This window comes from Pullulanibacillus pueri (assembly GCF_014639255.1).
GTDB classification, from domain to species: Bacteria; Bacillota; Bacilli; order Bacillales; family Sporolactobacillaceae; genus Pullulanibacillus; species Pullulanibacillus pueri.
In genome coordinates, this window is record NZ_BMFV01000026.1 from 1 (window position 1) to 56,482 (window position 56,482).

The 56,482-nt window shown below is 40.8% G+C and carries 71 protein-coding genes, 2 pseudogenes and 2 other annotated features; of the genes and pseudogenes, 3 read left to right on the top strand and 70 right to left on the bottom strand.

Features of this window, described 5'->3' with window-relative positions:
* Positions 1-249 precede the first annotated feature (249 nt).
* A complete protein-coding gene (locus IEV91_RS14900) occupies positions 250-480 on the bottom strand; it encodes a hypothetical protein (protein ID WP_188498220.1) in 231 nt (76 codons plus the stop codon).
* A 159-nt stretch (positions 481-639) separates the two neighbouring features.
* On the opposite strand from IEV91_RS14900, the gene IEV91_RS14905 reads away from it, so the two are divergent.
* Positions 640-1,398 (top strand): polysaccharide deacetylase family protein, encoded by a 759-nt coding sequence (locus IEV91_RS14905; protein WP_188498221.1) that lies wholly within the window; start codon positions 640-642, stop codon positions 1,396-1,398.
* Between the two features lie 125 nt (positions 1,399-1,523).
* On the opposite strand, the gene IEV91_RS14910 is transcribed toward IEV91_RS14905, so the two are convergent.
* Positions 1,524-2,123: a KinB-signaling pathway activation protein gene (locus IEV91_RS14910; protein WP_188498222.1), complete on the bottom strand. Its 600-nt coding sequence runs from the start codon at positions 2,121-2,123 to the stop codon at positions 1,524-1,526.
* 145 nt (positions 2,124-2,268) lie between these two features.
* On the opposite strand from IEV91_RS14910, the gene gerD reads away from it, so the two are divergent.
* The gene (gerD, locus tag IEV91_RS14915; protein ID WP_188498223.1) at positions 2,269-2,883 is read left to right on the top strand and encodes a spore germination lipoprotein GerD; all 615 of its coding nucleotides are present in this window, start codon (positions 2,269-2,271) and stop codon (positions 2,881-2,883) included.
* Between the two features lie 175 nt (positions 2,884-3,058).
* Here gerD and salA read toward each other — a convergent pair whose 3' ends face one another.
* The 7 genes from salA to IEV91_RS14950 form a co-directional block, all read right to left on the bottom strand.
* A complete protein-coding gene (gene salA / locus IEV91_RS14920; RefSeq protein ID WP_188498224.1) occupies positions 3,059-4,102 on the bottom strand; it encodes an iron-sulfur carrier protein/transcriptional regulator SalA in 1,044 nt (347 codons plus the stop codon).
* 115 nt (positions 4,103-4,217) lie between these two features.
* Positions 4,218-4,931 carry an N-acetylmuramoyl-L-alanine amidase CwlD gene (cwlD, locus tag IEV91_RS14925; RefSeq protein WP_188498225.1) on the bottom strand — a complete coding sequence of 238 codons (714 nt, stop codon included), beginning with the start codon at positions 4,929-4,931 and terminating at the stop codon, positions 4,218-4,220.
* A gap of 84 nt (positions 4,932-5,015) precedes the next feature.
* A complete protein-coding gene (locus tag IEV91_RS14930) occupies positions 5,016-5,453 on the bottom strand; it encodes a DUF2521 family protein (RefSeq protein ID WP_188498226.1) in 438 nt (145 codons plus the stop codon).
* Positions 5,454-5,713: 260 nt separating this feature from the next.
* Positions 5,714-6,835, bottom strand: coding sequence for an MFS transporter (locus IEV91_RS14935; protein ID WP_229745612.1), 1,122 nt, complete (start codon positions 6,833-6,835; stop codon positions 5,714-5,716).
* An 89-nt stretch (positions 6,836-6,924) separates the two neighbouring features.
* Positions 6,925-7,461, bottom strand: coding sequence for a TetR/AcrR family transcriptional regulator (locus IEV91_RS14940; RefSeq protein WP_188498228.1), 537 nt, complete (start codon positions 7,459-7,461; stop codon positions 6,925-6,927).
* Positions 7,462-8,244: 783 nt separating this feature from the next.
* Positions 8,245-9,171 (bottom strand): aldo/keto reductase, encoded by a 927-nt coding sequence (locus IEV91_RS14945; RefSeq protein WP_188498229.1) that lies wholly within the window; start codon positions 9,169-9,171, stop codon positions 8,245-8,247.
* Positions 9,168-10,184, bottom strand: a complete 1,017-nt coding sequence (locus IEV91_RS14950; protein ID WP_188498230.1) for a Gfo/Idh/MocA family protein — start codon at positions 10,182-10,184, stop codon at positions 9,168-9,170. The genes IEV91_RS14945 and IEV91_RS14950 overlap by 4 nt, the downstream gene beginning before the upstream one ends.
* A gap of 119 nt (positions 10,185-10,303) precedes the next feature.
* Here IEV91_RS14950 and IEV91_RS14955 point away from each other — a divergent pair, with 119 nt between their 5' ends.
* Entirely contained in the window at positions 10,304-11,146 is an 843-nt protein-coding gene (locus IEV91_RS14955) for an AraC family transcriptional regulator (protein ID WP_188498231.1), read from the top strand.
* A 62-nt stretch (positions 11,147-11,208) separates the two neighbouring features.
* On the opposite strand, the gene rpsI is transcribed toward IEV91_RS14955, so the two are convergent.
* From rpsI to IEV91_RS15260, 61 genes and pseudogenes are all read right to left on the bottom strand, one after another.
* On the bottom strand, positions 11,209-11,601 hold the full coding sequence (gene rpsI / locus IEV91_RS14960; RefSeq protein ID WP_188498232.1) for a 30S ribosomal protein S9: 393 nt from the start codon (positions 11,599-11,601) through the stop codon (positions 11,209-11,211).
* A 19-nt stretch (positions 11,602-11,620) separates the two neighbouring features.
* A complete protein-coding gene (gene rplM, locus IEV91_RS14965; RefSeq protein ID WP_188498233.1) occupies positions 11,621-12,058 on the bottom strand; it encodes a 50S ribosomal protein L13 in 438 nt (145 codons plus the stop codon).
* 147 nt (positions 12,059-12,205) lie between these two features.
* Positions 12,206-12,943 (bottom strand): tRNA pseudouridine(38-40) synthase TruA, encoded by a 738-nt coding sequence (gene truA / locus IEV91_RS14970; protein WP_188498234.1) that lies wholly within the window; start codon positions 12,941-12,943, stop codon positions 12,206-12,208.
* Positions 12,944-12,947: 4 nt separating this feature from the next.
* On the bottom strand, positions 12,948-13,742 hold the full coding sequence (locus IEV91_RS14975; RefSeq protein ID WP_188498235.1) for an energy-coupling factor transporter transmembrane component T family protein: 795 nt from the start codon (positions 13,740-13,742) through the stop codon (positions 12,948-12,950).
* Positions 13,739-14,611, bottom strand: a complete 873-nt coding sequence (locus IEV91_RS14980; protein WP_188498236.1) for an energy-coupling factor ABC transporter ATP-binding protein — start codon at positions 14,609-14,611, stop codon at positions 13,739-13,741. Before IEV91_RS14980 ends, IEV91_RS14975 begins: the two co-directional genes overlap by 4 nt.
* Positions 14,587-15,441 (bottom strand): energy-coupling factor ABC transporter ATP-binding protein, encoded by an 855-nt coding sequence (locus IEV91_RS14985; protein WP_188498237.1) that lies wholly within the window; start codon positions 15,439-15,441, stop codon positions 14,587-14,589. Before IEV91_RS14985 ends, IEV91_RS14980 begins: the two co-directional genes overlap by 25 nt.
* 319 nt (positions 15,442-15,760) lie before the next feature.
* Positions 15,761-16,120, bottom strand: coding sequence for a 50S ribosomal protein L17 (gene rplQ / locus IEV91_RS14990; protein ID WP_188498238.1), 360 nt, complete (start codon positions 16,118-16,120; stop codon positions 15,761-15,763).
* Between the two features lie 63 nt (positions 16,121-16,183).
* Positions 16,184-17,042 (bottom strand): annotated as a pseudogene (locus tag IEV91_RS14995) (DNA-directed RNA polymerase subunit alpha).
* A 160-nt stretch (positions 17,043-17,202) separates the two neighbouring features.
* On the bottom strand, positions 17,203-17,601 hold the full coding sequence (gene rpsK / locus IEV91_RS15000) for a 30S ribosomal protein S11 (protein WP_188498239.1): 399 nt from the start codon (positions 17,599-17,601) through the stop codon (positions 17,203-17,205).
* 17 nt (positions 17,602-17,618) lie between these two features.
* Positions 17,619-17,984 (bottom strand): 30S ribosomal protein S13, encoded by a 366-nt coding sequence (rpsM, locus tag IEV91_RS15005; protein ID WP_188498240.1) that lies wholly within the window; start codon positions 17,982-17,984, stop codon positions 17,619-17,621.
* 20 nt (positions 17,985-18,004) lie between these two features.
* Complete coding sequence (gene rpmJ, locus IEV91_RS15010; protein WP_003322638.1) at positions 18,005-18,118, bottom strand: 50S ribosomal protein L36; 114 nt, start codon at positions 18,116-18,118, stop codon at positions 18,005-18,007.
* Positions 18,119-18,150: 32 nt separating this feature from the next.
* Positions 18,151-18,366: a translation initiation factor IF-1 gene (gene infA, locus IEV91_RS15015; protein WP_188498241.1), complete on the bottom strand. Its 216-nt coding sequence runs from the start codon at positions 18,364-18,366 to the stop codon at positions 18,151-18,153.
* The gene (locus tag IEV91_RS15020; RefSeq protein ID WP_188498242.1) at positions 18,359-18,682 is read right to left on the bottom strand and encodes a KOW domain-containing RNA-binding protein; all 324 of its coding nucleotides are present in this window, start codon (positions 18,680-18,682) and stop codon (positions 18,359-18,361) included. Before IEV91_RS15020 ends, infA begins: the two co-directional genes overlap by 8 nt.
* A 177-nt stretch (positions 18,683-18,859) precedes the next feature.
* On the bottom strand, positions 18,860-19,513 hold the full coding sequence (locus tag IEV91_RS15025; RefSeq protein WP_188498243.1) for an adenylate kinase: 654 nt from the start codon (positions 19,511-19,513) through the stop codon (positions 18,860-18,862).
* 67 nt (positions 19,514-19,580) lie between these two features.
* Positions 19,581-20,867 carry a preprotein translocase subunit SecY gene (gene secY / locus IEV91_RS15030; protein WP_188498244.1) on the bottom strand — a complete coding sequence of 429 codons (1,287 nt, stop codon included), beginning with the start codon at positions 20,865-20,867 and terminating at the stop codon, positions 19,581-19,583.
* Entirely contained in the window at positions 20,867-21,307 is a 441-nt protein-coding gene (rplO, locus tag IEV91_RS15035; RefSeq protein WP_188498245.1) for a 50S ribosomal protein L15, read from the bottom strand. The genes secY and rplO overlap by 1 nt, the downstream gene beginning before the upstream one ends.
* Before the next feature lie 88 nt (positions 21,308-21,395).
* Positions 21,396-21,584 (bottom strand): 50S ribosomal protein L30, encoded by a 189-nt coding sequence (gene rpmD / locus IEV91_RS15040; protein ID WP_188498246.1) that lies wholly within the window; start codon positions 21,582-21,584, stop codon positions 21,396-21,398.
* Between the two features lie 14 nt (positions 21,585-21,598).
* Positions 21,599-22,099, bottom strand: coding sequence for a 30S ribosomal protein S5 (gene rpsE, locus IEV91_RS15045; protein ID WP_188498247.1), 501 nt, complete (start codon positions 22,097-22,099; stop codon positions 21,599-21,601).
* Positions 22,100-22,116: 17 nt separating this feature from the next.
* Complete coding sequence (rplR, locus tag IEV91_RS15050; RefSeq protein ID WP_188498248.1) at positions 22,117-22,479, bottom strand: 50S ribosomal protein L18; 363 nt, start codon at positions 22,477-22,479, stop codon at positions 22,117-22,119.
* Between the two features lie 30 nt (positions 22,480-22,509).
* Positions 22,510-23,049, bottom strand: a complete 540-nt coding sequence (rplF, locus tag IEV91_RS15055) for a 50S ribosomal protein L6 (RefSeq protein WP_188498249.1) — start codon at positions 23,047-23,049, stop codon at positions 22,510-22,512.
* Between the two features lie 28 nt (positions 23,050-23,077).
* Positions 23,078-23,476: a 30S ribosomal protein S8 gene (gene rpsH / locus IEV91_RS15060; protein ID WP_188498250.1), complete on the bottom strand. Its 399-nt coding sequence runs from the start codon at positions 23,474-23,476 to the stop codon at positions 23,078-23,080.
* A gap of 29 nt (positions 23,477-23,505) precedes the next feature.
* The gene (locus tag IEV91_RS15065) at positions 23,506-23,691 is read right to left on the bottom strand and encodes a type Z 30S ribosomal protein S14 (RefSeq protein WP_188498251.1); all 186 of its coding nucleotides are present in this window, start codon (positions 23,689-23,691) and stop codon (positions 23,506-23,508) included.
* Positions 23,692-23,709: 18 nt separating this feature from the next.
* Positions 23,710-24,249, bottom strand: coding sequence for a 50S ribosomal protein L5 (gene rplE / locus IEV91_RS15070; protein ID WP_188498252.1), 540 nt, complete (start codon positions 24,247-24,249; stop codon positions 23,710-23,712).
* Between the two features lie 29 nt (positions 24,250-24,278).
* The gene (gene rplX / locus IEV91_RS15075) at positions 24,279-24,590 is read right to left on the bottom strand and encodes a 50S ribosomal protein L24 (RefSeq protein WP_188498293.1); all 312 of its coding nucleotides are present in this window, start codon (positions 24,588-24,590) and stop codon (positions 24,279-24,281) included.
* A gap of 46 nt (positions 24,591-24,636) precedes the next feature.
* Complete coding sequence (gene rplN, locus IEV91_RS15080; protein WP_188498253.1) at positions 24,637-25,005, bottom strand: 50S ribosomal protein L14; 369 nt, start codon at positions 25,003-25,005, stop codon at positions 24,637-24,639.
* 38 nt (positions 25,006-25,043) lie between these two features.
* On the bottom strand, positions 25,044-25,310 hold the full coding sequence (gene rpsQ / locus IEV91_RS15085) for a 30S ribosomal protein S17 (RefSeq protein WP_188498254.1): 267 nt from the start codon (positions 25,308-25,310) through the stop codon (positions 25,044-25,046).
* Between the two features lie 20 nt (positions 25,311-25,330).
* On the bottom strand, positions 25,331-25,534 hold the full coding sequence (gene rpmC / locus IEV91_RS15090; RefSeq protein ID WP_188498255.1) for a 50S ribosomal protein L29: 204 nt from the start codon (positions 25,532-25,534) through the stop codon (positions 25,331-25,333).
* Positions 25,524-25,958 (bottom strand): 50S ribosomal protein L16, encoded by a 435-nt coding sequence (gene rplP / locus IEV91_RS15095; RefSeq protein ID WP_188498256.1) that lies wholly within the window; start codon positions 25,956-25,958, stop codon positions 25,524-25,526. The genes rpmC and rplP overlap by 11 nt, the downstream gene beginning before the upstream one ends.
* 2 nt (positions 25,959-25,960) lie before the next feature.
* Positions 25,961-26,620, bottom strand: coding sequence for a 30S ribosomal protein S3 (gene rpsC, locus IEV91_RS15100; protein WP_188498257.1), 660 nt, complete (start codon positions 26,618-26,620; stop codon positions 25,961-25,963).
* 3 nt (positions 26,621-26,623) lie between these two features.
* The gene (gene rplV, locus IEV91_RS15105; protein ID WP_188498258.1) at positions 26,624-26,965 is read right to left on the bottom strand and encodes a 50S ribosomal protein L22; all 342 of its coding nucleotides are present in this window, start codon (positions 26,963-26,965) and stop codon (positions 26,624-26,626) included.
* A gap of 25 nt (positions 26,966-26,990) precedes the next feature.
* Entirely contained in the window at positions 26,991-27,269 is a 279-nt protein-coding gene (gene rpsS, locus IEV91_RS15110; protein WP_188498259.1) for a 30S ribosomal protein S19, read from the bottom strand.
* A gap of 36 nt (positions 27,270-27,305) precedes the next feature.
* Complete coding sequence (gene rplB, locus IEV91_RS15115) at positions 27,306-28,139, bottom strand: 50S ribosomal protein L2 (RefSeq protein WP_188498260.1); 834 nt, start codon at positions 28,137-28,139, stop codon at positions 27,306-27,308.
* 32 nt (positions 28,140-28,171) lie between these two features.
* Complete coding sequence (gene rplW, locus IEV91_RS15120; RefSeq protein WP_188498261.1) at positions 28,172-28,462, bottom strand: 50S ribosomal protein L23; 291 nt, start codon at positions 28,460-28,462, stop codon at positions 28,172-28,174.
* Entirely contained in the window at positions 28,462-29,085 is a 624-nt protein-coding gene (gene rplD, locus IEV91_RS15125) for a 50S ribosomal protein L4 (RefSeq protein WP_188498262.1), read from the bottom strand. Before rplD ends, rplW begins: the two co-directional genes overlap by 1 nt.
* Positions 29,086-29,102: 17 nt before the next feature.
* On the bottom strand, positions 29,103-29,735 hold the full coding sequence (gene rplC, locus IEV91_RS15130; protein WP_188498263.1) for a 50S ribosomal protein L3: 633 nt from the start codon (positions 29,733-29,735) through the stop codon (positions 29,103-29,105).
* A 33-nt stretch (positions 29,736-29,768) separates the two neighbouring features.
* Positions 29,769-30,077 (bottom strand): 30S ribosomal protein S10, encoded by a 309-nt coding sequence (rpsJ, locus tag IEV91_RS15135; protein WP_188498264.1) that lies wholly within the window; start codon positions 30,075-30,077, stop codon positions 29,769-29,771.
* Between the two features lie 404 nt (positions 30,078-30,481).
* Positions 30,482-31,672 carry an elongation factor Tu gene (gene tuf, locus IEV91_RS15140; protein ID WP_188498265.1) on the bottom strand — a complete coding sequence of 397 codons (1,191 nt, stop codon included), beginning with the start codon at positions 31,670-31,672 and terminating at the stop codon, positions 30,482-30,484.
* A gap of 127 nt (positions 31,673-31,799) precedes the next feature.
* Positions 31,800-33,878 carry an elongation factor G gene (gene fusA / locus IEV91_RS15145; RefSeq protein ID WP_188498266.1) on the bottom strand — a complete coding sequence of 693 codons (2,079 nt, stop codon included), beginning with the start codon at positions 33,876-33,878 and terminating at the stop codon, positions 31,800-31,802.
* Positions 33,879-33,974: 96 nt separating this feature from the next.
* Positions 33,975-34,445: a 30S ribosomal protein S7 gene (gene rpsG / locus IEV91_RS15150; RefSeq protein WP_188498267.1), complete on the bottom strand. Its 471-nt coding sequence runs from the start codon at positions 34,443-34,445 to the stop codon at positions 33,975-33,977.
* Between the two features lie 42 nt (positions 34,446-34,487).
* Complete coding sequence (gene rpsL, locus IEV91_RS15155; RefSeq protein ID WP_188498268.1) at positions 34,488-34,901, bottom strand: 30S ribosomal protein S12; 414 nt, start codon at positions 34,899-34,901, stop codon at positions 34,488-34,490.
* Positions 34,902-34,993: 92 nt separating this feature from the next.
* Entirely contained in the window at positions 34,994-35,245 is a 252-nt protein-coding gene (locus IEV91_RS15160) for a 50S ribosomal protein L7ae-like protein (RefSeq protein ID WP_188498269.1), read from the bottom strand.
* Positions 35,246-35,479: 234 nt separating this feature from the next.
* Positions 35,480-39,103, bottom strand: a complete 3,624-nt coding sequence (rpoC, locus tag IEV91_RS15165) for a DNA-directed RNA polymerase subunit beta' (RefSeq protein ID WP_188498270.1) — start codon at positions 39,101-39,103, stop codon at positions 35,480-35,482.
* A 14-nt stretch (positions 39,104-39,117) separates the two neighbouring features.
* Positions 39,118-42,667 (bottom strand): annotated as a pseudogene (rpoB, locus tag IEV91_RS15170) (DNA-directed RNA polymerase subunit beta).
* Between the two features lie 148 nt (positions 42,668-42,815).
* Positions 42,816-43,424 carry a class I SAM-dependent methyltransferase gene (locus IEV91_RS15175; protein WP_188498272.1) on the bottom strand — a complete coding sequence of 203 codons (609 nt, stop codon included), beginning with the start codon at positions 43,422-43,424 and terminating at the stop codon, positions 42,816-42,818.
* 418 nt (positions 43,425-43,842) lie between these two features.
* Complete coding sequence (gene rplL, locus IEV91_RS15180; RefSeq protein WP_188498273.1) at positions 43,843-44,208, bottom strand: 50S ribosomal protein L7/L12; 366 nt, start codon at positions 44,206-44,208, stop codon at positions 43,843-43,845.
* Between the two features lie 39 nt (positions 44,209-44,247).
* On the bottom strand, positions 44,248-44,745 hold the full coding sequence (rplJ, locus tag IEV91_RS15185; RefSeq protein WP_188498274.1) for a 50S ribosomal protein L10: 498 nt from the start codon (positions 44,743-44,745) through the stop codon (positions 44,248-44,250).
* A gap of 34 nt (positions 44,746-44,779) precedes the next feature.
* Positions 44,780-44,930: a sequence feature (ribosomal protein L10 leader region), on the bottom strand.
* A 48-nt stretch (positions 44,931-44,978) separates the two neighbouring features.
* Positions 44,979-45,668, bottom strand: a complete 690-nt coding sequence (gene rplA, locus IEV91_RS15190) for a 50S ribosomal protein L1 (protein ID WP_188498275.1) — start codon at positions 45,666-45,668, stop codon at positions 44,979-44,981.
* A gap of 162 nt (positions 45,669-45,830) precedes the next feature.
* Positions 45,831-46,256 (bottom strand): 50S ribosomal protein L11, encoded by a 426-nt coding sequence (gene rplK / locus IEV91_RS15195; protein WP_188498276.1) that lies wholly within the window; start codon positions 46,254-46,256, stop codon positions 45,831-45,833.
* 177 nt (positions 46,257-46,433) lie between these two features.
* Positions 46,434-46,967: a transcription termination/antitermination protein NusG gene (gene nusG, locus IEV91_RS15200; protein WP_188498277.1), complete on the bottom strand. Its 534-nt coding sequence runs from the start codon at positions 46,965-46,967 to the stop codon at positions 46,434-46,436.
* Between the two features lie 46 nt (positions 46,968-47,013).
* Positions 47,014-47,208, bottom strand: a complete 195-nt coding sequence (gene secE / locus IEV91_RS15205; protein ID WP_188498278.1) for a preprotein translocase subunit SecE — start codon at positions 47,206-47,208, stop codon at positions 47,014-47,016.
* 38 nt (positions 47,209-47,246) lie between these two features.
* Complete coding sequence (gene rpmG, locus IEV91_RS15210; RefSeq protein WP_373284455.1) at positions 47,247-47,417, bottom strand: 50S ribosomal protein L33; 171 nt, start codon at positions 47,415-47,417, stop codon at positions 47,247-47,249.
* Between the two features lie 91 nt (positions 47,418-47,508).
* Positions 47,509-48,156: an RNA polymerase sporulation sigma factor SigH gene (gene sigH, locus IEV91_RS15215; RefSeq protein WP_373284456.1), complete on the bottom strand. Its 648-nt coding sequence runs from the start codon at positions 48,154-48,156 to the stop codon at positions 47,509-47,511.
* Between the two features lie 78 nt (positions 48,157-48,234).
* On the bottom strand, positions 48,235-48,741 hold the full coding sequence (locus IEV91_RS15220; RefSeq protein ID WP_188498281.1) for an NYN domain-containing protein: 507 nt from the start codon (positions 48,739-48,741) through the stop codon (positions 48,235-48,237).
* A gap of 6 nt (positions 48,742-48,747) precedes the next feature.
* Positions 48,748-49,500 carry a 23S rRNA (guanosine(2251)-2'-O)-methyltransferase RlmB gene (gene rlmB / locus IEV91_RS15225; RefSeq protein ID WP_188498282.1) on the bottom strand — a complete coding sequence of 251 codons (753 nt, stop codon included), beginning with the start codon at positions 49,498-49,500 and terminating at the stop codon, positions 48,748-48,750.
* Complete coding sequence (locus IEV91_RS15230; RefSeq protein ID WP_275584395.1) at positions 49,493-49,882, bottom strand: Mini-ribonuclease 3; 390 nt, start codon at positions 49,880-49,882, stop codon at positions 49,493-49,495. The genes rlmB and IEV91_RS15230 overlap by 8 nt, the downstream gene beginning before the upstream one ends.
* 13 nt (positions 49,883-49,895) lie before the next feature.
* Entirely contained in the window at positions 49,896-51,326 is a 1,431-nt protein-coding gene (cysS, locus tag IEV91_RS15235) for a cysteine--tRNA ligase (RefSeq protein WP_239541388.1), read from the bottom strand.
* Complete coding sequence (gene cysE / locus IEV91_RS15240) at positions 51,310-51,966, bottom strand: serine O-acetyltransferase (RefSeq protein ID WP_188498295.1); 657 nt, start codon at positions 51,964-51,966, stop codon at positions 51,310-51,312. The genes cysS and cysE overlap by 17 nt, the downstream gene beginning before the upstream one ends.
* Before the next feature lie 162 nt (positions 51,967-52,128).
* Positions 52,129-52,340, bottom strand: a binding site (T-box leader).
* A gap of 8 nt (positions 52,341-52,348) precedes the next feature.
* Positions 52,349-53,815: a glutamate--tRNA ligase gene (gene gltX / locus IEV91_RS15245; protein ID WP_188498284.1), complete on the bottom strand. Its 1,467-nt coding sequence runs from the start codon at positions 53,813-53,815 to the stop codon at positions 52,349-52,351.
* 72 nt (positions 53,816-53,887) lie between these two features.
* Complete coding sequence (gene ispF / locus IEV91_RS15250; protein ID WP_188498285.1) at positions 53,888-54,355, bottom strand: 2-C-methyl-D-erythritol 2,4-cyclodiphosphate synthase; 468 nt, start codon at positions 54,353-54,355, stop codon at positions 53,888-53,890.
* Positions 54,356-54,357: 2 nt separating this feature from the next.
* Complete coding sequence (ispD, locus tag IEV91_RS15255; protein WP_188498286.1) at positions 54,358-55,041, bottom strand: 2-C-methyl-D-erythritol 4-phosphate cytidylyltransferase; 684 nt, start codon at positions 55,039-55,041, stop codon at positions 54,358-54,360.
* A 225-nt stretch (positions 55,042-55,266) separates the two neighbouring features.
* Complete coding sequence (locus IEV91_RS15260) at positions 55,267-56,364, bottom strand: PIN/TRAM domain-containing protein (protein WP_188498287.1); 1,098 nt, start codon at positions 56,362-56,364, stop codon at positions 55,267-55,269.
* Between the last annotated feature and the right edge of the window lie 118 nt (positions 56,365-56,482).

Below are 56,482 nucleotides of genomic sequence, written 5' to 3' on the forward strand. Positions count from 1 at the left end.
GCGTCATTTAAAAGATTTCTCTTTTTGCGCTTGGCTTTTGTTCAGTTTTAAAGGAACAATTTTTCTTTCGTCGCTTGTAGCAACTTTTATATCTTAACAAATCGCAAATGATTTGTCAACAACTTTTTTCTTGTTGTTTTTGTGTTTGCCGTCTGATTAAGGCGACTTGAATACTATACCACGTATGATTTACAAATACAATACCTATCTATAAAAAACCTGATATTTTTTCATTCTACTAATGAAACCTTATTCATTGATATTCTTTTGACTAGGTTGGCGCATAAATTTAATACAGTCCTCACTAGAGGCAAAACGCTTAAAAATCTTAAATAAAATTTGATAACGTTCTTCCATTGCCCTTCGAACCATATGATTGATTCTACTATCATCAATTTCAAAGCTCAGTTCTTCAAGTTCCTTTTTTACCAAATACTCAATTTCACAAATTTCCTCTTCAGTAAAAAGTGCCCCAAGCATTCACTATCATCTCCACTACTATAATTTATATGTAGTTTGCCCAAGGACTTCCAAAATATTAACTATAAAAAATTAATATGGAATAAGTTATTTCAATCTAGTCATAACCCTGTCCAACCAAAAATAAAATGGTACAAACCGTTCTAATGGAGGTTGCCTATGCTTTTTATTTGGATACTCAATGGACGAAAAATCAAGAATCTTATTTTTATTGTCGTTGCTGCTTTCTTTGCGGCTCTTGTTGCTTTCGTTCAGAATGAGGAAATCACAGTCTTTTCTACAAATGACGGTCCACGCGCTTTATCAAAGGTGGAGACTAACAAAAAACAAGTAGCCTTAACTTTTGATATTGGCTGGGGAGATGATCGCCTAGACCCCATTCTTAATTACCTTGAAAAAAATAAAATTAGAGCGACATTTTTTATTACAGGTGAATGGGCCGAGCGCCACAAGGAAGTTGTGGAAGAAATGAAGAAAAAAGGGTTCGAAATAGACTCTCATGGGTATCGCCATGAGGCCTATACAGCACTTAAATCTAATGAAATCACACGAGACATACAATTAGCCGCTTCCGCAATTGAAAAAGCGTCTGGATCAAAACCAGAATTTATTCGTCCACCAGAAGGAAAAATTAATTCAAGTGTTCTCAAAACAGCTTCAGATACAGGAGAACAAGTTGTTTTATGGAGCGTTAACCCTCAAGATTGGAAAAACAGCAATTATAAATCAATCGCCAATGATGTCATTGAACAATCAGAAAAAGGGGGCATTATCCGACTACACGGATCAGATTCTGCAACCCAAACGTATAAGGCTTTACCCATTATTATCAACAAATTGAAAGATAAGCACTATTCTTTTGTAACGCTTAAAGAACTTGTTTCCGACTCGACGACTAAAATTAAAAACATTCAATAACCGCTTATAAATCTTTTCTACACGATTATTGTAGAGGAGATTTATTTTATTTTAAGGCAGAAGAAAAACCGAGCGAGGAGATACCCCTACTTTCGCCAAATGATACATTATAAAAAAAGAAGACATTATTTTGTCTCCTTAAGCAGTCTATGTAATTTTAAGATTTGGTAGGCATTACACGCAATAAGCGTTAATCCCATCACCCAAAACATATTATCCTTTTGCCGTAAATCCGGCAACCATTCTAAGGTTGTGACCACAAACATAAAGAAAAGGGTAGGAATGTAGGCTATCTTATTTGTGTCCCGTTTCTTCATTTCGGCAACAATTAATGAAATAACAAGCAGTATAGCTGGTGGAATAATATATTCCCAGAGACTCTCTCCATGACTATGAAGAGCACTATATCTTAGATAAACAAAATCAAAAAAGACAAAAAGAATCAGCAATAATTGGATGACTCCCCACCGTGAATGAGAACGAAAAATACCGAGCATAATGCGATGTAACGTCAAATAAGCAAAAAAGCCCATCTGACTTATCATACTAAAGAGTCCACCAAGAACAACCTTAATAAATAAGTCTATAAAAGCGCCTTTAACATGGCCGTCAGACATTCCCTGGCTTAAGGTCTCCCACTCCACAATAACTCCTACGACCAGTCCCACTATGCAACCGATTACTAAAGTTCTTATGAATAACGAAATCCATTTCTGTATACTCACCAAGCATCCCCCAAATCTCCTGTCACACCGATTTTACCAATGTCCCTAAAAAAAATCCATTGTTAATCTTATTTGGTTATGGATAAAAGAAAGCGCCAAAAGACATTCTATAACTAAATGATCGTTAAATGAGGGAGGTAAACGAATGCATCATCTACGGAGATTTGGCTTGATTCTGTTACTGCTCATACTCTCTGTTGGTTGTTCTTCCCAACCCTCGGCGCAAGGGAGCAATCCAGATTATCAAACCACTAAAAAAATGGTAATTGATATGCTTAAAAGCGACGATGGTCAAAAGGCCATTCAAGATATATTAAGCGATGACCAGTTCAAAAAAGAACTCGTGATCAATCAAGACTTTGTAAAAAAAACCATCACTGAGGCCGTCGCCTCTGAAAAGTCTAAAGATTTCTGGGAACAAATGCTGGCTGATCCTGAGTTTTCTCAACAACTTGCAACCACTATGCAAAAGAACAACGAAAAAATCTTAAAACAACTTATGAATGACCCTAATTATCAGGAAGCTATGATGGCCATTTTTAAAGCTCCAGACATGGAAAGCCAATACCTTGACCTATTAGAAACCCAACCTTTCCGTAAACAGATCCAAAAAGAAATTATTGAAACCATGGAAAGTCCTTTATTTAGCACACAGATGAGTAAAGCCCTGCAAAAGGCCGTTAAACAAGAAATGCAACAAAGTGAAAGTAAAAGCGGCGGAGGAAACGAAGGTGGGGATCAAACCGGTCAGTCATCCTAATCACACCTCAATTTTCTATGACCCACTCAAAACAGGTTTTGCCTTTACTCACCAAAAAATCCGAACTCTTCATTTTCAAACAGCTATTTGAAAATGAGAGTTCGGATTATTTTTATGCAACAAACACGCCCCGTTAATGACCTGACATTTGTTTTTCGCTATCTGTGTTGCTTTTTTATTGGAGTTTATCTATAACTTTACCTGCAATTTCAATATAGACTTGTCCTATTTTATGCTCACCTGCATAAACGGATGGCGCAAAGACACCCTCCTGCTCCTCAGGTTGTTCAAGCGGAATCTTTCCAAGAAGATCTGTCTCAAGAACTTCGCTTAACTTCTCACCGCCGCCTTGGCCAAAGACATATTCCTTCTCACCGGTCAGTTTACTTTCAAAATAAGACATATTTTCAATAACGCCTAAAATATCATGCTCTGTTTTAATCGCCATGGCGCCTGCCCGTGCAGCAACAAAAGCCGCTGTTGCATGCGGAGTCGTGACAATAATCTCATGACAATGTGGAATCATGGAATGGACATCCATTGCAATATCCCCAGTACCTGGAGGTAAATCAAGGATCAAATAATCAAGATCTCCCCAGTCCACCTCAGTAAAGAAGTTATTAAGCATCTTACCGAGCATCGGTCCTCTCCAAATAACAGGGGAATTATCTTCTACAAAAAAGCCCATTGAGATGACTTTAACACCAAAACGCTCAACTGGTACGATGTGTTGGTCTACCACTTGGGGACGGTTTTCAATCCCCATCATATCCGGGACACTAAACCCATAGATATCTGCATCTAATATCCCTACTTTTTTACCTAAACGGTGTAAAGCAATCGCTAAGTTAACGGACACAGTCGATTTACCAACACCGCCCTTACCACTTGCAATCGCAATAAATTTCGTTTTACTTCCTTTAGAAAGTAAGGTTGGTCGTCCTTCCGGAATACCTCCTAGTTTTTCTATAGCCTCTTCGCTTAATGGCTCAAAGCGTAAACCCACAGATTCCGCTCCAGCCGCCTTTAGCTTCTGCACAATTTCTTGCTGCACTTGCATTTGTTCGGCCGTTTGGGTCTTCGCCAAGGCTATTTTCACACTTACAAAAGAGTCAGAAATTTTTACTTCGCGGACACCCTCTGTTTCAACAACACTTTTATGTAAATGTGGATCTTTAACTGTTTTTAAAACTTCAAGGACTTGCTCCTTAGTCATCATACGAAAAACCTCCCTTGTGCTAATGATAAGCACTACAAATAGTAGAAGTACTCAAGTCACTACAATCAGTATAACAATTTTAGATTAAAAAAGGAAAAATTTAAGAACCAGCCTTTTATGAGGCTGGTTCCTTTTCTTTGGTATAATATCTTAATATTCCGTTATATATAGATTCAGCAATTTTATTTTGATAATCGTTTTGGACTAAAAGTTGTTTTTCCGAAGGATTGGATAGAAAACCGACTTCAACTAATGATGAAGGAACTTTTGACTGTTTGAGTAAATAGATATGCCCGATTTCTTTCGCCAAACGATCAGTATTTTCTAGATTTTTTCTTAATGAATCTTGAATAAAGGAGGCCAATTTTTTATTATCCTCTGACTTGGGATGATAGAAGGTCTGGGCACCATGCCACTGTGAGGCAGGAATTTTATTTAAATGAATACTGACAAACATGTCCGCATCTGAATGATTAATAATTTCTACTCTTCTTTGTAAATCTTGAGATTTCCGTTTACTCAGCCCTTTTAACCCTTCATCTGCTAAGTCCTTGTCCTTTTCCCTCGTCATAATAACCAAAGCTCCTGCTTCTTGAAGGTAATCGCGAAGCTTCTTCGTTATTTCCAGGGCAATATCATCTTCTTGAACATCACCACTTTCAGCCCCACCGTCAGCGCCTCCGTGACCTGGATCAAGTACAATGATTCTACCCGCTAAAGGTAAATGCCACTGGTCCCATGAATGTCTTGTAATTACTTCATAATTAATAATAAGTATGAGTAATAAAACCCCTAATATAATGACGGCCTTTTTTAAGCGACCTTGCATATATTTACCCTCCATCTCAGGCGACATGTCCTTATATAACATTTATATGGGACAAGGGGCAAATATATGAAAAGTTTTATGGAATTAGTGCAACTTCAAGCGATAACGACGAATGGCATTCTCCAAACCATCTTTCCACCAATAATATAAGAATCCTTGACAGGCTGTGTAAAGCGATTGAATCATGACATCATCGGGAGAATACCAAAACATCCAAAAATCAAAGAGGTCATCGGTTAACACCTTCAATTGTTTTTCACTTCGAGCATAAATATTGAGGATATCCTCACCATAATACCCAAAGCGACCAAAGGATGCCCCAAGTAATGAGGCCTCGATAGCGTAATCTAAACACATATCTGATATCGTTTGTCTATATAAATGTACTTTTTGTAAAAAGGGTTCAAAATAATCCTTAATAATGGCTTCCACTTCAGGAAGGGATAAGTCCTTTAACGCTTTTCTTTCTAAATCAAGCTGTTTATAACGGTACTTTTCATGAAAGCTCATGACCGTTCCCATCACATTCTCCTCCTTTCGTTATTAGTCTTTACCAAGAGGAAAATGGAATGCTAACACCTTTTGCCATGGGAAAAGTTTAATGCCCAAGTAAGAAAAACCTGTCTACTGAAAGTTATCTGCAAAAGACTATAACCTTTACGGCTTCTCACGAGTGAGAAATTTGTCTATACCTCACGCGATCATTTATTTTCATTATATCTCGCTTTAAGCGTGACTGCTCTCGAATTTGGCCATGGGAAAGGACTAACATAGCCTTACACTCATTCGCTCAAGCTCTCTCTCTGTTTTATTGTCCGTATGAATACTCCCAATACCCCGATAAGCGAAAAGATAAGGAAAGCCGTCGTATACGAAGACATTTGAATAAGACCACCAGCAAGTGAGGCACCAATAAACTGACCAATTCCAAGCAATAAAAAGGAAAGGCTGATCCCTACTGATGGATTGTCAGAAAAAAGTGATGTTCCCCAGACAATGAAGACACCTGTTAAAAAAATATAAGTCATGCCAAATAGGATCGCAGAAAGAAAACTGATCGCTAAGATGGGAAGCGTAAGGAGAGCGACGGCACCTGCCATTAAAAGGACGCCTACCCAATATGACCATTGCATGCCTATGCGATGAATAATGCCACCAGCTAAGCCCCCCACAATTCCAAAAGCCCCCATCACAATCCAAAAACAAGTCGCTTCAGTATTTGGAACATTGTAATTGACCACGAGAAAACTCCTTGAGAATGTCCAATAAATCGATGAACTGATCCCTATGAGTAGCGATGCAAGAATTAGTGGTATACTCCTTTTCCATAACGTTAACAATTCCCGAAAGGAAACAGGGGTAGCTTTTTGTTTTCGTGCTGGAATGACTTTTGCATTCCAAATGAGAACCACAACAGTGATCAAGGCAAACACAGCATAGGAAATCCGCCAATATTCCATAAAAAATAGAGCAATAGGTCCAGATAAAATAATCCCAAAGCTTGTTCCAGAATTGATCCATGTGTTTCCTCTGTCCTGCTCCGATGGTTTCAACTCATTTGCTGTAACTGTGCCAAAGGCTGGAGAGGCCCACCCTGTGCTTAAGCCGGCAACAAAAACACTGACACCCAACACAAAGGCGTTGGAAGAAACCGCTATGCCGACAATTCCAAGCAAAGCAAAAAGGGCGGACAAACGAATAGCAACATGCTGACCTGCCCTTTCAATCATTAGAGAAGAGGTTAAAAGAGCCATACAATAAGCAAAATAACCTAGGGAACCAATAAAGCCAGAACACGCCTCGGTCAACTTGAATGTCTGTGATATCTCTGGTAAAAAAAGCCCGAAGCTAAAGCGGGCAAACGCATAGGAAATACCAATTAGAGCAATGCCGGGTAAAACCATTTTTCTCACTTTAAACACCCTTTCCTATATAGAACGATCATTATATTCACAAGCAAAAGAAAATGCGAGTAATATTACTCACAATTTAATCATGAATCAAGAAAAACCCGATTTGTCATCGTCAGAAGTTGCTGGCCAACCACTTTAGGGTCTGTTGTTTCAGAGAGCGCAGTTGCCCCTTCTAGCAACAAAGTAAACTGCAAAGCATCCTCATCAGTGATCGTCTCATCCATATTTTGAATGAGCCTTACCATCGACTCTTTATGATTGTTCACCAACTGCACCACCGGATGATCCGGATCACTGCCAAACTCCTCCTTAGCGCGCAAGAACATACAGCCACATTGTTGATGTTCTGCTAACCAATCTGCGTGTCCCTTAGCGAGATTCAAGAGCGTCAATCGTTTATCATCTGATAAATAACGTCTTAAATACTTTTTATACTGCTGTTCACGGCGTTTCAATACTTCTACGATGAGGTCATCCTTTGACGCGAAGTGATTATACAAAGTCATAATCGCAATATCAGACTCCGAAATGATGCGTTTTAAACCAATCGCATGGAACCCATTTTGGTAAAACAGCCTCTCAGCTACGCGCAATAACTTTTCCTTTTTTTCACTCAAACTAAATCCCCTCGCTTTATATAGAACGATCATTATACTCTCTAAAGAATAACATGATTGTAACCTTTGTTCAATAAAAAGGGCAGTCCTACATCTTGATTTTCTATGCCCAACCTGTTTCCTTCAGACCTAAACACGCTGATACTATAAGAAAAACTGGGCGTAAAAGCATGCCCGATCCTTATTCAGTTGGGCATTAAAAAGCTTTTTACCAAAATGCTTCGTCAGTATCAAGTGGATTGGAGCGGAAGACGCTCTGGCTCCTTCGGGAACAGCAACCAGCGTTACTTCACGAGTGAACTTCGAGTTGTTCCGAGAAAGCTGACGACGAAGCAATACGAGTAGACGCAGGAACAGGTGACTTTTAATCATAAATACTTTGGAACACACAGATAAGCTATTCCAAAATTAGCTGAGGCCACTAAGGACGATCGGCTAAAAACGTCACGTCATTAAGGGACTTCGACTAAAACCGTCACATCCGTGTGACAACGTCGAAGCTAGCACCTCAACCACCCCAAAAAGTAAAGAACACTTTTCGGGGACCCCGATGGTGCGTCGAACGTCGACCCTACCCACATCAAAAAATCGTAAAAACACGATTTTTCTGCGAGGATTATTCTCTTAGACGCTTTCCTTAGTCGTGTGGGCATGAGGAAAGCGAGCGTTCTGGAACGGAAATCCACACCATCCAGATGACCAAATTTTATACATTCTTATACTTGAACAAAAAACCTTGTCACTCAAAGAGTAACAAGGTTTCTGTATTTTGAGAGAAATCTCTTATACAAACTCTAGCCAGTGTAATTCTTCCTCTGTTAATTCAATTTTCGATCCTTCATAACAGGAGAGTAATTCTTCTTCATTCTGGGCACCAATAAGAGCACAAGTTGGAAACGGCTGATTAAGAACATAGGCTAAAGCAATTTGAATCGTACTTGCCTCTTTTTCTTTAGCTAATGCTTCAGCCCGTCTCAGCCTTTCCCAGTTTTGATCATTATAAAAGACACGGACAAGATCTTCATTGCTTCGGTCTTCGGGTGTAAAACGTCCGGTAAAGAAGCCTCTTGCCTGTGATGACCATGAGAGGAGGGGCATTTGCTGTTCTTTATGCCATTCACAATAGGCAGCATCCGCTGAAATACAGCCCGGCCAGTAGGGTTCTTGTGCCTTAGCGAGACTGAGATTCGGGCTATTAAAAGTGAATCCCACCAAACCCTTTTTTTCAGCATATTCATTGGCTTCTTGTAAACGCTCAGTGGTCCAATTGGAACCGCCAATAGCTTTAATCCTTCCAGCGGCAATATGTTCATTCAATGCATCAATAATCACACTCACAGGAACATTAGGATCATCTCGGTGCAAAGCATATAAATCAATATAATCGGTTCCGAGTCTTTCTAAACTTGTGAATAGGTCACTTTCAATCGCCGCAGGATTGACACGCGGTCCATTTTGATCATGGTGAGCGCCTTTAGTCAAGATCACAACATCCTCTCGGTTATTGCGTTCTCTTAACCACTGACCAATGGCGACCTCACTTTCTCCGCCGCAATAAATATGCGCTGTATCAATGGTATTTCCCCCTATGGCAAAATAACGATCCAATACAGTGCTCACTTGTTCATAAACACTTGGTCTAAAATAGTCTGAACCCTGAATTAATGTCGTTACAGGTTTATCAAGACCCGAGATCTTAATGGTTTTCATTTGCGAATCCCCTCCATTGTCAGTTCTACACGGCGGCGTTCTCTTGCTGAAGTTAAACAGGCATCAAGCACTTTCATATTTAAAATCGCATCACTTGCTGGATACGGAAGCGCCTCACCATAAAGGATACTTCTTCCTAAAGCATCTGCTTGTAAGCTATACTGATTTAATTTAGGGACCTCTACTTCCCTTGAACCCTCTTTTGTTGTGACAATAAAGTTGTCTTGCTGATCTTGATGAACAACAAATGCGGAAGGCACTTCAATTCGACCCTCTGTTCCGATCACCTCAAGTACATTCCTTCCAGCAGCCCACATCCCACAATCAAAAGTTAAGGCCACGCCATGATTAAATTCCAAAATACCCGCTGCCATCATATCGACATCACCATGCGCTTCAGAAAACAAGGCATGTACAGTAGCTGCTTGAGGTTCTTGTTCTAGAAGCATTCGTGCGGCACTAATAGGATAAACACCCACATCGTATAAAGAACCGCCACCCCATTCCTTTTTATAGCGAACATTCCCCATGTCTCCTGCATTATTAAAAGTGAAATTGGCATAAAGCCCTCGAAGTTCACCGATCTCACCGGATTGAATAACTTCGCGTATCATCTTATACCGCGGATGATATCGGTACATAAAAGCCTCGGCAAAAACAACTCCTGCTACGTCGCAGGCTTCTGCCATTTCTCGAGCTTCCTCTGCGTTAATAGCCAACGGTTTTTCACATAACACATGTTTACCAGCTTGAGCGGCACGGATCGTCCATTCCTTGTGTAAATGGTTAGGAAGTGGTATGTATACGCTATCAATATTAGGATCCTCAAGTAACTCCTCATAGCTCCCATATGCTGTAGGAATATTTAACTCTTTAGCTGTTTGTTGCGCTTTTTCTAAGGTTCGGCTCGCTATAGCGGTCACTTCTCCTGTTTCGGATTGTTGAATGCCTGGGATCACTGAACGTTTAGCGATGCCTGCACTCCCAATAACGCCCCATCGAATTTTCTTCATAAGCTTCCTCCCCTTGACCCATTAAGATTATATTGTCATTATATTAAATCTTCTATAAAATATAAATAAAAGCTTTTTGCTCATGAATAAAACAATATTGCGATGAAAGGGTGGCGGTTGTGCAGAGACAGTATTTATTGCCTACCTTTAATAAAAAAGAATACATGATCTTACCCGAATCCATTGGCTGGTATTGGGATGAGCCTTATCACCAGGTTGATCGAAAAGCAGGTACGCATAACAATTTTAGTATCCATTTTGTCGTATCAGGAACAGGTTATGTTGAAATAGATGGGCAATCTTATCCTTTAAAGCGTGGAGATGCTTTTCTCTATTTCCCTATGCAAGAACAGCGGTATTATAGCAGCGAGGAAGACCCATGGAATATCCGCTGGGTCCATTTCTACGGCAGTGTTTTAAACGGCTTTCTTTCCGATAGTGGATTTGATCGCTCTCCACTTTGGCATGTCCAACACATCACACTATTAGAATCTTCCCATCAACAGCTCCTTGAAGAAGCTGAACAGAGAAGCTTTTTACAATTATCAACCCTTTCGACGTTAACCTACACGTTTTTAATAGCGTTCATGACGCAAGCGGAACCGCGCACCTCCGATCGAAAGCCCGAGTTAGATGATCGCATTAGAGCGCTTCTCCCTTTAATGCAGGATAAAGCGAGCGAACCCTTTGAACTCGATTACTGGGCCCATCAAATCGGAGTAAGTACGTATTATTTTTGTCGCTTATTTAAACGTGCCACCCAAATGACTCCTATGACATTTATCACCTTCTGCCGCCTGCAAATGATCAAACAATTACTGCTCGACAACAAGGACATGGCGATTAAAGACATTGCCGAAAGATCAGGCTATACAAGCATCAGCTATTTTAATAAACGCTTTTTAGAACAAGAAGGCATGACGCCCACCGAATATCGGCAGCTGTATTTTAATAAGAATTAAGAGACGTAATGACAAAAAAGACTCCCACCAAAAGGTGAGAGTCTTTCGAAACGAAAATAGGATTAACGTTTTGAGAACTGTGGTGCACGACGAGCGCCTTTAAGACCGTATTTCTTACGTTCTTTCATACGTGGGTCACGAGTTAAGTAACCTGCACGCTTAAGAACAGGACGGTATTCAGGATCAGCTTGCAATAGTGCACGAGCGATACCATGACGAATGGCGCCTGCTTGTCCGGTGAATCCACCGCCATTCACATTTACCAATACATCATATTTACCTTCAGTTTCAGTTTCTGCTAAAGGTTGTTTAATTACAGTTTTTAATGTTTCGAACGCCATGTAATCATTGATGTCGCGGTTGTTGATCGTAATTTTTCCTTCACCAGGAACAAGACGAACGCGAGCAACAGATTTTTTACGACGACCAGTACCTAAATATTGAACCTGTGCCAATGGTTTCCCTCCTTATCAATTAGCCTCTTAATTCGTAGCTTTCAGGTTTTTGTGCTTGGTGTGGATGTTCACTACCAGCGTATACAAAAAGTTTTTTAGCCATTTTGCGACCTAAGCTGTTGTGTGGGAGCATGCCTTTAATTGTTCTTTCAAGCAACTCACGAGGATATTTAGCGCGCATTTCAGACGCGGTACGTTCTCTTAATCCACCAGCCCAACCGCTGTGGTTATAATATTTTTTATCTTGAAGTTTTTTACCTGTAAATTCAACTTTTTCCGCATTAATGATGATCACATAATCTCCAGTGTCAACGTGCGGTGTATATATAGCTTTATGTTTGCCACGTAAAATGGAAGCTACTTCACTTGATAGGCGACCAATTGTCTTGCCTTCTGCGTCAACAACTAACCATTTACGTTCAACATCTTGTGCTTTTGCCATGTAAGTGGTACGCACAGTATTCCCTCCTCTAAAGGCGTCATTTCGTTATAAAAATCCATCTATAGTTTACGGGGCTATTCGTGGTTATTTTATAGAAATGCCACATCATAATATATAGTAATATAGCCCTTTTGTCAAGGCCATTTGAACATTATTCAATTATCAGTAACCTACCTGCCATAAATAAAGCCCTTGTGCAGGCGCTGTCGCATAGGCCTGCCTACGATCTCTTGCCTCTAAAATACTTTTGATCTCTTCAGGCTCTGCCTCACCGCGTCCAACCGTTAATAGATTGCCCACAGCAATTCTCACCATTTGGTATAAAAAGCCGTTCCCAATCATGTGAATACATATTTCATCGTCTTCAACATGGATTTGCACATCAAAAACTGTCCTCACCTTGTCTTTGACCTGGGTGCCAGAAGCACAGAATGATGTGAAGTCATGTGTCCCCAGTATATACTTTGCCGCCTTTTGCATCACCGAAATATCAAGGGGCACAGGCACATGATAAGTATAAAGCCTTCGAAAAAGGTCACGCTCAGGGCGATGAAGAATTCTGTATCTATACTCTTTCTTTTTGACATCAAACCGGGCGTGAAAATCATCCGACACACGTTCAACCGTTTTAATGTGAATATCTGAAGGCACTAGTGTATTAAGCGCCCTCTGCCAATTGTCCTCAGGGATTGAAAGGGGACTATCAAAATGAATCACTTGACCCGCGGCATGGACGCCAGCGTCTGTTCGGCCCGAAGCTGTTATTCTCATCTGCTTCCCCTTGTGCATCTTTTGTAATGCCGTTTCAATCTCCTGCTGGACGGTTCTCTTGTTTGGCTGGACTTGATAGCCAGAGAACTGTGTGCCATCATATGAAATCGTACATTTCCATCGTGTCACAACGTCAACCCCTTAAAAGCACTAGAACAGGTATGAGCACAATAACCACCAAAAGCAGCAAGGAATCCTTAAGCCCCCACTTTAATAGGCGAAGCTTTGTGCGTCCAATATCGCCGCGATAACCGCGTGCTTCCATCGCCATGGCTAAATCCTCTGCCCGCTTAAAAGCACTAATAAACAAAGGAACGAGAAGCGGCAGGATCGCTTTAATTCTTTGTGTTAAAGGGCCAGATGAGAATTCAACCCCTCGTGCCGTTTGCGCCTTCATGATCTTTTCTGTCTCTTCCATCAATGTGGGGATAAAACGTAAAGCAATAGACATCATCAAAGCAAATTCATGAACAGGAAAGCGCAATTTTTTAAATGGCCTCAGTAAATTTTCTAATCCATCAGTGATATCAATAGGTGTCGTGGTCAAGGTCAAAAGCGTCGTCATAATGACAATCACGAGTAAGCGAACAGAGATAAAAGCCGCTTGCTGGAGACCCCCTGTTGTTAAGTGAAACCAGCCATAGTCAAAAATCGCCTCTCCACTCTTCGTAAAAAAGGCATTCAATACAAACGTAATAATAATGACCAGAAGAATCGGTTTTAAACCCTTATAGATAAAGCGTAGCCGTACTCTTGACAAAACAATGGCCACTAAAGTCAAAATAACAATGACACCATAAGTAACCCAGTTATTCGCTAAGAAAACAATAAATATGAGAGCGAAAACCGCTAGCAATTTAGAACGAGGGTCCATATGGTGTAGGATAGATTTTCCCGGTACATATTGTCCAATAATTATATTCATCATGGGCCATCTTTTTCCTTTTCAAGAAATTGTGCCACATAGTGTGCGGTTTCCTCTAATCGGAAAAGAGGGGTTACAATATCTTTGCCAAACTTATCACTGACTCGCTTGAGAAAATGCATCGTTTGCGGAATATCCAAGCCTAAGTCAAACAGCAACTCTCTTTGACTAAAAACAATCTCAGGTCTATCCTTTATGACTAATCGCCCTTTATCCATGACCATAACTTCATCTGAATAGAGCGCTGCATCATTCATATTATGGGTGACCATGATGATCGTAAGCCCCTGCTCCTTATTCAACCATTGAAATAAATCCAGAATCTCTCGATGCCCTCTTGGATCTAACCCGGCCGTGGGCTCATCAAGAATGAGGACTTCAGGTCTAATCGCTAGGATGCCCGCAATGGCCACTCTCCGCATCTGTCCCCCACTTAAATCAAAGGGGGATCTTTCTAAGAACGATTCCGGTAGGTGCACCCATTCCAGTGCCTCACGCGCTCTTCGCCTCGCTTCATCTTCCGTACACCCAAAATTAAGAGGACCGAACATAATATCCTTTTCAACGGTCTCTTCAAAAAGCTGGTGCTCTGGATATTGAAAAACCATACCGACGCGTTGCCGAAGGCTTTTTAAATCCTTCACTTTAGAATCAGCGACAATCTTGTGATCTCCTATAATGATTTCACCTTTGGTTGGCTTTAAAAGACCATTAAGGTGCTGCAAAAAAGAAGACTTACCTGAACCCGTATGACCAATAATGGTGATGAATTTGCCAAAGGGGATGGATACATTAATATCATCCAGTGCTAGGCGCTCAAAGGGCGAATTCGGTTGATAAATATGGGTTAAATGTTTAACTGTAATTTCCACAGCTCATCCACCAATTCCTTTTCGGTAAAGGCCTTTTCTGAAAGATTTAATCCATTCTCTTCAATCAATAACTGACGCAGTTTAACGGTGAAAGGTAAGTCCAGACCCATCTCGACTAAACCTTCTGGCTCTTTAAAAATATCAATAGGCGTTCCCTCTCGCACAATCCTTCCTTCATCCATCACAATCATGCGATCGGCACTGGAGGCTTCCTCAAGATCATGGGTGATCGAAATAACCGTAATCCCTCGGGTTTTATTCAGCTCATGCATGACTTTTAACACATCACTTTTCCCCCGTGGATCAAGCATTGACGTCGCTTCATCCAAAATAATGATAGATGGCCTTAATGCAACAATACCCGCAATGGCCACACGTTGTTTTTGACCTCCAGAAAGCCGATGAGGTTCTTGTCCTTGGAATTCACTCATCCCTACCAGTTCAAGAGATTCACTTAACCGCTGGACCATCTCTTCCCTAGGAACGCCGTGATTTTCCATTCCAAAGGCGACATCATCTCTCACTGTGGTCCCAACAAACTGATTGTCCGGATTTTGAAATACCATGCCAACAGAACGCCTTATTTCCCAAAGAGAGTCTTCATCTGAGGTGAAAAACCCCTTCACCTTAACGCTTCCTTGTTCCGGGACAAGGAGCCCATTGAGGCATTTAGCCAGTGTGGATTTCCCTGAACCATTATGGCCTGTAATGGCAAGCCATTCACCAGCCTCCACATGAAGTGAAATATGATCAAGAATCCAATCAGGATCCTCATTTCTATATTTGAAACATAGACTCTCAATGTCAATCATCGTTTCGTTCACTAACATGCCCCCCTATCTCTACACTCAAACAAACAATGATAGGTCTTTCAGTGGAAGTCAAAATTGCCCTTATAAGGTCTTCCACAGAGTTATATAATCTGGACGTTATTTAGAAAAACCGGGCGAAATGCATGCCCGGTCCTCATTCAGTTGGGCATTAAAAAGCTTTTTTACCAAAATGCTTCGTAGTATCAAGTGGATTGGAGCGGAAATCCACACCTTCCTGATGACCAGAATTTTATACATTCTTATATTTTAAAAAAGCCCAAAAAGAAAAAAGGGCATAAAGCCAAGGCTATAATCACCCGCTTTGCCCTTTTGATGTTTATACGAACTCGATGATAGCCTGTTCCGCGTTATCACCACGGCGAGGTCCTAATTTTAGGATGCGTGTATAACCGCCTTGGCGTTCTTGGTAGCGCGTTGCAATGTCATCAAATAATTTTTGAACTGCATATTGTCCGTCTTCATTAGCGACTTCGTTGCGAACGAAAGCTGCCGCTTGACGACGAGCATGTAAATCACCACGTTTAGCTAGCGTGATTAATTTTTCCACGATAGGACGTAGTTCTTTAGCTTTGGATTCGGTTGTAGTGATTCTCTCGTTAATGATCAAATCAGTAGCCAAATCACGGAATAATGCCTTACGAGCAGAGCTATTTCTGCCTAATTTTGCGTATGCCATGTCAGGGACCCTCCTTCTTTTAGTCTAGTTTCTTTTTTGCGCAAAAAAGAAAGTTGGGACACGTTATTCTTCTTTTCTCAAGCCCAGACCTAAATCAACGAGCTTTTCTTGTACTTCTTCAAGAGACTTGCGACCTAAATTGCGAACTTTCATCATGTCTTCTTCCGACTTTTGCGTCAGCTCTTGTACTGTATTAATGCCAGCACGTTTTAAACAGTTATATGACCGCTGCTTGATCAGTGAGGCCAACAAAGATATTAAGGTGCTCTGTTAGAATTTTAGCCCCTAAAGAAACTGCTTCTTCAGGTCTAATACTTCCATCAGTCCATACATCGAGGGTTAACTTATCATAGTTGGTGACCTGACCGACACGCGTGTTCTCTACTTGGTAATTGACTCGAGAAACAGGCGTGAAAATCGAGTCAACAGGAATGACACCGATTGGCATATCGTCGTTATTATTACCTTCTGCAGGAACATACCCTCTACCTTTTTTGGCAGTCATTCTTAGATGGAATCTTGCTCCTTCATCTAATGTGGCAATGACAAGCTCTGGATTCAAGATCTCTACATCACTATCATGAATAATATCTGCCGCAGTGACTTTACCTTCACGTTGAACGTCGATTTCAAGTGTTTTTTCCTCTTCGGAATAAATTTTCATCGCAAGATTTTTGATGTTGAGAATTATCGCTGTTACATCCTCTACAACACCGTCCATCGTTGAAAATTCATGAAGTACACTATCAAATTGGACGGAAGATACTGCTGCACCCGGGAGGGAGGATAATAAAATGCGCCTTAGGGAATTCCCCATCGTCGTTCCATATCCACGTTCCAGCGGCTCTACGACAAACTTGCCATATTTAGCATCATCGCTGATCTCAACCGTTTCGATTTTCGGCTTTTCGATTTCAATCATTCAACTAAACCCTCCTTCAAACGTAGAAACTCGGGGCGTGAAGCTTGCCCAAGGGTCTCTTAAAGCCCAATGGGCAGGCGGTTCAAGCCTCACCAGAAATTTTTATCTCGTCCTTTACATATAAAAGCCAGTATTGACAAATGTGGCTATTTTATACTTATTAGACGCGACGACGTTTTGGCGGGCGGCAACCGTTATGAGGAACGGGTGTCACATCACGGATAGCAGTGACTTCTAATCCAACTGCTTGTAAAGCACGAATCGCTGCCTCACGACCTGCACCAGGACCTTTAACCGAGACTTCAATTGACTTCATTCCGTTTTCCATCGCTGCTTTCCCAGCAGTTTCAGCAGCTGTTTGCGCAGCAAAAGGTGTTGATTTACGAGAACCTTTGAAGCCTAAGCCGCCTGCACTTGCCCAAGATACAGCGTTACCGTGTGGGTCTGTTACAGTGACAATCGTATTGTTAAAAGTTGAACGAATGTGAGCAATGCCACTTTCGATATTCTTTTTCACACGACGTTTACGATTGGTTCGATTGTCAGTACGTTTAGCCATAACTTATATAACCTCCCTTATTTTTTCTTGTTAGCCATAGTCCGACGTGGACCTTTTCTTGTACGTGAGTTGTTTTTAGTATTCTGTCCGCGAACAGGTAATCCACGGCGATGACGAATCCCACGATAAGAACCGATCTCGATCAGGCGTTTAATGTTTAAAGAGACTTCACGACGAAGGTCCCCTTCGACTTTATACTTGTCGACTTGTTCACGTACACGTCCTAATTCTTCTTCGGTTAAATCACGCACTCTTGTCTCTTCAGAAACACCTGCATCACTTAAAATCTTCTGAGCTGTTGTTTTACCAATACCATAAATATAGGTCAAGGCAATAACAACACGCTTCTCTCTTGGAATATCAATACCTGCGATACGTGCCAAAAGCGTACACCTCCTATCGATTAACCTTGTTTTTGTTTATGTTTAGGATTTTCACAAATCACCATGACGGTACCCTTCCGACGGATGACCTTGCATTTCTCACATATGGGCTTTACCGACGGTCTGACTTTCACTTAAAAAACCTCCTTAGAGCGCGGGGCTCCTTTTAATTACGGTAAGTGATCCTTCCGCGCGATAAATCGTACGGTGACAATTCTATCGTCACACGATCTCCAGGTAGGATACGTATATAGTGCATACGCAGTTTCCCAGAAATGTGAGCTAGGATCTTATGTCCATTTTCTAGCTCGACGCGAAACATTGCGTTAGGCAAAGGTTCAATAACAGTGCCTTCCACTTTAATGACGTCTTCTTTAGCCATCGATCGATTCACCCTTCCTTAGGTCACTATAAAATTCTTCAATATATTTTGCGATGGCAAATCGCAATTTACCGTTTGTGACTTTACCGGTTTCATCGATGCTGTTCTTCACTTCATCAGAAATATAGGGTTGAAGTTCCAAATGATTTAAATTCTTTTTCTTAGCCCGATCAAATTTCCGTTTATCCCCATCAGCAACTTTGACAAAGCGACTGTCTAATACTTCTACAATCACACAAAGCGCCTCTGTATCTCTGCCTTTAATCACACGAACGAGTTGACCGGGTATGGGAGTTGTATCCGAATCGCTTACCAATCTGTCATCACCTTCACTTAAGGCTTTATAATAAACTGGCAGCTGTCTCAACAATTATAGCTTTATTCCTTGTTGATTATACTTATACCGGCTCAGGTGACCGTGTAAGACAGTGCCTCCCATGAAGACAGTCTATTATATACCATCATTCATAAGTTCTCAAGCGGTCTTACTTCTTCACTTTTGCAGGTCTCCAAGAATCGCTTCGATGGATTTAAATACGTCATCGATATTCCGGTTGCCGTCGATCTCATACAAACTGCCTCTATTACGATAAAAATTAAGAAGTGGTTCTTGTTGCTTTTCATTAACCTCAAGTCGAGCATTAACAGTTTTTTCACTGTCATCCTCTCTTTGATATAACTCACCGCCACATTTATCACAAACACCTTCAACCTCGGGTGGGTTAAACACAACATGATAAGTCGCACCGCACTGCTTGCATACGCGACGACCTGTAAGTCGTTCTAACAGTTTGCTTTTATCGACGTTGATATAGAGTGTGGCATCAATTTTACGATGAGTTGCGGTTAAAATATCCTCAAGTGCTTCAGCTTGAGCGGTTGTACGAGGAAAGCCATCTAAGAGAAACCCTTTTTGACAATCCTCTTTATCTAAACGCTCTTTAACAATACCGATAGTCACATCATCAGGAACAAGCTCACCAGCATCTAAATATGATTTTGCTTTCTTTCCCAGGTCAGTCTCTTCTTTAATTGCAGCGCGGAACATATCCCCGGTAGATATATGAGGAAGACCGTAGCTTTCAACAATATATTCAGCTTGTGTGCCTTTTCCTGCTCCGGGGAGTCCCATTAATATTAAATTCATGCTACCCCTCCATATCCCTTAAGAATTTCTGGTCTAGGTAGGCTTCAGATGTTAAACGTCATTTATCTTACCTTCTAATGAAGCCGCGATAATGCCGTTTAATGAGTTGACTTTCAATACGCTTCATGATGTCTAAAGCAACACCAGTGACGATCAAAAGACTCGTTCCGCCAATTCGAATATTTGCCGGGAGTCCGGCAATATCAACAAAAAGCATTGGCAAGACCGCGATCACTGCCAAGAATATGGAGCCAGCTAAGGTTAGACGGTAAAGTATACGGGTTATATATTTCTCCGTTTGCTTTCCTGGGCGTATTCCTGGAATGTAACCACCCTGTTTTTTCAAGTTGTCTGCCATTTTTTCTGGATTGACTTGTACAAACGTATAGAAATACGTAAATGCAATGATCAAAGCAGCATAAATGATCATACCCGTTACCGTTGTATAATCAAAGGTTTGAATAATCCATTTGGTTACTGCGTTTTGATGAAAGAAACTCGCTACAGTTCTAGGTGTCATTAATAATGCAATGGCAAAGATAACTGGGATAACCCCTGCAGCATTTACCTTTATAGGTAAGTGAGTGGATTCCCCACCGTATGTCTTACGCCCTGCAGTACGTTTTGCATATTGAATAGGAATACGTCTCATACCCTGTTGGATGTAAATCGTTCCTATAATAATTGCAATAATCACCACTAAAACGATGAGCAAGAAGATAATTTGTAAAAACAAGTTATCGGCGCCTTGAATTTTTTGAGCATAAAGCTGGTTTGCAGCATTAGGAATACGAGCAACAATACCTGCAAAGATAATAACAGATATACCGTTTCCTACTCCATGTGATGTAATTTGTTCTCCAAGCCACATCAAGAAAGAGGTTCCTGCTGTTAATATAAGGGCGATCAATAGGTAGGTTGTAATGCTAGGGTCTTGTACAAGGCCTGGGAATTGAGCATTAAACCCATATGCCATTCCAACAGCCTGAATAAACCCTAGAATAACCGTACCATAACGCGTCACTTGAGCAAGCTTTTTACGTCCCATTTCACCTTGCTTTGACCACTCAGTGAACTTAGGAATAACATCCATTTGTAAGAGCTGTACAATAATAGAAGAAGTGATGTAGGGCATAATCCCTAAGGCAAAAATAGAGAAGTTCTGTAATGCGCCACCACCAAAAGTGTTAAGAAATCCGAAAACCTGATTGCTTTCAAGATTAATCACACTACTATCTACCTTTGGAACAGGTATAAATGTACCAACTCTAAAAATGATAAGCATTAACAGCGTGAAAATTAGCTTTCGACGAATATCACCCACACGCAGAATGTTGGAGATCGTATTAAACATTAAATCACCTCAGCTGTTCCACCGGCAGCTTCAATTGCATTCTTAGCAGCTTCAGAAAACTTAGAAGCTTTTACAGTAAGTTTATTTTCTAACTTACCATTACCAAGAATTTTAATGCCGTCTTTGGCCTTGCTCACAATTCCTTCCTCAAGCAACAACTCAGGTGTAACTTCAGTTCCTGCTGCAAATCGATTAAGAGTCTCTAAGTTAACAATTGCGTACTCTTTTCTCGTTGGATTTGTAAATCCACGTTTTGGTACACGTTGAATTAACGGATATTGTCCGCCTTCAAAACCAGGGCGAACACCACCGCCTGAACGAGACTTTTGACCTTTTTGGCCACGACCTGATGTCTTACCTAATCCAGAACCGTATCCACGTCCAACGCGTTTGCGCTCTTTTCGGGAACCTTCTGCAGGCTTCAATTCATGTAGTTTCATTTCGGCACCTCCTACTTATATATTGATCAACTTAACAAAAATCATCGGGTTTTACCGTTAAGTTGTTGTCTTCTACTAAAACACTTTATTATTCACTCACTTCGTTAACCGTTACTAAGTGAGAGACTTTTTTAATCATACCACGAATTGCAGGATTATCTTCTTGTACTACTGTTTGATTGGTCTTTTTAAATCCCAAAGTTGCAACTGTAACTCTTTGATCTTTAGGACGTCCGATAACACTACGAGTGAGAGTGATTTCGAGTTTTTTAGCCATTCAATATCCCTCCCTTATCCTAGCAATTCTTTAACGGATTTACCACGAAGTTTGGCAACTTCCTCTGCACGCTTAAGGCTTTGTAGGCCTTGAACTGTAGCACGAACCATATTGATAGGGTTATTGGAGCCTAAGGATTTAGAAAGAATATCGCCAACCCCTGCAAGTTCAAGCACGGCACGCACAGGACCACCAGCGATAATTCCAGTACCTTCAGCAGCAGGCTTTAAAAGCACACTACCAGCACCATACTTACCAATGATTTGATGTGGTATCGTTGTTTTTACGATAGGTACACTAAACATATTTTTCTTTGCATCTTCAATACCTTTACGAATAGCTTCTGGTACTTCTTGAGCTTTTCCTGTACCGAAACCAACATTGCCATTTTTATCACCAACAACAACTAATGCTGCAAAACGGAAACGACGTCCGCCTTTGACTACTTTTGCAACACGGTTAATGGCAACAACGCGTTCTTCTAATTCAGATTTATTACGCTCACGAGATTGCATACTTTTCCCTCCTTCTCTTAGAATGTAAGTCCAGCTTCACGAGCACCGTCAGCAAGTGCTTTGATACGTCCGTGATAGAGATAGCCTCCACGGTCAAAGACAACTTCCTTCAATCCTTGCTCAAGCGCACGCTTAGCAACGAGCTCGCCAACTTTTTTAGCGGCTTCGATATCTGTACCTTTAGTTAAACCAGCTTCTTTATCTAAGCTAGATGCTGCGACAATAGTTTTGCTAGTTTCATCATTTATGATCTGTGCATAAATGTGTTTAGAGGAACGAAATACATTAAGACGAGGACGGGCAGTTGTACCAACCACACGACGTCGAACATGTTGATGTCTTCTCTTACGAACACTATTTTTATTTGGCTTAGTGATCATGTCCTAGTCACTCCTTTCTGTTACAGATGACTATTTACCGGTCTTTCCTTCTTTACGGCGTACATTTTCGCCTTCGTAACGAATCCCTTTACCTTTGTAAGGTTCAGGTGAGCGGACTGCACGGATATTAGCAGCAACTGCACCTACGCGCTCTTTGCTAATCCCTTTAACAGTAACCTTGTTGTTACCTACCACTTCAATTTCAATACCTTCCTCAGGTACAATCTCTACTGGGTGGGAATAACCAACGTTTAATACTAAGTTGTTTCCTTGTTTGCTTGCTCTATAACCGACACCCACAAGCTCAAGCTTCTTTTCATAGCCTTTAGTAACACCTTCAACCATATTACTAATGATACTTGAAGTTGTGCCGTGAAGAGAACGATGCAATTTTGAGTCGCTTGGACGCTCTACCGTAACTGCATCTTCAGCAACATTTATTTTCATATCTGGATGAAAAGTAAAGGAAAGTGCTCCTTTTGGTCCCTTTACATCCACGTGGTTTTTTTCATCAACAGTGACCGTTACATCTTTTGGTACCTCTGTAGGTCTTAAACCAACTCGAGACATTGTAACACCTCCATTCGCTAAATAACGATTACCAAACGTATGCTAATACTTCGCCGCCGACTTTTTGTTGACGAGCTTCTTTATCAGTAATAATACCTTTTGAAGTAGATACAAGCGCGATCCCAAGACCTCCAAGAACTCGAGGAACTTCATCCGCTTTTGCATATACTCTAAGGCCAGGTTTACTAATCCGTTTCAATCCTGTAATAACACGCTCTTGATTTACACCGTATTTTAAGAAAATACGAAGTACGCCTTGCTTGTCGTCTTCAACAAACTCCACGTCTCTTACAAAACCTTCACGCTTTAAAATTTCAGCAATTTCTTTTTTCACTCTCGAACCTGGAAGCTCCAATGATTCGTGACGTACATTGTTTGCATTCCGGATGCGAGTTAGCATATCTGCTATCGGATCTGTCATGACCATTTGAGTGACCTCCTTCCCTAACTTGGGGTTTACCAGCTGGCTTTTTTCACGCCCGGAATTTGACCCTTGTAAGCTAATTCGCGGAAGCAAATTCGGCAAAGTTTGAACTTACGTAGGACAGAATGTGGACGTCCACAACGTTGGCAACGTGTATATTCTTGGACTTGGTGTTTCTTAGGTCGATTTGCTTTAGCAATCATCGATTTCTTAGCCATGCTTTACCTCCTTGCTTACTATTTTCTAAATGGCATACCGAATAATGTTAAAAGTTCTCTTGCTTCTTCATCAGTTTTAGATGTCGTAACAATAACAATATCCATGCCGCGTACTTTGTTGATTTTATCGTAGTCAATTTCAGGGAAAATGAGTTGTTCACGTACCCCTAATGTGTAGTTTCCACGACCGTCAAAAGATTTTGGTGAGATCCCACGAAAATCACGTACACGTGGTAATGATACAGAAATTAACTTATCGAAGAACTCATACATTTTTTCGCCACGAAGAGTAACCTTCGCACCGATAGGCATACCTTCACGGAGTTTGAATCCAGCGATGGATTTTTTAGCTTTAGTGACAACAGGCTTTTGCCCTGAAAGTGCAGCCAATTCCTCAACAGCCTCATCTAAGACTTTTGAATTTTGCACTGCATCGCCAATCCCCATATTAATAACGATCTTTTCAATACCAGGGACTTGCATTCTATTTTCATAATTAAACTTCTCAGTTAATGCCGGAACTAAATCATTTAGATATTTTTCTTTTAAACGATTCAAGCCAGTGACCTCCTTTCAGAAACAAATTCTTATTTATCCAAAGGTTCGCCTGATTTTTTTGCAATGCGGACCTTTTTACCGTCTACAGTTTTGTAACCAACTCGGGTTGGTTCACTCGTTTTCGGATCGAGAGGCATCACGTTCGAAGCATGAATAGGTGCTTCGATATCTGAGATACCGCCTTGAGGATTATCCTGTGAAGGTTTGGCGTGTTTCTTCACGATATTAACGCCTTCTACCAAGACACGATCTTTCTTTGGATAGGCTTCGAGGATAACGCCTTGTTTACCTTTATCTTTGCCTGAGATAACTTGAACTTTATCTCCCTTTTTCACATGCATACTAGCCATTGTGAATCACGCACCTCCTTTTGGTCGAGCCACAATATTATAAAACTTCCGGAGCTAGCGAAACGATTTTCATAAATTGTCTATCGCGTAATTCGCGGGCTACCGGTCCAAAAATACGAGTCCCACGTGGGCTCTTATCATCACGGATAATAACTGCAGCATTTTCATCAAAGCGAATATATGAACCGTCTGGGCGACGTACACCACGACGGGTACGTACAACAACAGCCTTCACTACTTCACCTTTTTTGACAACGCCTCCTGGTGTTGCTTGTTTTACAGTTGCAACAATAACATCACCAATATTAGCCGTCTTACGACCAGATCCACCCAGAACTTTAATCGTTAAAACTTCACGAGCACCTGAATTATCAGCGACTTTCAAGCGGGTTTCTTGTTGAATCACTCAAAGGACCTCCCTTCGGATTAAACACACCAAACGAATTAGATGATTACGGCTTCTTCCACAATTTCAATGAGACGGAATCGCTTGTCTTTAGAAAGTGGACGAGTTTCCATAATACGAACAACATCTCCAACCTTGGCAGTGTTTTCTTCGTCATGAACTTTATATTTTTTTGAATATCTTACACGTTTACCATACAGTGGAGCCTTTTTATAAGTCTCAACAACAACTGTAATGGTCTTATCCATTTTGTCAGAAATTACTTTTCCGACATATGTCTTACGACTGTTGCGTTCTTCAGCCATTCAGGATGTCCTCCTTTCGTTTAGCCGTTTTGAATTTTTAATTCCCGTTCATGTAGAACAGTTTTTGCGCGCGCAATGTCTTTACGTACTTTGCTAAGTTGAGCAGGATTCTCTAATTGACCTGTTGCCAATTGAAAGCGGAGATTAAATAATTCCTCTTTAAGAGATTTTACCTTTTGTTCAACTTCGGCAGTGGTCAAATTACGTATTTCATTAGCCTTCATTGACGTCACCACCCACTTCTTCGCGTTTTACAAACTTAGTTTTAACCGGTAATTTATGAGATGCAAGTCTTAAAGCTTCGCGTGCAACTTCTTCAGATACACCGCCGATTTCGAACATCACTTTACCTGGTTTCACAACTGCTACCCATCCTTCAGGTGCCCCTTTACCAGAACCCATTCGGACTTCAAGAGGTTTTGCAGTATATGGCTTTTGCGGGAAGATCTTGATCCATACCTTACCGCCACGCTTCATATAACGTGTCATTGCAATACGTGCTGCTTCTATTTGACGACTTGTAATCCAAGAGGAAGTCGTTGCTTGTAAACCAAATTCACCAAAAGTTACTTCTGTGCCGCCTTTAGCACGGCCCTTCATTCTGCCGCGATGCTGACGACGATATTTAACACGTTTAGGCATCAACATGATTATTGTCCTCCTTCCTTCTTGTTCGACCCTTTCGTTGGAAGGACTTCACCGCGATAAATCCACACTTTAACCCCGAGTTTACCGTAGGTTGTATCAGCTTCAGCTGTACCATAATCGATATCAGCGCGAAGTGTGTGAAGCGGAACTGTACCTTCACTATAGTCTTCAGAACGAGCGATATCTGCACCACCAAGACGGCCAGATACTTGTGTACGAATACCTTTAGCACCTGCACGCATTGTACGAGTGATCGTTTGCTTTTGCGCACGACGCCAAGCAATACGATTTTCAAGTTGTCGCGCGATGTTATCAGCAACAAGCTTAGCATCAAGATCCGCTTGTTTGATTTCAAAGATATTCACATGAACTTTTTTACCTGTTAGAGCATTAAGGGATTTGCGAAGTGATTCTACTTCAGATCCACCCTTACCAATGACCATACCAGGCTTTGCCGTTTTAATTGTTACATTTATACGATTCGCAGCTCTTTCTAGTTCTATAGAGGAGACTGCAGCGTCTTTTAAACGTTTTTCAACATATTCACGGATTTTAATATCTTCATGAAGATATTCTGCATAATTCTTATCCGCATACCACTTAGATTCCCAGTCACGGATATATCCAATCCGAAAACCGTTAGGGTTAACTTTTTGACCCACGCATTATCCCTCCTTCTTTTCTGAAACGATGATGGTTATATGACTTGTACGTTTATTAATACGACCTGCACGACCTTGTGCGCGCGGACGGAAACGTTTCAAAGTTACGCCTTCATCAACGAATGCTTTTTCAACGATCAAGGTGTCGGGTTCCATCTCATAGTTGTGCTCAGCATTGGCAATAGCTGATTTTAAAACTTTTTCTACGATTGGTGATGCAGATTTTGGCGTGTTTTTCAAAATCGCAAATGCTTCACCTACAGCTTTACCACGAATTAGGTCAACGACCAAACGAGCTTTACGAGGAGCGACACGAACTTGCCGTGCAATAGCTTTTGCTTCCATGGATATTTCCTCCTCTCAGGTTAGACTAGCGACCGGTCTTCTTGTCATCTTTAGAGTGTCCACGATATGTCCGAGTAGGTGCGAACTCTCCTAGTTTATGACCAACCATATCTTCAGTTACATACACTGGTACATGCTTACGTCCATCATAAACAGCGATCGTATGTCCAATGAACTCTGGGAAGATTGTCGAACGTCTCGACCATGTTCTGATCACTTTCTTATCGTTGTTTTCATTTTGAGTAACCACCTTGTTCATCAAGTGGTCATCAACGAATGGTCCTTTTTTCAGGCTGCGACCCATGGGTCAACCTCCCTCCATTTATTCACATTAGTTAAATTACTTCTTCTTACGACGACGAACAATGTGTTTGTCAGATGCTTTGTTGCGTTTTCTTGTTTTAAGACCAAGAGTTGGTTTGCCCCAAGGTGACATTGGTGATTTACGACCGATTGGTGCACGACCTTCACCACCACCATGTGGGTGATCATTAGGGTTCATAACAGAACCACGAACAGTTGGGCGAATCCCTTTCCAACGAGAACGACCCGCTTTACCTACATTCACAAGTTCATGTTCAAGATTACCCACTTGACCAATAGTTGCACGGCATGTATCAAGAATCATACGAACTTCACCTGATACTAAACGTACAAGAACGTACTTTTCTTCTTTACCAAGAATCTGAGCTTCAGCTCCTGCAGAACGTGCAAGCTGACCACCATGACCTGGTTTAAGTTCGATATTATGAATAACTGTACCTACAGGAATATTCTTAAGTGGTAAAGCATTACCTACTTTAATATCGGATTCCGGACCAGAAACAATTTCCGTTCCTACAGTAATTCCTTTTGGTGCAAGGATATAACGTTTTTCGCCATCAGCATAATGAATCAACGCAATATTCGCAGTACGGTTTGGATCATATTCAATCGTAGCAACGCGACCTGGTACACCATCTTTATTACGCTTGAAATCGATAATACGATACTTACGCTTATGACCTCCACCTTGGTGACGGACAGTTAATCGACCTTGGTTGTTACGTCCAGCCTTTTTAGGTAGTGGCGCAAGCAAAGATTTTTCAGGTTGATCTGTAGTAATTTCACTGTAATCCAAAGAAGTCATGTGACGACGACCGTTGGATGTTGGTTTATACTTTTTAATCGCCATGGTTATTTCCCTCCTTCACTTTCAAATGTTACTTAAACACCTTCGTAGAATTCTAATTCTTTGCTATCTGGTGTTAAGGTAACAATCGCTTTCTTACGTTGAGCGGTAAAACCTGAATAACGTCCAAAGCGTTTTAATTTACCTTTGTAATTCATAGTATTTACTTTAGCGACTTTAACTCCGAAAATCGTTTCAACTGCACGTTTGATTTCGGATTTATTAGATCTACGATCGACAACAAAAGTATACTTCTTGTCTACCATTTGTTCTGTTGAACGTTCTGTAATCACGGGGCGCTTAATAACATCGCGTGGATCTTTCATTATCCAAGCACCTCCTCTAACTTTTCAGCAGCAGCCTTCGACAAGATAAGCTTGTTATAATTAATAACATCTAATACTGTGACTTGATCTGCTGTTACAAGTTTTACTGTTGGGATGTTTCTCGCCGAAAGCGCAGTTGCTTCATGAAGCTCACTAATCACGATAAGTGCCTTTTCATTAACGGAAAGGTTGTTAAGAACATTAACAAACTCTTTTGTTTTTGGTGTGTCTAATGTGAGATCATCAACAACAATTGCTTCATTATCTCTAACTTTAGAGGATAAAGCAGATTTAATTGCTAAACGACGAACTTTCTTTGGTAATTTAAAGCTATAGCTGCGTGGAGTTGGACCAAAGACAACACCACCGCCTACCCATTGTGGTGAACGAATAGAACCTTGACGCGCACGACCCGTTCCTTTTTGGCGCCATGGTTTAACGCCCCCGCCTCGTACTGCAGAACGATTTTTTACAGAATGAGTACCTTGACGTAATGACGCTTGTTGCATCAATACTGCTTGATACATAACATGTTCATTAGGTTCAATGCCAAACACGGAATCATTTAACTCAATGTCTCCTACACTGGCACCTTTTTTATCTAAAACTGTTAATTTAGGCATGGAAGCATCCCCCTTTCTTATTTAGTGCTTTTGATTGCACTTTTAATGGTTAGATAACTCTTTTTAGCACCAGGTACATTCCCTTTAATTAAAAGCAGGTTACGTTCTGTATCAACTTTTACAATTTCAAGGTTTTGTACAGTGACTTTTTCTCCACCCATACGTCCTGGTAGAGCTTTACCTTTAAATACACGCATTGGATCAACAGCACCCATTGAACCTGGTGCTCTATGGTAGTGAGAACCATGACTCATCGGCCCACGGGATTGGTTGTGACGCTTGATAGAACCCTGGAATCCTTTACCCTTAGATTGACCTGTTACGTCAACGATGTCACCTTCTGCGAAAATATCAACCTTAACTTCTTGGCCTAATTCATAGTCACCAAGACTTACATCACGGATTTCCTTAACGAAGCGCTTAGGCGTTGCTTCAGCCTTGCCCGCATGGCCTTTTTCAGGTTTGTTTGTTCTTGCTTCTTTCTTGTCATCAAACCCGATTTGAACCGCTTCATAGCCATCAGTTTCTACCGTTTTCTTTTGTAAAACGACATTAGGTGCAGCTTCTACAACTGTTACTGCAATTGCTTCGCCATTCTCAGCGAAAATTTGCGTCATACCAAGCTTTTTACCCAAGATTCCTTTGGTCATCCGTAACACCTCCTACAATTTGTTTATTTAGATTTATAGTTTGATTTCTATGTCAACGCCAGATGGTAAATCGAGTCTCATTAGTGAGTCTACGGTTTGTGGCGTTGGTTCAACGATATCAATTAAACGCTTATGTGTGCGCATTTCAAACTGTTCACGCGAGTCTTTGTACTTGTGTACAGCTCTTAAAATCGTATAGATTGTTTTTTCTGTAGGTAATGGAATTGGTCCAGAAACCTTCGCACCTGAACGTTTTGCCGTTTCTACAATTTTCTCTGCTGACTGATCTAAAATACGATGATCATAAGCCTTTAAACGGATACGTATTTTTTGTTTTGCCATTTTACTCCCTCCTTCTTTCGCCCATTTTTATAAACAGACTTGCTCCACGAAAATTTCCAGGTCACACTAGCCATGGCAAAGGGGCCGGGTGTGTCCGCAACCTTCCGCATCATTGCAAAAACCAACATTTCTTATTATATAAAATATACATGACAAATGCAACTGTTTTTGACAGTTTCCAGAAATTAATTCTATCAGTATGAATTATATAGCTTGGCACATTGGTTATTTAGCAACATTTCTTCATTATATAGAGATTTTAAGGTAATTACAAGTTCTCTATTGTTATTTGTAATAATCAGCTAATTTAAAGAATATCCTAAAGTAATCTTTAACCCAGCAAACGCATGTTTATCAAAAAAATAAGCACTCCCACAAAGGGAAGTGCTTAAAACTTTAATATATTATTCAGTGATGCTAGATACAACACCGGATCCAACAGTACGTCCACCTTCACGAATAGAGAAGCGAGTACCTTCTTCGATCGCGATAGGAGCGATAAGGTTAACTTTCATTGATACGTTATCGCCAGGCATAACCATTTCAGTACCTTCTGGAAGATCGATTGTACCAGTTACGTCAGTTGTACGGAAGTAAAACTGTGGACGGTAACCAGTAAAGAATGGCTTGTGACGTCCACCTTCTTCTTTTGATAACACATAAACTTCAGCGTCAAAAGAAGTGTGAGCTTTTACTGTACCTGGTTGAATGAGCACTTGGCCACGTTCGATTTCTTCACGGTCAACACCACGAAGCAACGCACCAATGTTGTCACCAGCTTCAGCATAGTCAAGCAACTTACGGAACATTTCAACACCTGTAACAGTTGTCTTTTTGTTTTCAGCGCTTAGACCAAGAATTTCAACTTCGTCGCCAACTTTAACTTGACCGCGTTCAACACGACCAGTAGCAACAGTACCACGACCAGTGATTGAGAAAACATCCTCAACAGGCATCATGAAAGGCTTGTCATGATCACGTTCTGGAGTAGGAATGTATGCATCTACTTCATTCATTAATTCAAGGATTTTTTCTTCGTAAGCTTCGTCACCTTCAAGAGCTTTAAGAGCAGAACCACTAACAACTGGTACATCGTCGCCAGGGAATTCATACTCAGTTAAAAGGTCACGTACTTCCATTTCTACTAACTCAAGTAGTTCTTCGTCGTCAACCATGTCAACTTTGTTTAAGAATACTACGATGGAAGGGACACCAACGTTACGTGAAAGAAGAATGTGCTCACGAGTTTGTGGCATTGGACCATCTGCAGCAGATACTACTAGAATTGCACCATCCATTTGAGCTGCACCAGTGATCATGTTTTTAACATAGTCAGCGTGTCCAGGGCAGTCAACGTGAGCATAGTGACGGTTATCAGTTTCATACTCAACGTGTGCAGTAGCGATAGTGATTCCGCGTTCTCTTTCTTCTGGTGCACCGTCAATAGCGTCATACGCCATAGCAGTACCGCGGTTAAAACGCTTGTGTAATACTGTTGTGATAGCAGCAGTTAAAGTCGTTTTACCATGGTCAACGTGTCCAATAGTTCCAATATTAACGTGTGGTTTAGAACGGTCGAATTTCTCTTTACCCATGAGAAAATTTCCTCCTTTTATATAACCATTATATTTTTTATTATGTGATCTAAGATAGACTAGATTACCGTCTATCCTAGCTTACAATAAACTTATGTGATTAACAATATTCAAGCTAAGGACAATATTATTGTCCGGTTGTTTTCTTGATAATCTCTTCAGAAATACTTTTTGGTACTTCTTCATAGTGATCAAAGTGCATTGTGTAAACACCGCGACCTTGAGTTGCAGAACGTAAGGTTGTTGCATAACCGAACATTTCAGATAGTGGCACAAATGCTTTAACTACTTGCGCACCAGCACGGCTTTCCATACCTTCTACACGGCCACGACGGCTTGTAATATCACCCATGATATCCCCAAGATACTCTTCAGGAATAACAACTTCTACCTTTTCAACTGGCTCCAAAATGACTGGGTTACATACTTCTCTAGCTTTTTTCAAAGCCATTGAAGCAGCAATTTTAAAGGCCATTTCGTTAGAGTCAACATCGTGGTAAGAACCATCATATAGAGTCGCACGGACATCAATTAAAGGATAACCTGCAAGCAAACCGTTTTTCAATGCATCTCTCAAACCAGCTTCAACTGATGGGATGTATTCACGAGGAACAACACCACCAACAATTTTGTCGACGAATTCAAAACCGCCGCCTTCTTCAAGTGGTTCAAACTCAATCCAAACGTGTCCATATTGTCCACGTCCACCAGATTGACGAACGAATTTACCTTCGGCTTTACCAGCCTGACGGATGGTTTCGCGGTAAGCTACTTGTGGCGAGCCAACATTAGCTTCAACTTTAAACTCACGGCGTAAACGATCAACAATGATATCAAGGTGTAATTCACCCATACCAGAAATAATGGTTTGACCCGTTTCTTCGTTCGTTTCAGTCTTAAAGGTTGGATCCTCTTCAGCTAACTTACCAAGAGCTGTCGACATTTTATCTTGGTCAGCTTTTGTTTTTGGTTCAATAGCAACCGAGATAACTGGATCAGGGAATTCCATAGATTCGAGGATAACATTATCCTTTTCATCACATAAGGTATCCCCAGTTGAAGTGTCTTTAAAACCAACAGCTGCAGCAATATCACCGGAATAAACCTTTTTGATTTCTTCTCGTGTATTGGCATGCATCTGAAGAATACGTCCAAGACGCTCACGTTTACCTTTTGTTGAGTTTTTAACATATGAACCTGCTTCTGCAGTACCTGAATATACGCGGAAGAAAGTCAATTTACCTACGAATGGGTCTGTCATAACTTTAAATGCAAGTGCAGAGAAAGGCCCATTATCATCAGCTTTACGTTCAACTTCTTCTTCAGAATCCGCTAAGAATCCTTTAATAGGAGGAACGTCAATTGGTGATGGAAGGTAATCGATAACAGCATCCAATACAAGTTGAACACCTTTATTTTTAAAGGCAGAACCACAAAGCACTGGATAAAACTCAACATTACAAGTTCCCTTACGAATAGCTGCTTTAATTTCAGCAGTAGTAAGTTCTTCACCTTCAAGATATTTCATCATGAGGTCTTCATCAAGTTCTGAAACAGCCTCGATAAGCTTATCGCGATATTCCTGAGCTTGATCAAGATACTCTTCTGGAATATCTACAGCTTTACTACGAGTGCCAAGATCATCTTCATAGAAATAAGCTTTCATTTCTACTAAGTCAATGATCCCTTCAAAGTCATCTTCAGCACCGATTGGTAACTGAATAGGATGAGCGTTTGCACGAAGTCTCTCATGGAGAGTATTTGTTGAATAAAGAAAATCAGCACCGATTTTATCCATCTTGTTAACAAATACAATACGAGGAACCCCGTAAGTGGTTGCTTGACGCCAAACAGTTTCTGTCTGTGGTTCAACACCAGACTGAGCATCAAGAACCGCAACAGCTCCATCAAGAACACGGAGAGAACGTTCAACTTCTACTGTGAAGTCGACGTGTCCAGGTGTGTCAATGATGTTAACACGATGGTCATTCCATTGGGCAGTAGTGGCTGCTGATGTAATGGTAATCCCGCGTTCTTGTTCTTGTTCCATCCAGTCCATCTGTGATGCACCCTCGTGGGTTTCACCAATTTTATGGATACGTCCAGAATAGAATAAGATACGCTCGGTTGTTGTCGTCTTACCAGCATCAATGTGTGCCATGATACCAATGTTTCTTGTTTTCTCGAGCGGGAAGGCTCTGGCCATGGTAACTCTCCTTCCTATTACAAAGTCTATTAGAGTTTTTAAAAGAATTTCAGCCCAACAGTGGTCTCAATTCTTTTTTTGTTTGTTTATGCACTCTTACCAACGATAATGTGCAAATGCTTTATTGGCTTCAGCCATTTTATGCATATCTTCACGTTTCTTAACAGCGGCACCTGTATTGTTAGCAGCATCAATAACTTCATTCGCTAAACGTTCAACCATTGTTTTTTCGCCGCGAAGACGCGCATAATTAACTAACCAACGAAGTGCAAGTGTTGTACGACGTTCCGGACGAACTTCTACAGGAACCTGATAGTTCGAACCCCCTACACGTCTAGCACGAACTTCAAGGACTGGCATCACGTTTTTAATCGCTTGATCAAAAACCTCCATTGGTTCTTGGTTCGTACGTTCCTTAATAAGATCAAATGCATTATATAAAATCGTTTGCGCTTTACCTTTACGTCCATCTTGCATAATACGATTGATTAAACGTGTAACCAATTTAGAATTATATAATGGATCTGGTAAAACATCACGCTTTTCTACTGGACCTTTACGTGGCATAAGATACCCTCCTTTCACCGATAGTTATTCATTAGAGTTTTATTAAGCTTTTGGTTTTTTCGCGCCGTACTTAGAACGACCTTGTTGACGATTCTCAACACCAGCTGTATCTAACGCACCGCGAACAATATGATAACGCACACCAGGTAAGTCTTTTACACGACCTCCACGAATAAGAACCACACTGTGTTCTTGAAGGTTGTGACCGATTCCTGGAATATAAGCTGTTACCTCAATTCCGTTCGTTAAACGAACACGGGCAATCTTACGCAACGCAGAGTTAGGTTTTTTAGGTGTAATTGTGCTAACACGTGTACAAACCCCACGTTTTTGTGGTGAAGATTGGTCAGTTAACTTCTTATCAAGGCTGTTATAACCTCTGTTAAGTGCCGGTGAATCGGATTTCTTTGTTTTTGAATGGCGACCTTTACGTACCAATTGGTTAATTGTTGGCATTTATTTTTCCTCCCTTCCAGACTTTTTAGACCCACAGTTCCAGGTGAATCATTATCGGGCAAAAAAATGGGCGTGGGTTTCCCCAAGCACTTCTATTTTTTAATGGCGACAACTGCTGCACCAACATCAATACCGCAAGCTTTTCCAAGCTTTTTCATAGAATCTACAGTAAAAACAGGAACCTGTTTTTCTTTTGCCAAGTCAACGATTCGACCTGTAACATAAGTATCTGCATCATCAGCGATTACGACTTCCTTGATGCGGTCATCCTTTAATGCCTTTAAAGATTGTTTGGTACCGATAATAATATCGCTAATGGCCTGTGTTACTTTTTCATAAGACATTTAATTAGCCCTCCAAAGTAACAAGGGTTCTGGAGCACTCAGTTATAATAACATCGGTGCCCCACCTTGTCAACTATAAAATGAAACTTCACTCATAAGGAGATTTCTCTTCCCTATAGAATGCTAGTTAACGCAATGAACCAAGCAATCAGAGGATGTATCCCCACTTCGTTGATCTTCATAGTTTCTACGAAGACATCAAGCGGGGCTTACAAACTCACTCATACAAACAAATCAGCTTTCTTGGTTTACAAGCTCATCTTCTTGGAGCTCTAATCCCTGATTTCCAGCTTCTTCAGGTTTAGCAACGTTTATATGACGGTAACGCGTCATCCCTGTTCCAGCAGGAACAAGCTTACCAATAATGACATTTTCCTTTAGACCTAGCAATTCATCGCGTTTACCTTTTATTGCAGCATCAGTTAAGACGCGCGTCGTTTCTTGGAAGGATGCTGCGGATAAGAAGGATTCTGTTTCAAGAGACGCTTTTGTAATACCCAGTAACAATGGACGGCCTGTTGCAGGTTGCCCACCTTCTCTGAATACCTTTTTATTCACTGCTTTAAAGGTCTGAATATCAACTAATGCCCCTGGTAACACATCCGTATCCCCTGCTTCGACAATGCGGATCTTCCTCATCATTTGACGAACCATAACTTCAACGTGTTTATCGCCAATTTCTACCCCTTGCATACGATAAACTTTTTGTACTTCACGCAATAGATAAGCTTGAACACCTTCAACACCAGCAGCAACTAAAAGTTCCTTCGGATCAATTGACCCTTCATTTAGAACTTGACCTGGTTTTACAACGTCACCCTCAGCCACTTTCAAACGTGCTCCTAAGTTTACTGAGTATGAACGAGTTTCGATGTTCCCTTGAACCGTAATTTCACGCTTATCTTTATGCTCGGTAATATTAGTTACCGTACCATGAATTTCAGAAATAGTGGCTTGCCCCTTAGGATTACGCGCCTCAAAGACCTCTTGAATCCTTGGAAGACCTTGGGTAATATCATCACCCGCAACACCACCCGTGTGGAATGTTCTCATCGTGAGCTGTGTTCCTGGTTCACCGATAGATTGAGCTGCAATGATACCCACAGCTTCACCCACTTCAACTTCTGAACCTGTCGCAAGGTTACGACCATAACACTTTTTACATACACCATGACTCGTATCACACATGAATACCGAGCGGATGCTTACTTCAGTAATACCTGCATCGGTCACTGCCTTTGCTTGATCCTCTGAAATAACATCATCTTTTGCAACGAGTAACTCATTCGTTTCAGGATGATAGACATCTTGATTACTCGTACGACCAACAAGACGATCAAACAAGCTTTCAATTTCTTCATTGCCTTCTTTTATCGCTGAAACCACTAGACCGCGGTCTGTACCACAATCATCTTCACGAACAATAACATCTTGGGCAACATCCACTAGACGACGTGTAAGATAACCAGAGTCAGCCGTTTTCAACGCCGTATCCGCAAGACCTTTACGAGCACCATGAGTAGAAATAAAGTACTCTAACACGGTTAGGCCTTCCCGGAAACTTGACCGAATAGGTAATTCAATGATACGACCAGATGGGTTTGCCATCAAACCACGCATACCAGCAAGCTGCGTAAAGTTAGACGCGTTACCACGGGCTCCAGAGTCACTCATCATAAAGATTGGGTTTCTGATATCCAATGTTCCCATAAGTTTCTCTTGAATCGTATCTTTAGCACTGCTCCAAATTGAGATCGTGCGTTCATAGCGTTCCTCTTCAGTGATCAAACCACGACGGAATTGCTTTTGTACTTTAGTGACTTGTTCTTCTGCTTTTTCCAGAATTTCTTGCTTATCTGGAAGGACAACAATATCTGCGACACCGATAGTGATACCTGCTTTAGTGGAATAAGCAAAACCTAATGCCTTCATGCGGTCAAGCATTTTTGATGTCTCGGTAATCTTAAATCGCTTAAAGACTTCAGCAATGATATCCCCTAAGATCCCCTTCTTAAACGGCGGCACTTCCTCACGACTTGCAATCTCCTTCTTAATATCCGTTCCTTTAGAAACAAAATACTTCTCTGGAGTTGCCACTTCAAGATTATAAGTCGTTGGTTCATTAATATATGGGAAGGATTTTGGTAAAATCCTATTAAATACTAATTTACCTACAGTCGTAATTAAATACTGTTCATTTTGCTCCTCGGTAAAGGATGGATTATTAATGACTTTTGCAGGAATAGCGATTCTTGAATGTAAATGCACATAACCATTATCATAGGCCACTAGGGCTTCATCCGCATCTTTAAAGATGCTTCCTTCACCAATAGCTCCTTTTCTTTCTAGTGTTAAGTAATAGTTCCCTAACACCATATCCTGCGACGGTGTAACAACAGGCTTACCGTCTTTAGGGTTAAGAATATTTTGAGCAGCGAGCATTAAGATTCGGGCTTCTGCTTGTGCCTCAGAAGATAATGGCACGTGCACAGCCATTTGGTCTCCATCAAAGTCAGCGTTATAGGCTGTACATACAAGAGGATGCAAACGGATTGCACGACCCTCCACAAGCGTAGGTTCAAAGGCTTGAATACCTAAACGGTGTAAAGTAGGTGCACGGTTAAGTAAAACAGGATGCTCTTTAATAACTTCCTCTAAAACACCCCATACATCAGGGTGTACTTTCTCAACCTTACGTTTTGCACTTTTAATGTTATGTGCAATGCCTTTATTGACAAGCTCCTTCATAACAAATGGTTTAAATAACTCGATCGCCATTTCTCTTGGGAGCCCACACTGATACATTTGCAGACTTGGTCCAACAACAATAACGGAACGTCCTGAATAGTCTACACGTTTACCGAGTAAGTTTTGACGGAAACGTCCTTGTTTACCTTTTAACATATGTGAAAGAGACTTCAACGGACGATTACCAGGTCCAGTAACTGGACGGCCACGACGACCATTATCAATAAGGGCGTCAACCGCCTCTTGAAGCATTCTTTTTTCATTTTGCACAATGATGCTTGGTGCACCTAAATCAAGTAGTCTTTTGAGTCGATTGTTACGGTTAATGACTCGACGATACAAATCGTTCAAATCACTCGTCGCAAATCGCCCACCGTCAAGTTGTACCATCGGACGAAGTTCTGGAGGAATAATAGGCAAAACCTCAAGAATCATCCATGATGGATCATTGTCTGAATGGTGGAAGGCCTCAATAACCTCTAGGCGTTTAATCGCACGCGTTCTTCTTTGACCTTGGGCCGTCTTTAACTCTTCTTTTAAAAGATTGGCTTCTTTCTCCAAATCAATATCTTGTAAGAGTTTTTTTATAGACTCAGCACCCATTCCCGCTTTGAACGTATTACCATACTTTTCTCGATAATTTCTATACTCTTTTTCAGACAACAGCTGTTTCTTTTCAAGCGGTGTATCCCCAGTTTCAGTAACCACGTATGAAGCAAAGTAAATGACTTCTTCAAGTGCCCTTGGAGACATATCAAGAAGTAAACCCATACGACTAGGGATTCCTTTGAAGTACCATATATGAGAAACAGGGGCAGCAAGTTCAATATGCCCCATTCTTTCTCTTCTAACCTTAGCACGTGTAACCTCGACACCACATCGGTCACAAACAACGCCTTTATAACGCACGCGTTTGTATTTACCACAGTGACACTCCCAGTCCTTTTGAGGACCAAAGATTCGCTCACAGAACAAGCCATCCTTTTCGGGTTTAAGTGTACGGTAGTTAATGGTCTCTGGCTTCTTAACTTCACCACGTGACCAAGATCTTATTTTGTTTGGTGACGCAAGACCTATTTTCATAAACTCAAATTTATTGACATCCAACAAGGGGTTAACCTCCCTTATACAGGTTTATTGGCCTTAGTTTGATCAAGCATTGACATTTAAGTTTTCACTTGTTGTTTCATCTTCATCTTCAAGTTCACGGATTTCAATTTCTTCTTCATCATCAGATAATACTTTGACATCCATACCCAAACTTTGAAGTTCCTTAATCAACACTTTAAAGGATTCTGGAACGCCCGCTTCAGGCACATTCTCACCCTTAACAATCGCTTCATAAGTTTTCACACGACCCACAACATCATCTGATTTAACCGTTAAGATTTCCTGAAGTGTATAGGCCGCACCGTAAGCTTCAAGGGCCCATACTTCCATTTCACCGAAACGTTGACCACCAAATTGGGCTTTACCACCCAGCGGTTGCTGAGTCACAAGTGAGTATGGTCCAGTAGAACGTGCATGAAGTTTATCATCAACCATGTGTGCAAGTTTAATCATGTACATGACCCCTACAGACACACGGTTATCAAACGGTTCACCAGTTCGACCATCGTAGAGTATAGTTTTACCATCTCGCGGAAGACCTGCTTCCTCTAAGGTTTCCCATACATCTTCTTCGCGTGCGCCATCGAAAACAGGCGTAGCGACGTGGATGCCTAACTGTCTTGCCGCCATTCCTAAATGCAATTCAAGAACCTGACCAATGTTCATCCGTGAAGGCACACCTAAAGGATTAAGCATAATATCTACAGGTGTACCGTCTGGCATAAATGGCATATCTTCCTCTGGTAAGATCTTCGAGATAACACCTTTGTTACCATGACGACCCGCCATTTTATCGCCTTCGTGAATCTTTCTTTTTTGAACGATAAAGACTCGAACAAGTTGATTAACACCTGGAGGTAATTCATCCCCATCTTCTCGGTTAAAGATTTTCACATCGTGGACAATCCCATCGCCACCATGTGGTACTCGTAAAGAAGTATCACGGACTTCACGAGCCTTTTCACCGAAAATAGCATGTAAGAGTCGTTCTTCCGCTGTTAGCTCTGTAACACCCTTAGGCGTTACTTTACCAACAAGAATATCTCCATCCTTAACTTCAGCACCCACGCGGATAATCCCACGACCGTCAAGGTTTTTGAGCGCATCTTCACCGACGTTAGGAATGTCTCTTGTAATTTCTTCTGGTCCAAGTTTCGTATCCCGTGATTCAGACTCATACTCTTCAATATGAACGGAAGTATATACGTCATCCTTCACAAGACGCTCACTCATGATGATCGCATCTTCATAGTTATAACCATTCCATGTCATAAAGGCGACAAGAACGTTTCTACCAAGGGCTAATTCCCCTTTTTCCATTGAAGGACCATCAGCAAGGATTTCTCCTTTTACTACACGATCGCCTTTAGACACAATTGGACGTTGATTATAACAAGTCCCTTGGTTTGAGCGTTCATATTTCAAAGGTTTATAACTAATGATGTCTCCTTCGACTTCCTTACCATCAATTTCCTCAATAGTCCGGACTTTTATGAGGCTGGATGACACATATTCAACGCGCCCCGCTCTTTTCGCACGGACAGCTGCACCTGAATCTTGAGCAGATACATGCTCCATACCCGTACCCACAATTGGCGCTTCAGGCTGCAGTAAAGGTACCGCTTGACGTTGCATGTTCGCACCCATCAAAGCACGGTTAGAGTCATCGTTTTCTAAGAAAGGAATACATGCTGTTGCCGCAGAGACAACTTGCTTTGGCGAAACGTCCATGTAGTCGATTCTATCCTTAGGAACAACAATGTTCTCCCCTCGAAAACGCGCAATAATATCATCGCTAACAAATGAACCGTCATCGGCAAGCTTCGCATTTGCTTGAGCAACAACATAGTTATCTTCTTCATCAGCAGTCAAATAATCTATATGTTCTGTAACCTTACCTGTTTCTGGATCCACTCGACGATAAGGTGTTTCTATAAACCCAAACTTATTCACCTTAGCAAATGATGACAAAGAGTTAATTAACCCAATGTTCGGACCCTCTGGCGTTTCGATAGGGCACATACGACCGTAGTGAGAATAGTGAACGTCACGTACTTCAAAACCAGCACGCTCACGTGTTAGACCCCCAGGCCCTAGTGCGGATAAACGTCGTTTGTGGGTCAACTCAGCAAGCGGATTCGTTTGATCCATAAATTGTGAAAGCTGAGAACTACCGAAAAACTCCTTAATTGAAGCTATTACTGGTCTAATATTAATTAACGCTTGTGGCGTAATAGAAGCTGTATCTTGAATCGACATTCTTTCACGAATCACTCGTTCCATACGGGATAATCCAATACGGAACTGATTTTGTAGGAGTTCACCTACAGAGCGCAATCTACGGTTTCCTAAGTGATCAATATCATCTGTGTTTCCGACATTGTGTAACAAGTTGAAGAAATAGTTAATGGAAGCAATGATATCCGCAGGTGTGATATGTTTAATTTTCTCACTAACCTCACAGTTACCAATAACTTGTAAAACATTTTCTCCATCTTCATCATCAGGCGCATAGATTTTAATAGACTGAAGGCGTACTTCCTGACCTTCAATGACTCCACTTGCTGGTGTATATTCTACAAAACCTATTTTCTTTTCAATAACCGGAAGAAGTCGATCTAATGTCCGGCGATCTAACAAGGTTCCTTCTTCTGCAATCACTTCACCGGTTTCTGGATCAACAAGCTTTTCAGCTAATTTTTGATTGAATAACCGATTCTTAATATGAAGTTTTTTATTAATCTTGTATCGACCAACATTAGCAAGATCATATCTCTTAGGATCAAAAAAGCGTGTATCTAATAAACTTTTGGCGTTATCCACTGTAGGTGGCTCACCAGGACGAAGTCTTTCATAGATTTCAATTAACGCTTTTTCTGTTCCATCCGTATTATCTTTTTCAAGCGTATTTCTTAAATAATCATCTTCGCCGATAAGGTCAATGATTTCTTGATCAGAACCAAACCCCAAAGCCCTTAACAATACCGTTATTGGCAATTTTCTGGTGCGATCAATCCGAACGTATACAACATCTTTTGCGTCCGTTTCGAATTCCAACCATGCACCACGGTTTGGGATGACAGTAGCAGTAAATCCTTTTTTACCGTTTTTGTCAAACTTTGGATTGAAGTATACACTTGGAGACCTCACAAGTTGCGAGACGATAACACGCTCAGCACCATTAATAACAAAAGTCCCCGCTTCTGTCATCAATGGGAAATCACCCATGAAAACCTCTTGTTCCTTAACTTCGCCCGTCTCTTTGTTAATAAGTCGGACTTTCACACGCAAAGGCGCCGCATATGTAACATCGCGTTCCTTCGACTCATCGACGCTGTACTTTGGATCACCCAAACTATAGTCAACGAATTCAAGCATAAGGTTTCCGGTAAAATCTTCAACCGGTGAAATATCCTGAAACATTTCACGAATGCCCTCATCAAGAAATTCTTGATACGACGACGTTTGGATTTCAATAAGATCGGGGAGCTCCAAAACTTCCTTAATTCGAGCATAGCTCCTACGTTGGCGGTGGCGTCCGTATTGCACGAGTTGACCTGTCAACAAATTCACCCCTCAATACATACATATTGAAAACCGGAAAACATAAAGTTTCCCGTTAAATAACATATTTTAATATTTTATCCAAATCTCTTAATAAATAAACGTTTCAACCATGAAGTTAGATTGGCATTTAAATATAATATCACACTCAATTGCGCTCGTCAACAAATGTTGCTTTTATAATAAAATAACCTTTTTTCTTCGTCACGACTTCCACTTGACCAAAAAGCGTCTCAAGTTTCGCCAATGTTGAAGGCGCCCCTTGTTTCTTCTGAATCACTATCCACAGCTCCCCACCTTCTAAAAGATAGGACTTCGATGCTTCAAAAAGTTGAAAGATCACTTTTTTGCCTGCTCTAATGGGAGGATTCGTTACGATTAAGGCATACTTACCACTGACATTTTCGTAAAGATTGCTTTGGAAAACATCTACACGCACTTTGTTTTTCTCGGCATTTTCTTTCGTTAATCCCACTGCGCGTTCGTTAACGTCAACCATAGATACTGATCGACCTTCCCAAAACCGCGCTAACGATATTCCGATAGGGCCATATCCACATCCCATATCGAGTATTGGGCCATCTATAGAAGGTTGGACGAGTGAGTCAATCAGCAAGCGCGAGCCAAAGTCAATATCCGCCTTTGAAAAAACACCACTATCAGTTTTAAACGCAAAGGTTTCTCCTTTTAACTCGGTACGAAACGTTTGCGGTTGACTTTCCGAGCTTGGGTGACGTGTGTAATAATGGTCAGCCAATATATTCCCTCCATACACACAACTTCTTAGATCCCCAGCCACCCCCGATTCCGGTGATGAAAATTGGGATCTTCAATCTGTTGCTTTCTTACCTATTCTTCTCTATCCCACATTTATGTTAAGTGCAAGCACTCTGCCTGGCTATGTGGTAAATACCTACTAGCATCTTCAATATGCACCACTCTGTACTCCAACTTTTAGCCTTAAACATCGTTTTCAACACTTCCCGAACAAGGTTAAAAATAAAGCTTTTAAGAGCGAACGTGATAAACACATATACAGATTACAAACTCGGCTTATTGCTAAGCCTTTTAACACCGAAAGCCAAAGTTGCACTTTTATGGTCTTCCGAAAAGTTACACATCTGACATTATGAAGAAAAAAGCCCGCAATAATGGCGGGCTAATTTCAAGTTATACTATTTAAGTTCGATGCTTGCGCCAACTTCTTCAAGTTTAGCTTTAAGCTCTTCAGCTTCTTCTTTAGCAACGCCTTCTTTAATAGGCTTTGGTGCATTATCAACAAGTTCCTTAGCATCTTTCAAGCCAAGACCTGTGATTTCGCGAACAACTTTGATAACTTTAATTTTTGAGCTACCAGCGTCAGCAAGAACAACATCAAATTCTGATTTTTCTTCTGCTGCACCTTCGCCACCAGCGCCACCTACAACAGCAACAGGAGCAGCTGCAGTTACACCAAATTCTTCTTCAATAGCTTTAACAAGATCGTTAAGCTCTAATACTGACATTTCTTTTATCTGACTAATGATTTCTTCTTTACTCATTATTAGATCCTCCTTATTTTTCCATAAAAGTAATGGTGATTATGCACCTTGTTCTTCTTTTTGTTCAGCCACAGCTTTTGTAGCCAAAGCAAAGTTGCGGATTGGAGCTTGTAGGACGCTAAGCAACATTGAAAGCAAACCTTCGCGAGATGGCAATTCAGCCAACGCTTTGATTTGATCAACACTCGCTACAGAGCCTTCTACTAGTCCAGTTTTAATTTCTAAGTTCTCATGTTCCTTAGCAAACTTATGAATAATCTTTGCTGGAGCAACGACATCTTCTGTGCTAAAAGCAACAGCGGTTGGTCCTACGAGAAACTCATCAATATCTGTCAAACCCGTTTCAGCAGTCGCACGACGTAGTAAAGTATTTTTATAAACTTTAAAGTCAATACCCGCTTCACGAAGTTGTTTACGAAGTTCAGTCACTTCATCAACATTTAGACCACGGTAGTCTACAACAACTGTAGAAACACTCGCTTTTAGTTTTTCAGAAATTTCTTGTACAACCTGTTGTTTTTTCTCGATTGCGCTCACATTTCCACCTCCTGTTCGGAACGTGTTGCCTGAGGCGTCTATTTAAAAAGCCTTCACGTCATAGACTAGACATGAAGGCGTATGATCCGGATAAAATAAAACCAGATAACTTTTATGCTTCACCTCGGCAGGAAATTAAGCATTCACTATGCACCTGCTGTCTATGGCTGTTCCGTATATTATTCAACCAGTTATTAATAATACTGGGTTATTTCCATTCTGTCAAGATAAACTTACTTTCCAGGCGTGCTAACTTTAACACCAGGACCCATTGTAGAAGAAACAGCGATGTTCTTAACATAAGTCCCTTTAGCAGCAGCTGGTTTTGCTTTAATAATAGCATCCATAAACGCGTGGAAGTTTTCAACAAGTTCTTTATCACCAAATGATGCTTTACCAATTGGAGCATGAACATTGCCATCTTTATGTGCACGGTATTCTACTTTACCTGCTTTAATTTCATTAACTGCTTTAGTGACATCCATTGTAACGGTCCCTGTTTTAGGGTTAGGCATAAGACCTTTTGGCCCTAAGACACGACCAAGTTTACCAACCTCTGGCATCATGTCTGGAGTTGCTACGATGACATCAAATTCAAACCAACCTTGGTTGATCTTATTAATGTAATCTGCTTCACCAACATAGTCCGCGCCTGCTGCTTCAGCTTCTTTTGCTTTTTCACCTTTCGCTAAAACAAGAACACGTTGGCTTTTCCCTGTGCCATGAGGTAATACCACAGCCCCACGAACTTGTTGGTCGTTTTTACGTGTATCTACCCCGAGACGGACAGCCACGTCAACAGACTCATCAAATTTTGCTGAAGCTGTTTCCTTAATTAAACTTACTGCTTCTTCAATGCTATATGTTGCTTGGCGATCAATTTTCTTTGCCGCCTCTATATAACGCTTACCCTTTTTTACCATGTTAAACTTCCTCCTTTTGTGGTAATAACGGTTTGACCTCCCACCTTAAAACAAGGTTGCGAGTTTCAGCACCCGCAACCCCTTACGACATGCGTTGTCCTCGATAATAACGCCCATACACTAACCGCAAACATAACGAATGTGCTTAGTGTGTTGAGTTGCTTAGTCCTCGATGACAATTCCCATGCTTCGAGCAGTACCTTCAACCATGAGCATAGCTGCTTCAACACTACCCGCATTAAGATCAGGCATTTTTAATTCAGCGATTGCACGTACGCGATCACGCTTTACAGTTGCAACTTTATTACGATTAGGCTCGCCAGATCCAGATTCAATCCCCGCTTCTTTTTTAAGAAGCACAGCTGCTGGTGGCGTTTTTGTAATAAATGTAAATGATCGGTCTTCAAACACTGATATTTCAACTGGAATAATCATACCAGCTTGATCTGATGTTTGAGCATTGAATTCTTTACAGAACCCCATAATATTAATACCTGCTTGACCAAGCGCCGGGCCGACTGGCGGTGCCGGATTAGCTTTGCCGGCTGGAATTTGTAATTTCACAACTTTAATAACTTTTTTGGCCACGAGACACACCTCCTTAGTCCGTGATGTGGTACGGGATTTTCCCTCCCACTCTTTCTTACCGTTTAAGGTATAAAGGTAAACCTATGTTTATTTGGCTTATTTTCATCTATTCAAAACGTAGCCGTAAACATCAAAATTATACAACCTAATTAATAATTATGCAAGTCGCAATCCTAATTAGATTTTTTCTATTTGATCAAAATCCAATTCAACAGGCGTTTCACGACCAAACATATTCACATGAACCTTGATCTTCTCTTTTTCCGAATCAATAGTTTCAATTGTTCCAACAAAGTCAGCAAATGGTCCTTCCTTCACTTTCACCTGTTCCTTAATCTCAAAATCAACTTCTGTTTTCTTTTCTTTGATGCCCATCTTCTTCAAGATGACTTCGACTTCTTCAGGTAATAGCGGGGTCGGTTTTGATCCAGCTCCAGTTGAACCCACAAACCCAGTGACTCCAGGAGTATTACGCACAACATACCAAGAGTCATCCGTCATGATCATTTCAGTTAAGACGTACCCAGGAAAAACCTTTTTCATCGCCGTTTTCTTTTGACCGTTTTTAATTTCCGTTTCTTCTTCAACAGGAACAAGAATGCGGAAAATTTTGTCAGCCATTCCCATCGTCTCGACACGTTTCTCAAGGTTTGTTTTAACCTTATTTTCATAACCTGAATAGGTGTGGACGACATACCAACTTTTTTCCATAACAAAAAAATCCTTTCCTAACGACCTTATTCCCTAACCATATATATTAATCTGTTATTAATTTTAGGATTTCGGACACACCTAAATCAACCAATGCGAAAAAGACGGTCAAAAATGCCACAGTAATAAGAACAGTAATAGTATATCCAAATAATTCTTTTCGAGTGGGCCACTTAACTTTTTTTAACTCAATAAACACATTACGAAAAAATTGGTTCGATTTTTTAAAAATCCCTGCCATAACCATTGACCTCCAACCTTACCAGATGGCGTGATGAGCTATTTTGTTTCGCGGTGAATGGTGTGTTTTTTACAGCGTTCACAAAACTTTTTTACCGCTAAACGTTCTGTCTGCTTTTGTGTATTCTTACTCGTCGTATAATTTCTTTGTTTGCAAATTTCGCATGCAAGTATAGCTTTTTTTCGCATTTTAGCACCTTTTCTCAACATTTAACTAGACAATATGCTTGTTAAACTTTATCATAGGCTGGACAAGCCTGTCAACGCAGTCTGGCGTGGATAAGGGCTTTTTGGTTACGCTTCACAAACTAATTTCCTTAATTTCCAAATACCTCTCTAATTTCCTTTTGACACGTTGTAAGGCATTATCAATAGATTTTACATGCCTCTTTAAATCTACTGAAATCTCTTGATAAGAGCGTCCATCTAAATACAACATAAGCACTTTGCGCTCTAAATCACTCAAAATTTCAGACATTTTAATTTCAATATCATCATGTTTTTCTTGATTAATAATCATTTCCATGGGATCTGCTATTTTTGAGGCGCAAATAACATCGAGCAACGTCCGATCTGATTCTTCATCATAAATGGGCTTATCTAGAGAGACATAAGAGTTGAGAGGAATATGTTTTTGGCGTGTGGCTGTTTTAACAGCGGTGATCATTTGTCTGGTAATACAAAGCTCCGCAAAAGCTCTAAACGTGGAAAGCTTGTCCCCTTTATAATCGCGAATAGCCTTGTAAAGTCCAATCATCCCTTCCTGTATCACATCTTCCCGGTCAGCACCGATTAAAAAATACGATTTTGCTTTTGCACGAACGAAATTTTTGAATTTGTTGATCAAATATTCAAGGGCATGTAAATCACCTTCATGGACACGGCTAACAATGTCCTCATCTTCTAATTCACTGTAGAGTCCTTTGTTAGAGTCGACTTCCAAGTTCACATAAATCCCCCCCGAGCGTAAAACAAGCCTAGTATATAACGCTATCATACAACATAAAATTTTGAATCGTCAACAAATTTATTGGCCGCGTCGCCATTTTTCGAAAAGTTTTGTGACTTCATCACTAAATGTTATCGTTGATCTTCTTGTTTGCTGTTGTTGATCCTGGACTTTTGAAGCGATTTGTCGATCAATGTTTTGCATCTCAATATATAACTCCCGGGCAGACTTCCGCAGGGCTCCTTGAGAAAAAACAGTCCACTGTTCAGTGTAATCTGATGTAGCGACATAGATTTGCGTTCGAACATTCTTTAGAACAGAAACAAGACGCTCGATCCTCTCATCAGCTGTCTCCTTTTCTCGAGTATAAATAACTTCTACGCGTGACTCACTGGTCTTGGTCTCTGCTCCAGGTACAAAGTGGGCATCAAAAACGATGATCACCCGTGTCCCCGTAAAAGCTTTATATTCTGCCATTCTACTAATTAATTTATCCCTGGCCGCTGAAAAATCCGTGTTTCTTAAAGCCTGTAAATCAGGCCAAGCCCCTATTATGTTGTAACCATCGACTAGGAGAACGTCCATTACCCGTCAATCTCCTATTTGAAGTCGATGACGATAGACTTCATACATCAAAAGGGCCGCTGCGACAGAAGCATTTAGCGATGTGACATGCCCTCGCATCGGAATGCTGACTAAGTAATCACATTTATCGCGAACCAAACGTGACATGCCCTTCCCTTCATTTCCTATAACGATACAAATCGGGACATCTGCTGTGATTTCCTGAAAGCTTTGTTTTTGATCGGCATCTGTCCCAACAATCCATACGCCTTTGGACTTAAGGTCCTCCATTGTACGTGCAAGATTAGTGACACGGGCGACCGGAACATGTTCAATTGCACCTGTAGAGGCTTTTGCAACGGTCGAGGTTAAACCCACCGCGCGGTTTTTACCTACAATAACCCCATGGGCTCCCACCGCATCTGCCGTCCTTAATACCGAACCTAAGTTATGAGGATCTTCAAGTCCATCAAGCAGGATAAAGAACGGCTGCTCATCTACCGCCCTCGCCTTATTAAATAATTCATCGACAGTCGCATAACGATGGGCCGCCACAGACGCCACCATCCCCTGATGGGTTGTGGATCCCGCTAATTGATCAATCTTTTGCTTCGGAACAAATTGAAAGTTGATCTTTTGTTCCTTAATCACTTTTAATAAATCTGGATCAAGACCTTTACCCTTTTCGTTAATCCATATTTTATTGATTTCTCGTCCTGCCTTTATAGCCTCTGCAATAGGATGACGACCGACAATAAACTCACCAGAGGTTTTATCCATTCGTTATCCCTCCTTCCTTTTCATGGAAGACAAACATTTTGTCCATTAACTGTTGAATCCTTTCCATATTTCCCCTGAAATAATGATAACCAATAAGCGCTTCGAATGCTGTCCCATATCTGTACGTTTGAACATCTGTATTTTTGGGTTTAGTATTTGATTTTGCGTTCCGTCCCCGGCTGATAATTTTCATCTCTTCCTCTGATAATCCCTCATTTTCCATAAGGTGGAACAGGAAGCTGGCTTGTGCTTTTGCCGAAACATATTGAATCGCATGTTTGTGAAGACGATTAGGTTTCAGAAGTCCCTCATCAATCAAATGCTCACGAACATGGAGGTCGATAACAGCATCTCCCATATAAGCCAGCGTTAGTCCATTCATTTGAAGGAGCTCCTCATTCGTTTTCATCATTTGAAACGGCCCTTTTCCACCGAATACCTTGTGGCGTATCCTCTAATATAATTCCTTTTAATTTCAATTCATCACGAATGCTATCAGCTAATGCAAAATCACGTTGCTTTCTAGCCTCTTCACGTTTGGCAATCAAGTCTTCGATCTCTTTATCCAACAGCACTTCCTGTTTTAATTCAAAGCCTAGCACACCTGTGAGCTCATCAAATAATTCTATAAAATGTGTTAATAAGAGACGAGAAGAATTTTCAGCCTGCAACACCTTGTTCGCTTCTTTCGCAGCATCAAAGAGCACGGAAATGGCATTCGCTGTATTAAAGTCATCATCCATCTCTTGAACAAAACGTGTCTTGAGTTCGGAAAGCTTTTCTTGATACTGAGTGGTTAGAGTTTCTTCCAATAGATCGGCACTTACTTCAAGGCGATGTTGTAAATTATTATAAGTGGTCCTTAGACGATCAAAGGACTGTTCAGCGCCTTTTAATAACTCATCACTAAAATTAATTGGATGTCTATAATGAACAGATTGTATGAAAAAGCGAATCACATTGGGGTCATATTGTTTAATGAGATCATGAACTAAAACAACATTTCCAATGGACTTAGACATTTTTTCATTATTAATTCTAATATAACCATTATGCAGCCAATAATTAGCCATGGTCTCGTCATGAAGCGATTCTGACTGCGCAATTTCATTCTCATGGTGAGGAAATGAAAGGTCTTGCCCACCCGCATGAATATCTATTGTATTACCCAGATATTTTTCGACCATTGCTGAGCATTCAATATGCCAACCAGGTCTACCTTCGCCCCATGGACTTTCCCATTTAATTTCCCCTGGTTTTGCTTGCTTCCAAAGTGTAAAATCTAATGGATCCTCTTTTTGTTCCCCCACATCAATCCTTGCACCCACTTTTAATTCATCGATCGATTGGTGTGAGAGCTTCCCGTAGCCCTTAAAATGCTTGGTTCTAAAATACACATCGCCACCTGACTCATAGGCAAACCCTTTATCTACAAGCTTCTTAATAAAATCAATGATTTCATCCATCGTTTCAGTCGCCCGAGGATGAATATCTGCCGCTTGTACATTTAAGGCTCCAACATCTTCTTTATAAGCACGAATAAAACGTTCTGCAATCTCTATGACGCTTTCCCCACGTTCTTTTGAAGCATTAATTAAGCGGTCATCAACATCCGTAAAGTTAGACACATAAAGAACGTCATAACCAAGATACTCTAAATAACGACGGACTGTATCAAAAGCGATGGCGGGTCGGGCATTCCCGATATGGATATAATTGTAAACTGTTGGACCGCAGACATACATCTTTACTTTCCCATCTTCTAATGGTTTAAAAACCTCTTTTTTTCGAGTCAGCGAATTATATACTTTAAGCACGATTGACATCACGACCTCTCTTTAAACTTTCAATCTCTTCTCTGAGCTTTTGAACTTCAATTTCCAACTGACAGCATTTATCATTAATAGGGTCGGGTAAATCCCTATGATTTAAATCTCTTTTTACAGGTAATCCATTTTGTCTGACAACTTGGCCTGGAATCCCAACAACCGTCGAGTTTGCGGGGACATTTTTTAGAACAACCGACCCTGCACCTACTTTTACATTGTCCCCAAGTGTAATGGAGCCCAGTACCTTTGCTCCCGAAGCCACCAGAACATTATTACCCAGCGTCGGATGCCTCTTCCCCTTTTCTTTGCCGGTTCCACCGAGTGTCACCCCTTGGAACAGCGTCACATCATCGCCAATTTCACACGTCTCACCAATCACCACACCCATCCCGTGATCGATAAAAAAGCGGCGGCCAATTTTTGCTCCAGGGTGGATTTCAATACCTGTAAAAAAGCGACTAATTTGTGAGATCACTCGAGCAATAAATAAAGCTCTTTTGTTATAAAACCAATGGGCTAATCGATGCGCCCAAATAGCATGTAAACCTGAATACGTTAAAATAATTTCTAAAGCATTTCGAGCAGCAGGATCCTGATCATAAACGACAGCCAGATCCTCCCTCAAACGTTTAAACATGCGGAAGACGACCTCCATTCCTGAATCCCCTTAATGCACGGGGATTTTTTAAGTTCTTACACCCGGTCCTCATTAATGAAGACAAGTTTTTTTCCGTTCTCTTTATGGCTTCGATGACTTATCCTTTCTTATTTCGAAATAAAAAAGCATCTCGTGTCATATGACAGAGACGCTTCCGCGCGGTTCCACTCTGCTTAGGACTTTGACGATCCTCAGCTCACTCGGATAACGGCCGACAACCGCTCTTACCTACTTTCATTCAATAAGAGGCTCAAGGGTGCATTTCAGAGCTGTTATTCGGAATCACTCTCAGCCAAGGTCATTCTCTCTGTAACGAACGGGCAGCTCTTACTTCTCCCTATCAACGCAATAGCATTATATATTATTTAAGGATCTCCAACGCTTGTTGAAGTCTCTCTAAAACTGTTTCCTTACCTAACAAGGCTAAAGACTTTGGTAATTCAGGACCATGCGTCACTCCAGTTGTGGCTACCCTTATAGGCATAAATAGATTTTTCCCTTTTTGCCCCGTCGCCTTCTGGGTGGCCTTTATTGTTGGCTTGATATTGGCTTCTTCCCAGTCTTCAATGTTCTCTAAAGCATTATGAAAAGCTTTCAACACTTCCGGGACCTGTTCACCATTCAGAATAGCCATAGCCTCTTCATTATAAGTAATTTGCTTAACAAAAAACAACTCTGTAAGCTCAACAATCTCCGCTCCATATTGCAACTGCTCTTTATAAAGAGAGATCAGTTCTTCTGCCCAATGCCTCTGTTCATCACCCATAGCCTCGGGTAGCTTTCCCGCTTTAATAAGATGAGGAAGCGCAAGGTCTACAACATCCTGTAAGTCAGCTTTTTTGATATATTGATTATTCATCCAAGCCAATTTTTTAGTATCAAAAACAGCTGGAGAAGTGCTTAAACGTTCAGGGTCAAAAATTTTAATAAACTCTTCCCGACTAAACAACTCCTCTTCACCTTTAGGTGACCAACCTAATAGCGTAATAAAGTTGAATAAAGCTTCAGGAAGATACCCTAATTCATCGTACTGTGACATGAACTGCACAACCGACTCATCACGTTTACTTAATTTTTTACGATTTTCACCTACAATTAAGGTCATGTGAGCAAACGTTGGCGCTTCCCACCCAAAGGTTTCATAAATCATCAATTGCTTAGGTGTATTAGATATATGCTCTTCACCACGTAGAACGTGACTAATTTTCATTAAGTAATCATCTACAGCAACGGCAAAGTTATAGGTTGGAATCCCATTTTTCTTGACGATAACAAAATCCCCGATACCGTCTGATTCAAAGGATACTTGTCCCTTAACAATATCGTTAAACGTATAAGTTTTCCCTGCTGGAACTGCAAAGCGAATACTTGGTTCTCTTCCCTCTGCTTCGAACTGTTGGCGCTGTTCTTCAGTAAGGTGACGACAACGTCCCGAGTATCTCGGCGCCTCACCTCTTGCTAATTGATCCTCGCGGCTTTTTTCAAGCTCTTCTTCCGTACAATAACACTTATAGACAAGTCCCTTATCCAAAAGTTCTTGCCAATATTTTTTGTAAATATCGAGTCGTTCCGTTTGCTTATAAGGACCGTATTCACCACCAACATCAACACTTTCATCCCAATCGATCCCAAGCCATTTCAAATATTTAAGCTGACTTTCCTCGCCACCTTCAACATTCCGATTAATATCCGTATCTTCAATACGAATAATAAGCTTGCCGTCAAAATGTCTGGCAAATAAATAATTAAACAACGCCGTTCTAGCATTTCCAATATGTAAATGTCCTGTTGGACTCGGTGCATATCGTACTCGCACATTCTTAGTCATATTCCCACAGACCTTCCTTAAACGAAGTAAACTTACCTTTTAATCTTATATATTTTAGCACGCAAAGAATGACTATACAATCAAACAAACAGCTTGTGCAGCAATTCCTTCCTCACGACCAGTAAAGCCTAATTTTTCTGTTGTAGTTGCTTTTATATTGATTTGACTCACATCGGTTTCCAGAAGCTCCGCAACAACCCGCCTCATCTGCTCTATATAAGGTGCCATCTTCGGCCGTTGAGCAATAATCACAGCATCTATATTCCCTAATTTAAACCCCATGGTCGTTACTTTTGACCAAACGTCTTTAAGGAGCAGCTTAGAATCAGCATCTTTATACTTGGGATCGTCATCTGGAAAGTGATGACCAATATCCCCTGCAGCAATCGCCCCAAGTAAAGCATCCGTTATCGCATGGAGTAAAACATCGGCATCAGAGTGCCCTTCCAGTCCTTTATCATGAGGGATAGTAACCCCCCCAACGATGAGTGGACGCCCCTCCTGAAATCGGTGTACGTCATAACCTTGTCCAATTCGCATCTTTAAGTCTCTCTCCCTGTTATGAAATGTTCTGCTACCACAAGATCCTCTGGTGTTGTCACCTTTATGTTGCGATAATCACCATGAACAATCGTCACAGCTTGTCCTAACGCTTCAAGTAAAGACGCATCGTCAGTCCCCTTGACACCGGACAAAACAGCTTTTTCATGGGCAGCTTTAATTGTTGACAATTTGAACCCTTGAGGAGTCTGCGCTGCCCAAAGTGCCTCTCTATCTATCGTCTCAACAATCTTTTTATTATATGCCTTTTTAATCGTATCCTTCAATGGAACTGCTAAAATAGCCGCACCTGTTTTTTCTGTTTCCATAACTAATTGATGGACAAGCTTAATGTCGACCAATGGTCTTGCTCCATCATGAATAAGGACAATCTCATCACCCTTTAATGAATCGAGACCTTTCTTCACGCTCTCTTGTCGATCACTGCCTCCTGCAACGAGAGCTTCTATTTTACAAAAACCTTCTTTTTTAATGATCTCATTAAAAATCTGAAACTCATCAGGTTTACCTGCGAGGATGATTTTTGAACACCATGCATCCTCTTCGAATAATTTCAATGTATGAGCAATCAATGGCTTACCCATGAGATCAAGAAATAACTTATTTTGATTCGCTTTCATTCGGGTACCACTACCCGCCGCCGGAATAACCACACTATACTTCACTACGCGACCCTCAATTTTTTGATATTTTATAACGCATGAACATTTTCATTATGAAAGTAGAAAAAGATGATAGCTGTATTACAACCTTACAGCAGATCATCTTTATTTTACACTATAAGAAAAACACGTGCTGATGGAACAGTTTAAAAAGGGAGTGAAGTAAGGAAGTTTGGGTTAAACCGTTACCCTCACAAGCCAAGCCCCTCTCTGTTTTCATATGGCAGTTTAGAGGGCTTGTTCTAAGAGCTTGGGTTTAGCAAAAATCATCCGACCAGCGGAAGTTTGTAAAACACTTGTGACAATCACATCGATGGTCTTCCCAATTTGGGACCGACCTTCTTCAACGACAATCATCGTCCCATCGTCTAAATAGCCAACTCCTTGATTCTGTTCTTTACCATCTTTAATGACTTGCACCTTCAGCTCTTCTCCTGGAAGAACAATGGGTTTAACCGCATTGGCTAAATCATTAATATTGAGTACAGAAACCCCCTGTAACTCACACACTTTATTCAGGTTAAAGTCATTGGTCACGACAACACCTGAAACAAGCTTAGCTAATTGCACAAGTTTACTATCCACTTCGGCTATATCTTCAAAATTACCTTCATATATCTCAACTTTAATTGCAAGTTCTTTTTGTATTTTATTAAGGATATCAAGTCCTCGACGCCCTCGATTCCTCTTCAAAACATCCGATGAGTCAGCAATGTGTTGGAGTTCCTCCAAAACAAAGCGTGGAATCACCAAAACGCCTTCCAAAAATCCCGTTTGACAGATATCAGAAATACGCCCATCTATAATCACACTTGTATCTAATATCTTTAACCTTTTATTAAGGCCATCTACTTCATCACTATCCTTTTTCTTATCTTTGGCCTTCGAAGAGATATGGAAAAGATTTATGAGTTCATCCCTTTTCTTAAATCCCACTTGAAATCCAAAGTAACCAAGAAAAATATAAACAAAAATAGGTATGACTGTATTGATAGCTACTATATTTTCAAAATTATTTAAGACACCTTGAATAAGATAAGCAACAATAAGTCCAACAATTAAACCTAACGTGCCAAATAATACATCTGTTACAGGTGCTTTTATTACTTTTTCTTCAAAAACTTTAATGGCTTCTACCAGCGAATCTACAAATAATAGACTTAAAAGGAAAACTATGATAGCGCCAATAAGGGCACCCACATACGGCTTGGTTAACCACCCTAAGTTATCTCCAAGATTTATAACGTCAAACAACTTATTGATATACACATATCCTAATGTACCGCCTATAATGATGAAAAATAACTGGATCATACGCTTCATCATTTTCTGTCACCTCCTTTTATTCATTATAGACAGAATCTTAAATTTGAAACTTAATATCTTCAATTTCACAAATTTTTTATAAAAAGGGTGTGTTAATAAGACTTTTTCTAAGAACTAC

Excerpts from the sequence above, each read along its gene's own strand:
- IEV91_RS14945 (WP_188498229.1), bottom strand. The coding sequence starts at position 9,171 with ATGAAAACCATTAAGATCTCGGGTCTTGATAAACCTGTAACGACATTA.
- infA (WP_188498241.1), bottom strand. The coding sequence starts at position 18,366 with ATGGCTAAAGAAGACGTCATTAAAGTGGAAGGCACTGTTATTGAACCT.
- nusG (WP_188498277.1), bottom strand. The coding sequence starts at position 46,967 with ATGGAAAAAAGTTGGTATGTCGTCCACACCTATTCAGGTTATGAAAAT.
- rplA (WP_188498275.1), bottom strand. The coding sequence starts at position 45,668 with ATGGTAAAAAAGGGTAAGCGTTATATAGAGGCGGCAAAGAAAATTGAT.
- secY (WP_188498244.1), bottom strand. The coding sequence starts at position 20,867 with ATGTTTAATACGATCTCCAACATTCTGCGTGTGGGTGATATTCGTCGA.
- rlmB (WP_188498282.1), bottom strand. The coding sequence starts at position 49,500 with ATGGATAAAACCTCTGGTGAGTTTATTGTCGGTCGTCATCCTATTGCA.
- gltX (WP_188498284.1), bottom strand. The coding sequence starts at position 53,815 with ATGACTAAGAATGTGCGAGTACGATATGCACCGAGTCCAACAGGACAT.
- IEV91_RS15230 (WP_275584395.1), bottom strand. The coding sequence starts at position 49,882 with ATGAATGGACTAACGCTGGCTTATATGGGAGATGCTGTTATCGACCTC.
- rpsG (WP_188498267.1), bottom strand. The coding sequence starts at position 34,445 with ATGCCACGTAAAGGTCCAGTAGAAAAGCGTGATGTTTTACCAGATCCA.
- fusA (WP_188498266.1), bottom strand. The coding sequence starts at position 33,878 with ATGGCCAGAGCCTTCCCGCTCGAGAAAACAAGAAACATTGGTATCATG.
- rpsQ (WP_188498254.1), bottom strand. The coding sequence starts at position 25,310 with ATGGCTGAAGAACGCAACAGTCGTAAGACATATGTCGGAAAAGTAATT.
- IEV91_RS14935 (WP_229745612.1), bottom strand. The coding sequence starts at position 6,835 with ATGGTTTTACCCGGCATTGCTCTAATTGGTATTTCCTATGCGTTTGCC.
- rplD (WP_188498262.1), bottom strand. The coding sequence starts at position 29,085 with ATGCCTAAATTAACAGTTTTAGATAAAAAAGGTGCCAGTGTAGGAGAC.
- IEV91_RS14950 (WP_188498230.1), bottom strand. The coding sequence starts at position 10,184 with ATGAAGAAAATTCGATGGGGCGTTATTGGGAGTGCAGGCATCGCTAAA.
- rplB (WP_188498260.1), bottom strand. The coding sequence starts at position 28,139 with ATGGCGATTAAAAAGTATAAACCAACATCCAACGGTCGTCGTCACATG.
- tuf (WP_188498265.1), bottom strand. The coding sequence starts at position 31,672 with ATGGGTAAAGAGAAATTCGACCGTTCTAAACCACACGTTAATATTGGA.
- rplF (WP_188498249.1), bottom strand. The coding sequence starts at position 23,049 with ATGTCTCGAGTTGGTTTAAGACCTACAGAGGTACCAAAAGATGTAACG.
- rpsK (WP_188498239.1), bottom strand. The coding sequence starts at position 17,601 with ATGGCTAAACGTACTGACAATCGAACCAATCGTAAACGTCGTGTGAAA.
- IEV91_RS15065 (WP_188498251.1), bottom strand. The coding sequence starts at position 23,691 with ATGGCTAAGAAATCGATGATTGCTAAAGCAAATCGACCTAAGAAACAC.
- rpmG (WP_373284455.1), bottom strand. The coding sequence starts at position 47,417 with ATGTTGAGAAAAGGTGCTAAAATGCGAAAAAAAGCTATACTTGCATGC.
- rpsH (WP_188498250.1), bottom strand. The coding sequence starts at position 23,476 with ATGGTCATGACAGATCCGATAGCAGATATGCTAACTCGCATCCGGAAT.
- IEV91_RS15260 (WP_188498287.1), bottom strand. The coding sequence starts at position 56,364 with ATGATGAAGCGTATGATCCAGTTATTTTTCATCATTATAGGCGGTACA.
- rpsS (WP_188498259.1), bottom strand. The coding sequence starts at position 27,269 with ATGGGTCGCAGCCTGAAAAAAGGACCATTCGTTGATGACCACTTGATG.
- rplR (WP_188498248.1), bottom strand. The coding sequence starts at position 22,479 with ATGATCACTAAGCCAAATAAAAATAGTGTTCGTAAGAGAAGACATCAA.
- rpsL (WP_188498268.1), bottom strand. The coding sequence starts at position 34,901 with ATGCCAACAATTAACCAATTGGTACGTAAAGGTCGCCATTCAAAAACA.
- IEV91_RS14900 (WP_188498220.1), bottom strand. The coding sequence starts at position 480 with ATGCTTGGGGCACTTTTTACTGAAGAGGAAATTTGTGAAATTGAGTAT.
- rplP (WP_188498256.1), bottom strand. The coding sequence starts at position 25,958 with ATGTTGATGCCTAAACGTGTTAAATATCGTCGTCAGCATCGCGGCAGA.
- IEV91_RS14985 (WP_188498237.1), bottom strand. The coding sequence starts at position 15,441 with ATGTTAGTGAACGAAACGATGATTGACATTGAGAGTCTATGTTTCAAA.
- rplW (WP_188498261.1), bottom strand. The coding sequence starts at position 28,462 with ATGAAAGATCCACGCGATGTTATTAAGCGCCCCGTGATTACAGAACGT.
- rplX (WP_188498293.1), bottom strand. The coding sequence starts at position 24,590 with ATGCATGTGAAAAAGGGAGATAAAGTTCAAGTTATCTCAGGCAAAGAT.
- gerD (WP_188498223.1), top strand. The coding sequence starts at position 2,269 with ATGCATCATCTACGGAGATTTGGCTTGATTCTGTTACTGCTCATACTC.
- IEV91_RS14975 (WP_188498235.1), bottom strand. The coding sequence starts at position 13,742 with ATGATGAATATAATTATTGGACAATATGTACCGGGAAAATCTATCCTA.
- rpmD (WP_188498246.1), bottom strand. The coding sequence starts at position 21,584 with ATGGCTAAAAAACTCGAAATCACTCTCACTCGTAGTGTTATCGGACGT.
- cysE (WP_188498295.1), bottom strand. The coding sequence starts at position 51,966 with ATGTTTAAACGTTTGAGGGAGGATCTGGCTGTCGTTTATGATCAGGAT.
- rplL (WP_188498273.1), bottom strand. The coding sequence starts at position 44,208 with ATGAGTAAAGAAGAAATCATTAGTCAGATAAAAGAAATGTCAGTATTA.
- rpsE (WP_188498247.1), bottom strand. The coding sequence starts at position 22,099 with ATGCAATCTCGTGAGCGTAATAAATCTGAATTAGAAGAACGCGTTGTT.
- cysS (WP_239541388.1), bottom strand. The coding sequence starts at position 51,326 with ATGTCAATCGTGCTTAAAGTATATAATTCGCTGACTCGAAAAAAAGAG.
- rplO (WP_188498245.1), bottom strand. The coding sequence starts at position 21,307 with ATGAAACTACATGAATTGAAGCCTGCAGAAGGTTCCCGAAAAGAGCGC.
- rplC (WP_188498263.1), bottom strand. The coding sequence starts at position 29,735 with ATGACCAAAGGAATCTTGGGTAAAAAGCTTGGTATGACGCAAATTTTC.
- secE (WP_188498278.1), bottom strand. The coding sequence starts at position 47,208 with ATGGCAGGGATTTTTAAAAAATCGAACCAATTTTTTCGTAATGTGTTT.
- rplV (WP_188498258.1), bottom strand. The coding sequence starts at position 26,965 with ATGGAAGCAAAAGCTATTGCACGGCAAGTTCGTGTCGCTCCTCGTAAA.
- rpmC (WP_188498255.1), bottom strand. The coding sequence starts at position 25,534 with ATGAAGGCTAATGAAATACGTAATTTGACCACTGCCGAAGTTGAACAA.
- IEV91_RS14930 (WP_188498226.1), bottom strand. The coding sequence starts at position 5,453 with ATGGGAACGGTCATGAGCTTTCATGAAAAGTACCGTTATAAACAGCTT.
- salA (WP_188498224.1), bottom strand. The coding sequence starts at position 4,102 with ATGATGACTAAGGAGCAAGTCCTTGAAGTTTTAAAAACAGTTAAAGAT.
- IEV91_RS14905 (WP_188498221.1), top strand. The coding sequence starts at position 640 with ATGCTTTTTATTTGGATACTCAATGGACGAAAAATCAAGAATCTTATT.
- IEV91_RS15160 (WP_188498269.1), bottom strand. The coding sequence starts at position 35,245 with ATGTCTTATGAAAAAGTAACACAGGCCATTAGCGATATTATTATCGGT.
- rpsJ (WP_188498264.1), bottom strand. The coding sequence starts at position 30,077 with ATGGCAAAACAAAAAATACGTATCCGTTTAAAGGCTTATGATCATCGT.
- rplQ (WP_188498238.1), bottom strand. The coding sequence starts at position 16,120 with ATGGCATACGCAAAATTAGGCAGAAATAGCTCTGCTCGTAAGGCATTA.
- IEV91_RS15220 (WP_188498281.1), bottom strand. The coding sequence starts at position 48,741 with ATGGACGTTCTCCTAGTCGATGGTTACAACATAATAGGGGCTTGGCCT.
- IEV91_RS15025 (WP_188498243.1), bottom strand. The coding sequence starts at position 19,513 with ATGAATTTAATATTAATGGGACTCCCCGGAGCAGGAAAAGGCACACAA.
- cwlD (WP_188498225.1), bottom strand. The coding sequence starts at position 4,931 with ATGCAAGGTCGCTTAAAAAAGGCCGTCATTATATTAGGGGTTTTATTA.
- ispF (WP_188498285.1), bottom strand. The coding sequence starts at position 54,355 with ATGCGAATTGGACAAGGTTATGACGTACACCGATTTCAGGAGGGGCGT.